Below are 54367 nucleotides of genomic sequence, written 5' to 3' on the forward strand. Positions count from 1 at the left end.
ACTCGGCTGGTTCGTCGAGGAGCCGACGCTCTCGAAGCCCGCGACCAAGGTGCTTCTGAACCTCGTGCTTGTCGCCGCCGACGCGCTCGTCCGCGGCGGAAGCCTGCATGTGGGTGCGGAGGAGAACGGGAACGGCGCGGAAATCGTCATCAAGCTCGAGGGCCAGCGCATAATCCTCGACCCCGCGCTGCGACGCATGCTCGTGGAGGGCGAAGGCGCGGGCGAGGACGGTGCCGTCACCGCCCGGTCAGCGCCGGCCTACGTCACGCACGAACTCGTCGCGCAGACCGGCGGTTCGATCCAGGTGTCCGAACCGGCCGAGGGCGTGATGATCTTCGGCGCGACGCTCCGGACCGGGTAAACCCGCATTTAACCTCGAGCGTCCATGGATCGTCCCCTGAAACGGGGATCGCATGGACGAGCTGCTGCAGGAATTCATCGCGGAAACGCGTGAGACGCTCGAGGCGCTCGCGGGCGAGGTCGTCGCGTGGGAGGCGAACCCGACCGACCGCGCCCGACTCGATGCGATCTTCCGCTTCGTCCACACGGTCAAGGGCAGCTGCGGGTTCCTGGACCTGCCGCGTCTGGCGCGCCTCAGCCACGCGGCGGAAGACGTGCTGGCCGACGTGCGCGACGGCAAGCGGCAACCGGATACCGCGCTGGTGAACGCCGTCCTCGCGATCGTCGATCGGATCGGCGAACTGGTCGAGGCCATCGACGCCGGTCATGCGCTGGACGACTCGGCGGAGGACCTGCTCGTCGCCGCGCTCGCCGAGGACGCGCGACCCGCCGCGCAGAACACCGCGCCGGCCGGGCTTCGTGCCCCGACCCGCAGCGTGCGCCTGAATGTCGATCTGCTCGATCGCATGATGAGCGGCATGTCCGACATGGTGCTCGCCCGCAACGAGCTCGCCCGGCGGATGCGCGACGGCGACGGCGATCCGCGCGCCGACGCCGCGCTGGAACGCCTGTCCGCGACCGTCGCCGAAATGCGCGATACGGTGACGCGCACTCGGATGCAGCGGATCGAGGCGCTGTTCTCCGCGCTCCCCCGCATGGTCCGCGACACCGCCGCGACGCTCGGCAAGGCGGTGACGCTCCATGTCGAGGGATCGGACGTCGAGCTGGACCGCGAAATGATCGAGATGATGCGCGATCCGCTCGTCCATATCATCAGGAACGCGGTCGATCACGGCATCGAGACGCCCGCCGCCCGGCGTGCGGCAGGCAAGCGCGAGACCGGCCGCCTGTCCGTCTCCGCGCGCCAGTCCGGCAACCGCATCATGATCGAGGTCGCGGACGACGGCGCGGGGATCGACGTGTCGCGCCTGGCCGCCAAGGCGGCCAAGGCCGGCCTTCACGACGCGTCCGCGCTCGCGGCGATGGACGACGCCGCCCGCCTCGATCTGATCTTCGCGCCGGGCCTGTCCAGCCGCGACACCGTGTCCGACATATCGGGCCGCGGCGTCGGCATGGACGTGGTGCGCGCCAACGTCGAACAGATCGGCGGCCGCGTCTCCCTAATCAACGCGCCGGGCGCGGGGCTGACGGTGACGATGGAGGTGCCGCTCACCCTATCGATCCTGTCGACAATCGTGGTCGGCGTCGCCGACCAGCGTTTCGCGCTGCCGCGCCAATCGGTCGAGGAGATCGTGACGCTGCGCGGCGACGCGGTGCGCGTCGACCTGCTCGGCGACTCGCCGATCGTCACGGTGCGCGGGACCAGGCTGCCACTCGTCGACCTTGCCGCGCTGCTGGACCTGCGCGCGAGCCTGTTTTTCGATCTCGAGACGATCGTGGTCGTGTCCACGCGCGACGGTTCGTTCGCGCTCGCGGTCGACACGGTGATCGACACCGAGGAGCTGGTGGTCAAGCCCGCCGCCCCGGCGATCATGGCGGCCGGGTTGTATGCCGGCCAGACGCTCCCGGACTCGGGCCTGCCGATGCTCCTTCTCGACGGCGCGGGAGTGGCCGCCGCCGCGGGGCTGCGCTTCGGGCTCGCCGATCCCGTCCAGGAGGAGGTCGCGGAAGACGATGCCGGCATGGACGCGCTGCTGTTCCGCGACCTGGACGGCCGCCGCCGCGCGATCGTGCTCGCCTGCGTCGACCGGGTGGAGACGGTGTCCGCCGACGCGATCCGCCTGACCGCCGGCCGGCTCAGGTTGGCGATCGACGGCCGCATCCTTTCGCTGCACGCTGTCGATGACGCGCCGGACGGCCCCACCGCGACCGTGCTCCGCCTGACCGACGGCGACATGCTGATCGGCTACCGCATCGCCGAGCCCATCGATATCGTCCGGCTGCCCGCCATCCTCGCGCCCGCCGCCGTCGGCCGCTATCTGGGCGTCGCCGTGCTGGACGGCGAACAGGTCGAGGTGGTCGACCCGCTTACGCTCTTCGCCGAGGCGGGAACGGTACCGTCGACCGGTCCGCTCTGCCTGCTCGACGCCGACAGGGGAGGGTGGATGGGCACTTTTCTCCGGCCCACGCTGGAGGCGGCCGGATATCGCTGCGTGACCCGGTTAGCCCCCGGCGAGCGCGCGGCCGTCGCGCTCGCCTTCGACGACGCCGATCATGGGGAAGGGCGGGGCGACACGCCCGTCGTCCGGCTCACCGCCGACCGCGCCGCCGCCGACGGCGCGCGTGCGGTCCACCGCTACGACCGCGACGGGCTGCTCTCGGTCATGGCCGCCCACGTCGCTCAGGACCGGGCCGCCGTCAGGAACGCGTCATGACCGAGCTATTCCTCATCGCCCACATCGCCGGGCGCGGCGTCGCCATCCCGGCCGCCCAGGTCGACTCGGTGGTCGACATCGACCGGATCGTCGCGGTGCCGCGCGCGGATGCGTGCATCAAGGGATTGGCCGCGCTCCGCAGCCGGGTGGTGACGGTCATCGACACCGGCCTGGCGCTTGGCCTGGCGCCGCTCGGCCGCACGTCGCGCGCGGTAATCACGCTCGTCGACGGACACCATTACGCGGTGCTCGTCGACACGCTGGAGGATGTCCGCTCCTTCGAGCGCCGTCCGCTATCGTTCGGTGTCGCACTCGGCTCCGGATGGCGGACCGCGGCGACCGGCTTGGTGGACCGCGACGGGGAGCCGCTTCTGATCATCGACCCGTCCGCGCTCATCCCCGCCGCGCTCGGGCAAGCGGCTTAACCCGCTCGTTACCTATCCCCGGCTAACTGACTGTCTGTACATCGGAAGGTTTCCAATGAAGACGTGCCTCGTCGTCGACGACTCCAAGGTGATCCGCAAGGTCGCGCGTCACATCCTCGAAACTCTCGACTTCACCGTATCGGAAGCCGCGGACGGCCGCGAGGCGCTGGACCGCTGCCTCGCCTCGCCGCCCGACGTGATCCTGCTCGATTGGAACATGCCGGTGATGAGCGGCATGGACTTCCTGCGCGCGCTGCGCACCTCGGACGTGCCGACCCGGCCGAAGGTGGTGTTCTGCACGACGGAGAACGGCATGGCCTACATCCGCGCCGCGATCGAGGCGGGGGCGGACGAGTACGTCATGAAGCCGTTCGATCGCGATACGCTCGAATCGAAGCTCCAGATCGTCGGCGTCGCCTGATCGTCCGAGGCTACATCCGGACCTCTCGATGCCTGTCGCCGCACCATTCACCGATCCCGCGCCCGGTCGCGTCCTGATCGTCGACGACTCGGCGGTCGCACGAGCGGTGTTGGCGCGCATCATCGACGGATCGGATCGGCTGCGCGTCGTCGGCTCGGTCCCGACGGCGACCGGGGCACTCGCGTTCCTGCGCGACGCCTGCGTCGATCTGATCGTGCTCGACATCCATATGCCGGGCATCGACGGTCTGACCGCCTTGCCCGATCTGCTCGCCGCCGGCCGCGGAGCCCGCGTGCTGATCGTCTCGTCGGTGGCCAGGGACGGCGCGGCCGGCACCGTGCGCGCGCTCGCGCTCGGCGCGGCGGACACGCTGGTCAAGCCCGCGCCCGGCCAGCGATTGCGCGGGTTCGAGGCCGGATTCATAGAAAAGCTCGAGCGCCTGCTCGCGCCGCGCGAGCGACCCGCGGCTGCCCCGGTATCGCCCCCGCCCGCCGCGCCCATCGCGTTCGCACCAGGTCCCGACGCCTTCGACGTGATCGCGATCGGCGCGTCGACCGGCGGCATCCACGCGCTCTCGCACCTGCTGCGCGCGTTGCCTGCTTCCATGGCCGTCCCGATCCTCGTGACCCAACATCTGCCACCCTCCTTCATGCCGTATTTCGCCGCGCAGCTCGCCATTCTCGCCGACCGCCCCTGCGATGTCGCCACCGACCGGATGCGACTGCGGCCCGGCCGCATCGTCGTCGCGGCCGGCGACGCGCACATGCGGTGCGTTTCGGTGGGCGACGGCATGGGCGCGATCCGCCTGACGACCGAAGCCGCGCCGTGCGGCTGCATGCCGTCGGTCGACCCCATGTTCGACTCGGTCGCCGAGACCTTCGGCGCGCGCGCGCTCGGCGTGGTGCTGAGCGGCATGGGCCGCGACGGCGTCGAGGGCGCGCGCCGGTTGACGGCGGCGGGCGGCTGTATCGTCGCGCAGGACGAGGCGAGCTCGGTCGTCTGGGGGATGCCGGGCGCGGTGACCGCCGCCGGGCTGACGACCGCGCTCCTGAATCCCCGCGCGATCGGCGAACTGATCGCCTCGCGCAGGCGCCCTTTGTGACGGCCCCGCACCGCCCGGACGCATCCGGCGTACTCGCCGCGCTGCTGGAGGCGCGTACCGGTCAGCGCCTGGCGAGCGACCGCTCCTGGCGCATCGACGTGACGCTCGGGCCACTCCTGCGCGAGCTCGCGGTCGGCACCCTCGACCAGCTCGTCCAGCGCCTGCTTGGCGGGGCCGACCCCTCGCTCGGCGACCGCATCGTCGACGCGCTGCTTAATCAGGAATCGTCCTTCTTCCGCGACACCTCCGTCTTCGATCTGATCGGCCAAGCGATCGCGGAGTTGCCCGCAGGCCGCCGTGCGCGCATCTGGAGCGCTGGCTGCGCCGCGGGGCAGGAACCGCTCTCGCTCGCGATGCTGCTGGCCGAGCAGGCGGGCGCTCCCGAATTCGAGATTCTGGCGACCGACGTGTCCGAAGGCGCGCTCGCCCGCGCGCGCGCCGGACGCTTCACCCAGTTCGAGATCCAGCGCGGACTGCCGATACGCCGCATGATGCGCTGGTTCGACGCGGCCGATCCCGATTGGGTCGCCCGCCCCGATCTGGTGCGTCGCCTGACCTTCCGCCGCGTCAACCTCGTCGCGGACGCCCCGCCGCCCGGGCGCTTCGACCTGGTGACTTGCCGCAACGTGCTCCTCTATCTCGCCCCGGCCGCGCGCGGGGCGGTGTTCGACCGGCTGGCCGCGGCGCTCCGGCCCGGCGGCCTGCTCGTGCTCGGCGCGGGCGAGACCGTGATCGGCCAGACCGACGCCTTCACGCCCAGCACGCGGTACCGCGGCCTGTACGAGGTGACGGAGCCGCAATCGCGCCGCGTGGCCGCCTGACGGTTTACAACCGCGCGGCCGCCCGCCAAGCTGTCGGCAGACATGACGTTCATCGACACGCCCTCGCCCAATCACGACGAGCGCCTCGCCCCGGTCACGATGATCGTGCTTCATTATACCGGCATGGTCGACGCGCAGGCCGCGATCGAACGGCTGCGCGATCCCGCCGCCAAGGTTTCCGCGCATTACCTCGTCGCGGAGGACGGCACCACGCTGCGCATGGTCGACGAAGGCCGCCGCGCCTGGCACGCGGGCGCATCCCACTGGCGCGAGGTGGACGACGTGAACTCGGCCAGCATCGGCATCGAGATCGTCAATCCGGGCCACGAATTCGGCTATCGCCCATTCCCGGGCGAGCAGATCGGGGCGGTGATCCGGCTCGTCGCCGCGATCAAGGACCGGTACGGGATCACGCGCGGCAACATCGTCGGCCATTCCGACATCGCTCCCGCCCGCAAGCGCGATCCCGGCGAGCTGTTCCCGTGGCACAGCCTTGCGCGACTCCGCTTGGCGTTGCCACGCCCGACCAAGAACCTGATGGACCCGAACTGGACCGAGGGCGGCTTCCTGCTCGCGCTGGAACGCTTCGGCTACGACGTGCGCGACCGGATGGCCGCGATCATGGCGTTCCAACGCCGCTTTCGCCCCGAACTCGTCGACGGCGAGATCGACGCGGAATGCCGCATGATCCTGCTCGCCCTTTTACTTCCCAAACCGCAGGGTGACGAGTGAGCCGCGGCGCGGCCTGACGCGCGTCGCGGCAGGACACGCGCAAGGCCGGCCGGCGGCGCTCGCGCCGTCCGACGACGCGGAATTTACTTCCGCGTAGGACCGCTCGGGGCTAGACCGCTATCCGTCAGAGGGTCGGGCGGCCGCGTCGCATCGCGAGATGCGTCGAGGAAAGTCCGGGCTCCGCGGAATAACGGTGCCGGGTAACGCCCGGCTGGCCAGAGAGCGATCTTCGGCCAAGGGAAAGTGCCACAGAAAGCAGATCGCCCACGGCTTCGGCCAGGTGAGATTGAAAGGGTGCGGTAAGAGCGCACCGCGTCTCCGGCAACGGCGACGGCACGGCAAACCCCACCGGGAGCAAGACCGAATAGGGACGGCGTGGAGCTCCGGCTCCGGGGCGTGTTCCCGCCCGCCGTCCGGGTTGGTCGCTGGAGGCGGCGCGCGAGCGCCGTCCGAGAGGAATGGTCGCCCAGTCCCTCACGGGATGGACAAAACCCGGCTTACAGACCCTCTGGCACTTTTCGCGACCTTCCGGCACAAGCGGGCCGACGAAGGAGCCTTGTCATGTTCCGTTTATCCGCCTTCCTGCTCGCGTCCGCCGCCGTGATCGCGCCCGCCGCCGCGGACGCGCAGCAGGCCTCGACGACGCAAGCCGACTTCGACGCGGCGACCGCGCTCGACGCCAAAAACGATTATGCGGGTGCGCTGGCGATTTGGGAGCGGCTGGATAAGAAGTCGGGCCTCACCAGACGCACCCGCGCGGTCGTGCGTGCCCGCCTGGGCCGGACATTGTTCGCGCTCGGCCGCACCGACGAGGCGATTGCCGCCGCCCGCGCGGGCCTAGCGGACCTGCCCACGACCGACCCGACGCTCGTGGAGGATCGCCACCAGACGCACCTCGCGCTCGGTCGCATGAGCGAGGCGGCGCTCGATTATGCCAGCGCCGCCGACGAGTACGCCAAGGCGGAGGCGTTGGCCGCGACTCCAATTGCCAAGCTGTCGGCGCTACACGGCCTCGCCGCGACGCAGACCTTCATCGACCCGGTGGCCGCCGGCCTTGCGCTCGACCGTGCCGATCGCCTCGTGGCCGGCCTGAAGGTCGACAATATCGTCGCCGCCAGCTTCGCGCGCCGGCGAGGTCTCGTCCTGCTGAACCAAGGCGACTTCGCCGGCGCGCGCACGCACAGCGCACGGGCGGTGAAGCTGCTCGGCGGCCTGACGCTCAAACTCGACAGCAACGACGTGTCAGCCCGCAGCGACGCGGCGATCGCCTATCTGCTTGGCGGTGATCCCGGCAAGGCGCGCGAGTACCTCGCCTACACGGGCGCGGGTCGCATGCCCAAGGGCAACTTCGATCCCGGCACCCAGATGACCGTCCCCGATTGCGGCGCGGAGGCCGGCCTGAAACCGGCCGACATGGCGGTGATCGAGTTCACCGTGGGCGACGACGGGCAGGTCGTGCTCGCCACCCCGATCTACGCGGCGGGCGGCCCGAAGGTCGCGCTCGAATTCGCGCGCGAGGCGCGGGGATGGTCCTGGTCGCCCGAGCAGGTCGCCGCCATGCCCAAATTCCTGCGATATCGTGCGCGCGTCGAGATGCGCTGCTCCACCGGGTTCGAGCGCCCCTCCGTCACGGCGCTGCTCACGGCCGATCTCGAAAGCTGGGCGGCCGCCAAGGGCATCGCCGTCGCATTGCCGGGCGGATCGGACGCCGCCCAGGTCGTCGGCCAGCGCGCCGCCGTCGCCGCCGTCGAACGGACCGGCGGCGCGGCGCTGCTGGTCGCGCTCACGCGGCTGTCCGCGAACGCCGCAGCGCCTCGCGAGGAGCGGCATGCGGCCGCCGCCCGTGCGCTCGCCCTGGCCGCTACGCTGGGCGCGCCGGCCGGCGGTCGCCTCGAGCTTCATCTCCGCGAGCGCGTCACTTCGGTCGCCGAGCCGTGGAGAAAGGGCGGCCACGGCGCGCTGTTCAGGCCGCTCCTGTCCGAACCCGCCTACGCCGCCGATCCGCGCGCGCGAGCCGCGCTTCGCCTGCTAATCGCCGACACCGAGAAGGACGACGTGGCCAGGGTGCTGCTTGCCCAGGTCCGCGATGACAAGGCATTGCCGGCGGCCGACCCGTTCCGGGTCGGCGCGCTCGTCCGCCTCGCCTCGATCGAACACGCCGCGGGCGATCCGCTCGCCGCCCGCTCCGCCTTCGAGAGCTCGGGTCTCGCCGCAAGCCAGTGCGCGATCGTCGACAAGGCTCCGAAGCTCGTTCGCGCGGGCGGCGTCTTCCCGACGGAGGCGATCAGTTGGGGTTTCGAGGGCTGGACGCAGACGCAGTTCGACATCACCGCCGACGGGCGAGTGCAGGGCGAGCGCGCGATCCTGTCCTACCCGCCCTTCGTGTTCTCGAAGGCGGGCGCTCAGACGATGGCGGGCGCGCGGTACGAGAAGTCGTTTCGGCCGGACGGCGGGCTCGGCTGCGGCGCGCAGACCGGCAGGGTCCGCTTCCGGCTGCCGGGCTGACGCGGATCAGCCTGCGGCCACTGCGGCCGTCGACGCCTCCAGCTCCGCCGTCGGCACCAGCACCCGGTCGGGCTTTCCGACTTCGCCCAGCGTCGTGCCGCGGTCGATCTCCATCAGCGGCTTCAACAGCCCGTCGCGGATGTCGTACACCCAGCCATACAGCGTCAGCGGCTGTTCGCGCGCGAACGCGTCCTGCACCGTCGCGGTGCGCGCCAGGGCGAGCAGCTGGTCGCGGACGTTGACCTCGACGAACCGGTTCACGCGCGCCTCCTCGTCCGGGAGGGCGTCGATCTCGTCGGCATGCGCGGCCCGTACCGCGCGGGCGTTGTCCAGCCAGCGGTCGACCGGCCCCGTCGTGCCGCCCGCCACCGCGGCCTTGATCCCGCCGCACCCGTGATGCCCGCACACGATGATGTTGGGCACCTTCAGCTCGTCGACCGCGAATTGGACCACCGACATCAGGTTCATGTCGCCCGGATCGACCAGGTTGGCGATGTTGCGGTGGATGAACATCCGCCCGGGCGACGTCTGCGTCATCTGTTCCGGCGAGACCCGGCTGTCGGAACAGCCGATCCACAGGAACTTGGGCTGCTGGCCTAGCGCCTGCTGCGTGAAGTAGTTCGGATCCTCGTCGAGGAGCTCCGCCGCCCATGCCTTGTTGGACAGCAGCAGCTGCTTGTTGTCCTTCATGCGAAGCTCGCTTCCGCCGGTGGCGCCTGGATCAGGGGAGCGGTCCGCTTACCGATGTCGCCGCGTACCTTGACCGCGATGTTCCGGTATTGCGCGCCCTTGATGAAGGCATTGATGATCTCGACGTTATCCAGATCGACGTAGTTGGTCGATGACAGATCGATCAGCAGGTCCGACCCGTCGGGCACGCGGCTCAACTCGCGCTGCAACTCGTATTTGTGGATGAAATACAGGCTCCGCCGCGCACGGATCAGGCAGTCGGTTCCGTCGCACGCATAAGTGATCGCGGTGCGGAAATTGCGCGCGATCACGAAGCCGAACCCGACGACCATGCCGATGCCGATGCCGATCAGCAGGTCGGTGAACAGGATCGCCAGGATGGTGGCGACGAACGGCACGAACTGCGTCCATCCCTGCTTGTACCGCGACAGGAACAGCGCGGGCTTGGTCAGCTTGTATCCCGTGGCGATCAGCACGGCGGCCAGCGCCGCCAGCGGGATCAGGTTCAGCAGGGCGGGGATCAGCGCGACGCTCAGCAGCAGCCACGCGCCATGCATCATTGTCGACAGCTTCGACTCCGCGCCCGAATCGACGTTGGCCGACGATCGCACGATCACCGACGTCAGCGGCAGCCCGCCGAGCAGCCCCGACACGATGTTGCCCGACCCTTGCGCGAACAGCTCGCGGTTCTTGTCGGTGGTGCGGCGCTTGGGGTCGAGCTCGTCGACCGCCTTGACGCTTAGGAGTGACTCCAGGCTGGCGACGATCGCCAGCGTCAGCGCCGTCGTCCACACCGCCATGTTGCCGATCTGCCCGAAATCGGGGAGCGAGAACAGCCCGACGAACTCGCTCAAGCTTCCCGCGACCGGCACCTCGACCAGGTGATCGCGGCCGAGCCGGCTGGCGGGCGCGAGCAGCCCGAGCAGCATGTTGCCGACCACGCCGATCACCACCACGACCAGCGGCCCCGGCAGGAACCGGAACGGACCATCCTTGGGCCGCGCCTTGTCCCACCAGAACAGGAACGCCAGGCTCACCCCCGCGATCAGCACCGCGCCCGTCGTCGTGCTCTCCCGCGCGGCGCGCCAGATGGAGGAGAAGGTGTTGTACCCGTCGGCTTGAAAGAACTCGAAATCGCCTCCGTAATCGCCGTCATACCCCAGCGCGTGGGGAATCTGCTTCAGGATCAGGATCAGGCCGATCGCCGCCAGCATGCCCGTAATGACCGAAGACGGCACGAACTCCGCCAGCACGCCCCCGCGCGTCAGCCCGAACGCGACCTGCATGATCCCGGCCAGCATCACCGCCAGCAGGAACGCCTCGAAGCTCGGCATCCGCTCGATCGCGGCGAACACGATCACCGTCAGCCCCGCCGCGGGGCCGCTGACCGACAACGGCGACTTGGACAGCGCGCCCACCACGATCCCGCCGACGATGCCCGCGATCAGGCCCGAAAACAGCGGCGCGCCCGACGCCAGCGCGACGCCCAGGCACAGCGGCAGCGCCACCAGCGCGACCACGATCGACGCGGGCAGGTCGGCCCGCAAGGTGCCGAACAGGCTTGGACGTGTTGGCATCGGAACTCCAGGATTCGGACCGGTCACGGAACGACGCTCCGGGCCATATCAGAGATGAACCTCCGGTGAAATCGCCCGACGCTCGATGCTAGGTTCGGTTGCGCCGCGCGCGCGGGGGCCTATGTCGATCCGATGGCGCGTACCTCCGGCAGATCGAGCGATTGGGGCTTTCCCCGCTGGCGGGGCTACGGCTCGGACCGCGGCGCGACGCAGGTCCGCATCTGCGATCGCCACGGCTGCACCGAACCCGGCGACCGCCCCGCGCCCAAATCGCCCAACAGCCCGGACCGCTGGATGTTTTGCGAGACGCACGCGGGCGAGTACAACCGCGGCTGGAACTATTTCGAGGGCCTCAGCGCCGAGGACGCAGCCGCGCGCGAGAAGCAGGAGACGGGCGAGGGAGAGGCCTACAAGCAGGCGGGTCATTACAGCTGGGCGGGCTCGGGCGACGGCAGCCGCTCGCGCGACGAGATGCGCGCGCTCGACGTGCTAGGCCTCGACCCCGACGCCGATTTCGATGCGGTGCGCGCCGCCTGGCGCCGCCACGCCAAGGCCAGCCACCCCGACGTCAAGCCCGGCGACGAGGCCGCTGCCACCCGCTTCCGCGCGGTCCAGGCCTCCTACGAGGTGCTCCGCGCCGCCGAGGACCGCCGCCAATGGAAGCCTACCGCTTGAGACCGATCGTCCGCGCCGAGTGGGAACGCGCGCTCCTCGTCTGCGTCAAATGCTCGAACAAGGTAGGCGGCGGCTTTGGTCCGAAGGGCAGCACCCCGCTCGCCAAAGCCCTTCGCAAACAGCTCGGCTTTGGCAAGAAGCGCAAAGCCCGCATCGGCGTGGCGGAGGTGAAGTGCCTTGGCATCTGCCCGAAGCGCGCCGTGGTGGCGATCGATACGGGTGCCACGCGCGTTTGGCATGTCATTCCGGCGGGTACCGATATCGCCGATGTCGCGCGCACCCTGCTCGGTGACGCGGCCGAGCCGGTAGAGCTCGCCGTCACGAAGCCGGCGATCCTCCCCGATCAGGCCGCCGCCGCGTAACGCTCCGCCGTCTCGCGGATCAGCGCGATCATGTTGGGCACGCCTTGCGTCCGGCTCGAGCTCAACTGCCGCTTCAGATCGAACGGCGCGAGCGTCTCCGCGATGTCGGTGGCGAGGATGTCCCCCGCCGCCCGGTCCTGCACCGCGAGCAGGATCAGCGCGATGATCCCCTTGGTGATCGACGCGTTAGAGTCCGCCAGGAAGTGCAGCCGGTCTCCTGCCCCCGACATCGGATAGACCCAAACCGAAGCCGAACACCCCCGCACCAGGGTCGCGTCCGTCTTGAGCGCGGCGGGCATGGGCTCCAGCTCGCGCCCGAGGTCGATCAGCAGGCGGTAACGGTCGTCGGGATCGAGGAACTCATATTCCTCGCGGACATCGGACAGTGTGGGCATGATCCGTAGGTGGGATCGGGGCAGGGAAGGGGCAACGCCCGCCACCAACCCTCTCCCGCTTTCGCGGGAGAGGGAAAGACGCGCGAAGCGCGGCGAGGGTGAGGGCCGGACCTCTCCGGGCGCGGCCGGTCCCTCACCCTGGCGCTCACGCGCCTGTCCCTCTCCCGCGAAAGCGGGAGAGGGCTCTTTCACAGCTCCACCCCCGCCGCGATCGCCTCCAGCTTCCTGATCCGCTCGCGCAAATCCGCGATCTCGATCCGGGCTCCTGCGCTCCGTCCCGGCTGCACCGCCGGCTCCGCCCGCGCCTCGATCTCACGCCGCTTCAGCGCCACCCAGTCGCGCCACCCCGCCAGCCCTGCCGCCACCACCATCGCCAACCCGGCGAGGCCCGACGCGGCGAGCGTCACATACAGGTTCACATCATCCATCGCCGCCTCCTCTTTAATTCAGCTCTCGCTTGATTGAGCAGTCGCCTAATTCAGCGGCCGATCGTCGCGCAGCCGCTCGATCTCACCCGCCAGGTCCGCGCCGCGGTCGGTGACGATCCGCTCCAGCACCCGCACCCGCTGCTCCAGCCGCTCGGTCTGCGCCGCATATTGCGCGGCCTTCTCGGCGGTCATCGTCACCTCCATCTCCATCCTGCGTTCGCGCAGGCGGATCATCGGCTTGACGACCACGTTGGCGATAATCGCGACGATCGGGATCAGCAGCGCGAAGATCGGTATTAGTAGCGGGCTCATGGGCTTGGTCCTTCCGTCGGCGTGGTCGCGTCCTAGCGCAGGCTGTCGATCTCGCTCGCCAGCTGCGTGTTGCGGCTGGTGTAGAAGGTCTCCATGTCCGCCAGCCGCCGGTCGATCTCGCGCAACTTGGACCGGACCTCGGTCGTCGACCGCGTCGGGTTGGTGCGCACCCCTTGCCAGAACTTGGCGTCGGCGGGGGTGTCGTACAGCCCGCTCGGCCGCTCGTTGGCCATCCAGGCGACCAAGAGATATGCGACCAGCGTCCAGGGAAAGCCCCCCGCCAGCGTCAGCAGGATCACGCCGATGCGGACCCACATGACCTCCAGCCCGGTATAGTCGGCCATCCCCGAACAGACGCCTTTCCATTTGCGGTTCTGCCGATCGAGGTAGAATTTGGTGCGGCTGCCGGACATTTCAGTTCCTCCGATCGACGGGGTGGGGCTGGGGAGAGGACAGGCTCGACTTCCACTCGGGCGCGGGCGCGCTCAGGCCGGGCCGGAAGTCGGGATTGTCGGCCGCGACGATCCGCTCGATCGTGTTGAGCCGGTCTTCCAGCCGACGGGCGAGGACATGCATCTCGTCGAGCAGCTTCTCGTCCTCGTTGGTGATGCGCGGCAGCTGCTTCCACTTGGTTATGTAGTGCATGATGATCCACGGCATGCCGATGAAGATGGCCGGGATGACGATGAGGGGAACCAGGATGTCGTCCATGCTCAACCCTCCCGGTTGCTGTTGGCGTTCAGGCGGCGCTTGAGCTCGGCAAGTTCCGCGTCGACCCGGTCGGACGCTCGCAGGTCGGATATCTCCTCCTCCAGCGTCTTCTGCACGCCCAGGCCCATCGCCTCCGCGCGGCCCTCGGCGTCGTCGACCCTGCGCTCCAGCACGTCGAAGCGGCTGAACGCGTCCTCCGTCTTCGCGCCGGCATACATCTCGCGCAGGCGCACCCGGTTGTTGGCACTCTCCAGCCGCGTCTGGACCGAACTCTGCTTTGTCCGGGCCTCGCGCAGCCGCGTCTGGAGCTTGGCGATATCCTCCTCCGACGCCCTGAGCGCGTCGTCGAGCACGCCGACCTCCGCCTTCAGCTGATCGGCCATGTCCGTCGCCTTCTGGCGCTCGACCAGCGCCGCCTTGGCCAGGTCCTCGCGGTCCTTGCTCAGCGCGAGCTCCGCCTTTTCGGTCCAGCTGGCCTGCAGCCCCTCGAGCTTGGCAATGTGCCGCCGCATCTCCTTCTGGTCGGCGATCGTCCGCGCGGCCGACGCGCGGACCTCGACCAGCGTCTCCTCCATTTCCAGGATGATCATGCGGATCATCTTGGCGGGGTCCTCGGCCTTCTCGACCAGGTCGGCGAAGTTAGCGGCGACGATGTCGCGGGTGCGGGAGAAAATACCCATGAAACTGTTACTCCGGTGGGGTGATCAGGCGATGAGAACGATCGGTGCTGGCGTACTCTGGGTGCCCGCCTGCGCGGGGCCGACCGCGCCGATGATGCAGGTCGCGCTCATCACCACGGTGCAGAGGATGGCGGCGAAGCGGCGGGCGAGGTCGGTGTTCAGCATGGTGTAGGCTCCCTTGATTGGCGTCGTATGCGCCGTTGTTCGCGGTACGCCGACAGCTTTGCACAGCCCGTGCCAATCCAATCCCAAACCGTCATCCCAGCGAAGGCTGGGATCTCAACGTAAGTATAAACAACACCTTAGAGCATACCCGGCCCAAGACCCCAGCCTTCGCTGGGGTGACGGACAGAAGAGAGACTTGCCAACCATTGGGATTTCGCGCCAAACAGCTGGCGTGGAACGCGCATCCCAGGTCATCGGCGAGTCCGGCGCCTTTCTCGACGTGCTCGAACGCGCCAGCCGCGCCGCCGCGCTCGACCGGCCGGTGCTCGTCATCGGCGAGCGCGGCACTGGCAAGGAGCTCGTCGCCGAACGCCTCCACCGCCTCAGCCCGCGCTGGGACGGCCCGCTCGTCATCATGAACTGCGCCGCGTTGCCCGAGACGCTGATCGAGGCGGAGCTGTTCGGGCACGAGGCGGGCTCCTTCACCGGCGCGACCAAGGCGAGGGCGGGGCGCTTCGAGGAGGCCGATGGCGGCACCTTGTTTCTCGACGAGCTCGGAACGTTGTCGATGGCCGCGCAGGACCGCCTGCTCCGCGCGGTCGAGTATGGCGAGATCAACCGCATCGGCTCGTCGCGCGCGATCCGCGTCGATGTCCGCATCGTCGCCGCCACCAACGAGCATCTCCCCGACAAGGTCGCCGCCCACGAGTTCCGCGCCGACCTGCTCGACCGCCTGTCGTTCGAGGTCGTCACGCTACCGCCGCTCCGGGCGCGCGCGGGCGACATCCTCGTCCTCGCCGATCATTTCGGCAGGCGGATGGCCGCCGAGCTCGGCTGGCGCACCTGGCCCGGCTTCGGCCCTGCCGCTGTCCGGATGCTGAGCGATCACGACTGGCCCGGCAACGTCCGCGAACTCCGCAACGTCGTCGAACGCGCCACCTACCGCTGGGACCGCGAGGAACCCGTCGACCGCATCGAGATCGACCCGTTCGACTCGCCCTACCGTCCCCGGACCAGGACCCGCGCCGCCGTCACGTCGGACATGGCCGAGCCCGCCGCCGCGCCAGCCGACGACGCGCCGATCGTTGCCTGCGAGACCGGCCCGTCCGACTTCAAGTCCCAGGTCGCCCGCTTCGAGTCCGACCTGCTCGCCCGCGCCATGGCCGAACACCGCTTCAACCAACGCGCCACTGCCGAGGCGCTCGGCCTGACCTACGACCAGCTCCGCCACGCGCTGCGCCGCCACGACCTGCTCGGGGCGGGATGAAGAACCGCCGGTGTTTCTCTTTCCGTTCGCCCTGAGCTTGTCGAAGGGTCGTTCTTCTTTGTACCGGGGTGGAGAACAAGGCTTCGACAAGCTCAGCCCGAACGGATGAGGACGACCGATCAATGAAACGTTGCGCTCTTATGTTCTCGACCGTCCTGCTCGCGGCCCCCGCGCTCGCCCAACAACCCGCCGAGACCAAGACCGAAACCAAACTCGAACGCACCGACCCCGCGATCCCACTGCCCGTAGTCTCCACCACCCGCCACTCAGGCAGCTTCGGCGGCCAGCGCCTCTCCTACCGCGCGGTCGCGGGCGAGACCTACCTCAAGGACAAGGACGGCAAGCCCCTCGCCGCGATCACCTCCTACAGCTATCTCAAAGAAGGCGCGGTCGCTCCCAAACGCCCCGTCACCTTCCTGTGGAACGGCGGCCCCGGCTCCGGCTCGCTCTGGCTTCATATGGGCGCGTTCGGCCCCAAGCGGGTCGTGATCCCCTCGGACGCCAAGGACGACGGCGGCCCGCCTTACCCCATCATCGACAATGCCGACTCGCTCCTCGATGTCACCGATCTCGTCTTCATCGACCCCGTCGGCACCGGCTTCAGCCGCGCGCTCGGCAAGACCGATCCCAAGGATTATTGGGGCGTGACCAAGGACGCCAAGTCGATGGCGCAGTTCATCCGCCAGTGGCTCGACGCCAACGGCCGCTGGAACGCGCCCAAATACATCGGCGGCGAGAGCTACGGCACCACCCGCGCCGCCGCGGTCGTCAACGAACTGGAGGGCAGCTACACCGACGTCGCGATCAACGGGATCATCCTGATCTCCGCCATACTCGATTTCAGCCAGGCCGCCGATGTCCCCGGCAACGAGCTAGGCTACGTCACCAACCTGCCCTCGATGGCCGCGACCGCCTGGTTCCACGACAAGGTCCAGAGCAAGCCCGCAACCGTCGAGGCTTTCGTCGCCGAGGCGCGCGCCTTCGCGATCGGCCCCTATGCGACCGCGCTGCTCAAGGGCAACGCGCTGACCCCGGCCGAGCGCTCGGCGATCCGCCCGCAGCTAGCCCGCTTCACCGGCGTCTCCGAACCGTTCCTCGACCGGGCCGACCTGCGCCTCTCGCCCAGCCGCTTCTACAAGGAGCTGCTCCGCGACCGTGGCCTGACGATCGGCCGCCTCGACACCCGCTATACCGGCCGCGATTACGACAGCGCCGGCGAGGAACCCGACAACGACCCCAGCTTCTACGCGATCGACGGGGCCTACACCGCCGCGATGAACGCCTATGCCCGCCAGACGCTGAAATACTCGCCGGACCTCGTCTATTCGTCGATCGGCGGGGTGAGCGACTGGGACTGGAAGATCGGCGGGGGCGCGCGCGGCGGCTCCGGCTACCTTAACGTCGCGCCCTATCTCGGCCGCGCCATGCGCGAAAACAGCTCGCTCCGGATCTTTGTCGGCCAAGGGTACTACGATTTCGCCACGCCCTTCTTCGGCGCGGAATATTCGCTGGGCCGCACTGGCATCCCGAACGACGGCCGCATCCAATGGCGCTATTACGACGCGGGCCACATGATGTATGTCCGCGACGACGACCTGCGCAAACTATCCGCCGACCTCCGCACCTTCATCCGCGCGCGCTGATCCGTTACGATTGCGAAACGAACCAAGCAGCCCCAGACACGTTGATCACGGCACCTTCGCCAACATCCGGGAGACGATCATGGCCTTCGACCTACCCCCGCTGCCCTACGATTACGACGCGCTCGAGCCCGTCATCGACGCCGAGACGATGCGCTTCCACCACGACAAGCACCACAAGGCCTACACCGACAAGCTCAATGAGGGCGTCGAAAAGGACGCTGCGCTCCAGGGCAAGTCGATCGAGGACATCCTCGGCATGATCTCCAGCCAGCCCCCGCTCGTCCGCAACAACGGCGGCGGCTACTGGAACCACGACTTCTTCTGGAAAAGCATGAAGAAGGGCGGCGGCCAGCCCACGGGCAAGCTCGCCGAGGCGATCGCCCGCGACCTGGGCGGCCTCGACCAGCTCAAGGAGCAGTTCAACGCCAAGGGCGTCGGCCAGTTCGGATCGGGCTGGGCGTGGCTGATCGCCGACGCGTCAGGCACGCTCAAGGTGACGAGCACCCCCAATCAGGATAATCCCCTGATGGACGCCGTCGCCGACCGCGGCACGCCCTTGCTCGGCAACGATGTCTGGGAGCACGCCTACTACCTGACCTACCGCAACGACCGCGCCGCCTACCTCAAGGCATGGTGGGACGTGGTAGATTGGGACATCGTCGGCCAGCGTTACGAGGCGGTAGCGGGATAAGGAATAAGCCCCTCCTCTTCAGAGGAGGGGTTTGGGGAGGAGAACGCCGCTTGAGAGGATAACGCGGCAGGGTGCCTCAACCGGCAACCAGCACTCCCACCCAAACCCCTCCCCTGAAGGAGAGGGGCTTAAACGCCGCCTCACCCCTCCGGCGGCTTCGCGACGACAGCCTCATCCGCAACCTGCAGCCCATGCCGCAGCAGCATCGGCACATTCGCCAGCGCGAACACCAACGTCAGCGGGATCGCGCCCCACAATTTGTACGAAACCCAGACATCCCAACCGAACGACCGCCAGACCAGCTCGTTCAGCACCGCCATCGCCACGAAAAACACCGCCCAATTCCGCGTCAGCTTGCGCCATCCCTCGGCCTGCAACCCCGGATAAGCCGTACCCAGCAGACCTTCGAGCAGCGGCCGTCCCGTCACCAGCCCGAACACCAGCACCGCCGCAAAGGCGAGATACACGGTCGTCGGCTTCATCTGGATGAACCGAGGATCGTGAAAATACACGGTCAACCCGCCGAACACGACCACCAGCCCGCCCGACAGCCATAGCATCGGCGAGACGCGCCCCAGCTTTACCTTGGACACGATCATCGCCACCACCGTTGCGATCACGAAACCGACCGTCGCTACGATCACCCGCGCGATGACCAGCGCGGACATTCGGTCCAGATCCGACAGGAACCCGCTCGTTGCCGCGACCAGCCGTATCGACACGGACGCGGGAACGAGGAAGTTGAGCGCGAAGAACACGATGAGCGGCGCATAATCGACAAACATGCGGACGCCCGGCGCGTCGCTCCCAACCTCGCGCGCGACCGCGTCGGCCCGGACGTCCGATCCGATAGTCACTTCCGCACGCCTTCCACACCCGCGATGATCCGGCTCACCTCGTTCGCGTCGAACGGCCGCAGGTCGCCGATCGTCTCGCCCACCCCGATCGCATGGATCGGCAGCCCGAACCGCTCGGCCGCAGCGACCAGCACGCCGCCGCGCGCCGTGCCATCGAGCTTGGTCATGACCAATCCCGTCACCCCCGCCACGTCGCGGAACACCTCGATCTGATTAAGCGCGTTCTGCCCCGTCGTGGCATCGAGCACCAGCACCACGTCATGCGGCGACGCCGGGTTGAGCCGCCCCAGCACACGTCGGATCTTCGACAGCTCGTCCATCAGCTCGCGCTTGTTCTGCAACCGCCCGGCCGTGTCGACGATCAGCACGTCGATCCCCGTCGCGGTCGCCTGCTTGACCGCCTCGTACACGATCCCCGCCGCGTCGCCGCCTTCCTTGCCCGACACGATCGGGACGCCGACCCGCTCGGCCCAGGTCGCCAGCTGCCCGATGGCGGCCGCGCGGAACGTGTCGCCCGCCGCCAGCATGACCCCGTAATCCTGCTCCATGAACAGGTGCGCCAGCTTGGCAATGGTTGTCGTCTTGCCCGATCCATTGACCCCGATCACCAGGATCACCTGCGGCCGGGGGAATGCGTCGATCTCCAGCGGCCGCGCGACTTTGGCCAGCGCGCGCTCCACCTCCTCCGCCACGACGAGCCGGATCCCAAGCTCCTCCATGTTTCGTTCAAATTGCCCCTCCGCCAGCCGCGCGCGGATGCGCATTGCGGTTTCCGGCCCCAGGTCCGACGCGATCAACGCCTCCTCGATCCCGTCCAGCGTATTCTCGTCCAGCCGAGCGCCGCCGAGGCCCGCCAGATTGCCGACCAGTCGATCGGACGTGCGCTTGAACCCGCCGAGAAGCTTGTCATGCCATGAAGGGGTGGTGCTCACGATCCGCTCGCGGCGATGTCGGGAAGGGGGATCCGCATGGCGCGCGACTTAGGGACGGCGTGCCTGCAAGTCCACGATCACGCCGCCGTACGCTCCCGGCCCGCTTGCGCTGCGCGGCGGCTTGATCTACCTAATGTCGCACGTTCCGTCCTCGGACGCACGCTGGCCGGCGAGGTTTCGTCCGCCGGCGCTTTTGCGTTTGGGGCGGGCGATCCGGAGTGACACCATGTTCGAGACCCTGAGCGATCGGTTGGGCGGCGTCTTCGACCGCCTGCGCGGCCGCGGCGCGCTGACGGAGGCCGATGTCCGCACCGCGATGCGCGAAGTCCGCGTGGCGTTGCTCGAAGCCGACGTCGCGCTTCCCGTCGCGCGCGATTTCGTCGACAAGGCCACGGAAAAGGCGATCGGGCAGAACGTACTACGTTCGGTCACGCCGGGCCAGCAGGTCGTCAAGATCGTCAATGACGCGCTCGTCGAGATACTGGGAGCCGACGAGTCTGCGCTCGCGTTGGACGTCTCGCCCCCGGCGGTCGTGATGATGGTCGGCCTCCAGGGTTCGGGCAAGACGACTACCACCGCCAAGATCGCCCGCCGTTTGAAGGGGCGCGAGGGCAAGAAGGTCCTGATGGCGTCCTTGGACGTCAATCGCCCCAACGCGCAGGAACAGCTGGCGACGCTGGGCATACAGACCGAGGTCGCTACGCTCCCGATCATCGCCGGCCAGCAGCCCGTCGATATCGCCAGGCGCGCGCTGCAAGCGGCCAAGCTCCAGGGCTTCGACGTGCTGATACTCGATACGGCCGGGCGCACCAGCATCGACCAGGCGTTGATGGACGAGATGCGCAACGTCGCCGATGTCGCAACCCCGCAGGAAATCCTGCTCGTCGTCGACGCCCTGACCGGCCAGGACGCGGTCAACGTCGCCACAAACTTCTCGGCGCATGTGCTGCTGACGGGCGTGGTGCTGACCCGCATGGACGGCGACGCACGCGGCGGCGCGGCCCTATCGATGCGCGCCGTCACTGGCAAGCCGATCAAGTTCGCGGGCACGGGCGAGAAGCTCGACGCCCTGGAGGCGTTCCACCCGGAGCGCGTCGCTGGCCGCATCCTGGGGATGGGCGACGTCGTCTCGCTGGTCGAGCGCGCGGCCGAGTCGATCCAGCAGGAAGACGCCGACCGCATGGCGGCCAAGCTGGCGAAGGGGCAGTTCGACATGAATGACCTGCGCGGTCAACTGGCCCAGATGCAGCGCATGGGCGGCCTCGGCGCGCTCGCGGGTATGATGCCCGGCATGAAGCAGGCGCAGGGCCAGCTGGCCCAGGCGGGCGGCGACAAGATGCTCGTCCATATGGACGCGATGATCGGGTCGATGACGCTTAAGGAGCGGACCAAGCCCGAGCAGATCAACGCCAAGCGCAAGATCCGTATTGCCAAGGGCTCTGGCACCACCGTTCAGTCGGTCAACAAGCTCCTGAAAATGCATCAGGAGATGTCGACCGCCATGAAGAAGATCCGCAAGATGGGCGGCATCAAGGGCATGATGTCCATGCTCGGCAAGGGCGGCCTGGGCGGCCTCGGCAACGCCATCGGCGGCCAGGGCCTGGGCGACATGATGGGCAAGATGGGCGGGCAGCAGGGTCCTCTGGCCGGGCTGCCCGGCGGCCCCGGCACTCCCCCGTCTCCCCCCGGCTTTCCCAAGTTCGGCAAGAAATAACCCGTAAACCTTGAACCAACGATCAGAAGGAAGATTACATCATGGCCATCAGCATTCGCCTGTCGCGCGGCGGTTCCAAGAAGCGTCCTTACTACCGTATCGTGGTCGCCGACGTGCGCAGCCCCCGCGACGGCAAGTATCTTGAGAAGATCGGCACCTACAACCCCCTCCTCGCCAAGGACTCGGACCAGCGCATCCAACTCGACGCCGACCGCGCGCGCCATTGGCTCTCCGTTGGCGCGCAGCCGACCGACCGTGTCGCTCGCTTCCTCGACCAGGCGGGCGTTCGCGAGCGCGAGGCCCGCAGCAACCCGACCAAGGGCAAGCCCGGCGAAAAGGCGACCGAGCGCGCCGAGGAGCGCGCCGCCAAGCAGCAGGCCGCCGACGAGGCCGCCGCCGTCCCGGCCGAGACGCCCAGCGAAGCGCCGGCCGAGCCCGAAGCCGCGACCGCCGAGTAAGGGCACCAGGTCGGCGTAGGCGCGTTATCCCTATTCATAGGAGTACCGAGCCGATGCCGACCGACCCCGATCATGAGCAGACCCCCGACCACGAAGCCGACAACCAGGGCGTCTCGGCCCCCGACCCCGCCGAAGGCGCGGACGAAGGCCCCACGCCCGGAAGCCCCGGCGGCTGACGAAGGCTCCCTCTCCCCCGCAGGGGAGAGGGCAGTGCAGGACACCCCCCGCCGGGTCGTCCTAGCCGCAATAGCCGGCGCGCATGGCATCACCGGGGAAGTCCGCCTCAAGCTCTACACCGACGACCTGGCCCCCTACACGCGGTTCAACGACGGTGCCCTCACGCTCAGGTCGCTCCGCGTCGCCCCCACCGGCGCGATCGCCCGCTTCGCCGAGATCCCCGACCGCACCGCCGCCGAGACGATGCGCGGAACGGAGCTCACGGTGTCACGTGAAGAACTGCCGCCGCTGAAGGAGGGCGAGTTTTACCATGCCGACCTGATCGGCTTGCCCTGCGATACGCAAGGGGCTGACTTCATCGGCCAAGTTGTCGCTGTCGAGAATTTCGGTGCGGGCGACATCTTGGAAATCGAAAAAGCCGACGGAACGCGCTTCATGGTGCCCGTCGTCGCTGCCGCCTTCGGCGATCGGGTAGTGATCGACCAGGCCTTCACCGGATAGATCGGCTCACGATCAACGCCGCGGTTCGATGATGGTGGCTTGGCGCGCGGTGAGGAGCCAGCGCCCGTTCGCGTTCCGCCACAAGTCTGTAAAACGTCGCCTGACCTGCTGCCCCGCGAGCGGATTGGGCGATTTGGGTACGACCAGTTCCTCGCCCATCAGCAGCACCATGTCGCCGCGTATTCCCGCATATTCGATGACGCGGTCGTATTTCGAATAGCTGATCCGACCGATCGAATTTAACCGTACGGTCGCGCCGTGATCCGAGATGACGTTGCCCGGATTGTTGACGACAAGCTCGTCCGCCATGAGCGACGAGAAGACGGCGCGATCGTCGGCGACGAGTGCGGCGTCGAGGCGATCGATGGTCGCCAGCACCGCAGCGACTTGCGGGTCCTTGCTGGCCTTACGGACTTCGGCCCCGGCGGGCTTCCACTCGGCCGATGTCGGCGTGGCGTACAAACCGGCCGCGACCAACCCACAGGCAATGCGCATGAGCATCGTGAGCCTCCGATCCGCGCGGTGCTGCCCCGCGCCGGCCTATACGATAACACAGGTCACGCCGGAATAAACTCAGTTCTCGCGCCTTTACCGCACCAGCGCCCTCTGCTCCGCCATGTCGTTGCGGATCGTCACCGCCGCGACGCCGCCTTCGCCCATCGCGTGGCTGATCTGGTCGAGCCCCTTCACCACGTCACCCGCCGCGTATAGTCCTGTCACGCTGGTTCGCTGATGGTCGTCCACCACTAGGCACCCGTCCACGGAGGCGTCCGCGCCCAGCGACACCGCCAGTTCCGACCGGATCACCGACCCCAGCGCCGGGTAAATGCTGTCGAAGCTCAGCTTCCCGTGCGGCGTCGGCACCGTGATCTTATCGCCGTCCAGCCTCAGCGCCGCGCATGGCCCGCCTAGCGCCTCGACACCCAACTCGGCCAGATTGGCGCGCTGCTCCTCCGACAGCTCCAAATCGGTGTCCGGGGCGATCAGTGTCACGTCGCGCGTGTACATACGCAGGAAAACCGCTTCCTTGAAGCCATGCGTGCGGTTGCCGATCACCCCCACGCGCTTGTCGGTGACCTCGTACCCGTCGCAGATCGGGCAGTAACGCAGCAACCCCCGGTCCATCGCAACCCGGTGCAACTCCGGCGCGATCGGCGGCGACTTGTTCACCACGCCCGTCGCCAGCAATACGGTGCGCGCACGAAGCGCTTCGCCGTCGACCGCCGTCGCCTCGAACCCGTCCTCGACCTTGGCCACCCGCTCGATCACCCGCTCTTCGACCGCGACCCCGAACTCGGCCGCCTGCTCGCGCATTTTCGTCAGCAGCTCGATTCCAGGTATGCCCCCCGGATAGCCCGCATGATTATGCGTTCGGGGTATCCAGGTCACCCGGCTTTCCCCGCCATCGACGACGCGCACCTTTAGGTGGAACCGAGCCAGATAAATTGCGGCGGTCATGCCGGCGGGACCCCCGCCGATTACGAGGCAATCTTCCATGGGCGATCCAATGGGCAGGGTGGGGGAGGGTTCGTTGCAGCTTTTACCAACCGAATATACGCAATTTATGTACGGAGACGATGATGGGCAATCAGTACAAAGCCAAGACGTTCAAGTCCGGTAATTCGGTCGCGCTGCGGTTGCCAGCGGCGTTGGGTGTCGAGCCGGGCCGTGAGATGCTGGTCGACGGGGACGCTGACGAGTTCGCGGTCAAGTGCGTAGCCGCACCGAAATGGAAGATCGATCTGACCGACGTCTGGGGTTCCGTGCCTGACTTCGGTTTACATCTGCCGACTCGCCGGGAGTTCGATGATTGGCCGAGCGCGCCGGAGGCGGACGATAAAAAGTAGTGAGTGCGACGTTGCACCTGCTCGACTCCAGCATTCTCGTCCACCTGCAAGAGGGCTGGCCGGCGGTCCTGCTTGAGCGGGTGCAGATGTCGGATGAAGGATTGCTCGTGGCGTCCACGATCGCTTATGCCGAGGTCATGCTGGGTGCGGTCCGGGTGCGGTCCGGGTGGACAGGGTCGAGCAGGCCGAGCGGCTGATCCGACGGTTCCCTCTGCTGCCCTTCGACGAAGCGGCGGCGGAGCAATATGCGTGGTTGGCTTTCAAGCGCGGCAGTTTCGATCGGCTGATAGCGGCGCACGGGCTCGCGTTGGGTCTGCCGGTCGTGACCGCCAACACACGCGATTTCCACAACATCCCCGGCCTGAAGATCGAGAACTGGACCAAGTGACTTTCGCCGCCACTGTCTTGACTCTCTACCCGGAGATGTTCCCCGGCCCGCTCGGAACCTCGCTCGCCGGCCGTGCGCTAGGCGAGGGTCGGTGGTCGCTGCACACCGTCAACATCCGTGACTTCGCGACCGACAAGCACCGTTCGGTCGACGACACGCCCGCGGGCGGCGGAGCGGGGATGGTGCTCCGCGCCGACGTGGTCGCCGCCGCGCTCGACAGCGTCGCCGACCACCGCCCGATACTGGCCATGACCCCGCGCGGCCGCCCGCTCACGCAAGAACGCGTCCGCGACCTTGCGTCCGGCTGCGGCGCGATCGTCCTGTGCGGCCGGTTCGAAGGCTTCGACGAACGGCTGTTCGACGCCCGCCCGGTCGAGGAGGTTTCTATCGGCGACTATGTCCTGTCGGGCGGCGAGATGGGCGCGCTGGTCCTGCTCGACGCTTGCGTCCGCCTGCTGCCCGGCGTAATGGGCGCGGCTTCAAGTGGGGTGGAGGAGAGCTTCGAAGGCGGCCTCCTTGAATATCCTCATTTTACCCGACCGCAGATGTGGGAAGGGCGCGCGATCCCCGAAGTGCTGCGATCGGGGGATCATGCGAAGGTCGCCGCCTGGCGTAAAGCGAAGGCGGAGGCCGATACACGGCTAAGGCGGCCGGACCTTTGGGAGCGCCATGCCGGCGCTCGGGTCGGGTCGCCCTCTGGCGCGCGGCATGACGAGGACGACCAGTGAACATCATCCAGCAACTCGAAGCCGAGCAGATCGCGAAGCTCACCGCTACCAAGACCCACCCCGAATTCCGACCGGGCGATACGCTTCGCGTCGGCGTCAAGGTCGTCGAGGGCGAACGCACTCGCGTCCAGAATTACGAGGGCGTCTGCATCGCCCGTTGCAATCGCGGCATGGGCTCGAGCTTCACCGTCCGCAAGATCAGCTTCGGCGAGGGCGTTGAGCGCGTGTTCCCGCTCTACTCGCCCAACGTGGACTCGATCGAGGTGGTCCGTAAGGGTGCTGTCCGTCGCGCCAAGCTCTATTACCTGCGTGGCCGCACCGGCAAGTCGGCCCGCATCGCCGAGCGCCGCGATTCCCGACCGGCCAAGGGCACCGTCGCCGCCGAGTAGGCCGGACCGGATCGAAAAGGAAAAGGCGCGGCGACCTCGGTCGCCGCGCCTTTTCCGGTTCAGGCAGGCTGGAACTCGCCTTGGTCGTCCATCACGTGCATGCGCGCTTCGCCGATCCCGAACCAGGCGCCGTGCAGCTTAAGCGTGCCCGCCTCGACCCGTTCTCGAATGAATGGAAAAGTCATTAGGTTGCCCAGCGACTCGCGCACGCCCTCGAGTTCCAGTTCGTGCGCGGCATCCGGCCCGTCGCCGAACTTGGCCACGACGCGCTCGCGCGCCGGATCGAGCGTCTTCACCCACTCGCCGACGAACCCGCCTTCGCCCGGTTTGGCGTTCGCGAAAGCCTGAGACAAACACGCGCCCACGCCGCCGCACGCCGCATGGCCCATGACGACGACCTCGGTTACGCCAAGCTTGGTTACCGCGAACTCGAGAGCGGAAGCCACGCTTCTGGACCCGTCGGCCTCCGAATAGCGCGGTACGATGTTTGCGACGTTCCGCACGACGAACAACTCGCCGGGATAAGTGTCCAGGAGCTGCTCGGGTGCTACGCGGCTGTCGACGCAGGATACGATCATCACCTTTGGTTCCTGCCCACCCGCCAGCTTGCTCCAGCGCGCGCGCTCTCCCTCGTGTTGGTGCTCGTGGAAGCGATGATGCCCCTCGATCATATCGGAAAACGCGGTCATGTTTCCTCCTGCATTGCTTGTCAGGGCCCCCTAGCGCCCCGCCCGCGAGTTGTGGAGTGGCCATGCCTTCGCTATCTCATGAGCCATGAACGATATGATCCCGCTCGCCCGCCCTCCGCGTGAGCGCAAGCCCGATTGGATCAGGGTCAAGGCCCCAACCAGCGTCGGTTTCGGCGAGACCAAGGCGCTGATGCGCCGCCTCGGCCTCGCCACCGTGTGCGAGGAGGCGGCCTGCCCCAATATCGGCGAATGCTGGACCAAGAAGCATGCCACCGTGATGATCCTGGGCGACACCTGCACCCGCGCTTGCGCCTTTTGCAACGTCAAGACGGGGATGCCGCGCGCGGTCGACCCGCTCGAGCCGATGCACACCGCCACCGCCGCCGCCGAGCTAGGGCTGGAGCACATCGTCGTCACCTCCGTCGACCGCGACGACCTCCCCGACGGCGGCGCGTCGCAGTTCGTGAAGGTCATCGAGGCGCTACGCCGCACCACGCCCTCGACCACGATCGAGATCCTGACTCCCGACTTCCGCAACAAGGCGCAGGCGGCGGTCGAATCGATCGTGGAGGCCGGCCCCGACGTCTACAATCACAATCTGGAGACCGTCCCGCGCCTTTATCCGACGATCCGTCCCGGCGCGCGCTACTATGCCTCGCTTCGCCTGTTGGAGAGCGTGAAGCGCCACGATCCGTCGATTTTCACCAAGTCGGGCGTCATGACCGGCCTTGGCGAGGAGCGGATGGAGGTTCATCAGGTGATGGACGACATGCGCTCCGCCGATATCGATTTTTTGACTATGGGCCAATATCTCCAGCCCACACCGCACCACGCCAAGGTCATGGAGTTCACCGCCCCCAAGGCGTTCGACGCCTACGCCGCGATCGCGCGCGCCAAGGGCTTTCTCCTCGTCGCCGCCTCGCCGCTTACTCGATCCAGCTATCATGCGGGCGCAGATTTCGCGAAGCTGAAGGCGGTGCGCGCAACTAAGCTGGGCGGGGTCATACGTACGGCTGTAACCTGATGCCCTCTCACCAAGAAACCCGCATCCTTTCATACACTACCGAACAGATGTTCGACCTCGTCGCGGACGTCCGCGACTACCCGAACTTTCTCCCCTGGGTGATCGCGCTCCGCGTTCGCCGGGACGACGCGGCCGAAACGCTCGCCGACATGATCGTCGGCTTCAAGGGCCTCCGCGAGACTTTCACCTCCCGCGTGAAAAAACACCGCCCCGACCACATCCACGTCGATTATGTTGACGGCCCGCTCCGGCACCTGCGCAACGAATGGTGCTTCCGCCCCGACCCTGCTGGCTGCGCGGTCGACTTCTCCGTCGATTTCGCTTTTAAAAACCGCATTTTCGAGCGGTTGGCGGGCACCGTTTTTGAAGGCGCGCTCCGACGCATGATTGGCGCGTTCGAGGCCCGCGCCGCCGAGCGTTATGGGACTTCGGAACCTACCGGCAACAGCAGCTCGAGCGCGCAGAGCGCCGCCTGAAGCCTGATCCCGCCGCGCCCCCGGTCACCGAAGTCACGGCGGATCGCATGCACGTCCGCCGGATCGCCGTCCTTCTCCGCGCGCGCGAATACGACCGTCCCGACCGGCTTCTTCGCCGATCCGCCGCCCGGCCCCGCGACCCCCGTCACAGCCACCGCCACATCCGCGCCGGTATGCTTGAGCGCGCCCTGCGCCATCGCCCAAGCGACTGCGATCGACACCGCGCCGAACGTTTCGATCAGATCGCTCCGGACCCCCAGCGTCGCCGTCTTCGCCTCGTTCGAATAGGTGACGTACCCCGCCTCGATCACGTCCGAACAGCCCGCGATCTCCGTCAACGCCGCCGCCACGAGCCCGCCGGTACAGCTTTCCGCCACCGCCACGCGCCGCCCGGCCGCGCGGTTCAGTTCGACCACGCGCCGCGCCGCCTCGACCAGTTCGGCGGGCAAGACCGTATCCGCGATCACCGCGCGGCCTCCGGGCATAGCGGCAGGTCGGGCACGTCCACCCGCTGTCCCTTGGCTCGCTGCGCCTTCAGATACGACAGCGACGTCACCACTAAGCTTGCGACGTTGCGCGGCGGCAACGGCTCCAGCTGCGTCACTAGCTGGTCGATTGTTCCACAATCCTCTGGCGCGATACGTCCGACGAGTTGGGGCACGATCAACGACACGATTACCGGCCGCGCGAAGTCCGATCCGAGCAGCATGTCCGCTATCCCGAGCGACAGCTTGCCCAATGCCGCCCGCGCCCCCGGCCATGCGCCGTCGGCGGCCGCGTCGTACTTGGCCAGGAACGGCCCGGCTTCGCGCCGCACCAAGCTCCCCGTTGGCAGTCGCCCCGCGCAGACCCGCCCCGTCTCGCGGATGATCTGCGGCATGGCGACGAGCGCGAACGCCTCCGCCTCCGCCTCCGTCACGCATGCCCGCTGCGCCCGAACAGGGGAGGTGAACATGGCCAAGGCCGCCAGCGCCGCCGTCGTCCTCACGCGGGCACCCGGACGGTCGCCACAGCCTGGGCCGCGATGCCCTCGCCGCGACCGGTAAAGCCTAGCCGCTCGGTCGTCGTCGCCTTTACGCTCACTTGGCCGGCGGGCAGCTCCAGCAGCTCGGCGATCCGCGCCGTCACCGCCGCGCGGTGCGGGCCGATCTTAGGCGCTTCGCAGATGATCGTCACGTCTACGAATTCGATCTCGCCGCCCCGCGCGCGGATCAACCCGGCCGCATGCCGCAGGAACTGACCGGACTCCGCACCTCGCCATTGTGGGTCGCTTGGCGGGAAATGCGTGCCGATGTCGCCCGCGGCGATCGTGCCCAGCAGCGCGTCCGTCAGCGCATGAAGCGCGACATCCGCGTCGCTATGCCCCGACAAGCCTCGGCTGTGCGGGATCAGCATGCCGCCCAGCCAGAGGTCCTCGCCATCCTCCAGCCGATGGACGTCGAACCCCGTCGCCGTCCGCGTCCGCCAAACCGGGCCCGCGCGCGCCTCCGCCAAGACGAGGTCGGCCGGGTAGGTCACCTTGTCGAGCACCGGATCACCCTGGACAAGCGTGACCGACCCGCCGACGTGCCGGACCATCTGCGCATCATCGGTCGCCTCCTCGTTCTCAGGCCATGCTGCATGCGCCGCGATGATCGCCTCCAGCTGGAATCCCTGCGGCGTCTGCACGCGCCACAGCCCCGTGCGCGGTACCACATCACCCAACAATCCGTCGCTCCGCGCCAGTGTGTCAACGACAGGCAGGGCGGGGATGGCGCCCTGATGTTTCCCGAGCGCCCCGGCTACCGCCGCGATCACGCCCGCCGGCACGAAGGGCCGCGCGGCGTCGTGGATCAGCACGCGCGTAGCACGCCGCGCAGTTGCCGCCGCCAACCCGTGCGCCACCGACTCGCGCCGGCTCGCGCCGCCCATGACGATGGCGACCTCCGCCCCGACCGCCTCGCGCGCCGCCGCCTCCATGCCCGGCGCGACCACAAGCACGACCTCGTCGATCATGGGATGATCCGCGAACGCCCGGTACGCATGCGCGACCAGCGCGAGCCCGCCCACGCGCTGGAACTGCTTGGGGGTATCCCCACCCGCGCGCGACCCCTCGCCCGCCGCTACGATGATCGCGATCGTCCGTTCCGCTTCGCTCATCCGCGCCGCCTAGCCGACCGCTGCCACGCTTGCCAGCATGGCGGGCCGCGAGTATCCGCTGGCCCCCAGGTAATCACGATGCGCACGCTCCAACCCATCCAGATCGGCCCCGTCCGGATCACGTCGCCGGTCATCCTCGCCCCGATGACCGGCGTGACCGACCGGCCGTTCCGCACGCTCGTCCGACGCTACGGCTCGGGGTTGAACGTCACTGAGATGATCGCCAGCCAGGCGATGATCCGCGAAACTCGCCAGTCGCTGCAGAAGGCGGCGTGGGATCCGGTGGAAGAGCCCGTATCGATGCAGCTCTCCGGCTGCAGCCCCCACGAGATGGCCGAGGCCGCCAAGCTCAACGCCGACCGCGGGGCTGCGATCATCGACATAAACATGGGCTGCCCGGTCAAGAAGATCGTCAACGGCGACGCGGGCAGCGCGCTGATGCGCGACCTGAAGCTCGCGGCCGCCATCGTCGACGCGACCGTCAAGGCCGTGGACGTGCCCGTCACGCTCAAAATGCGGATGGGCTGGTGCCACGACAGCCTGAACGCTCCCGAACTCGCCCGCATCGCCGAAGACCTCGGCGTGCGGATGATCACCGTCCACGGCCGCACCCGCAACCAAATGTACAAGGGATCGGCCGATTGGGCCTTCGTGCGCCGGGTCAAGGACGCGGTTACGCTGCCCGTCATTGTCAACGGCGATATCTGCACGGTCGAGGACGCGGAGGCCGCGCTCGACCGATCGGGCGCGGACGGCGTGATGATCGGCCGCGGCGCGTACGGCCGCCCGTGGCTGCTCGGGCAGGTGATGGCCTGGTTCGCCACCGCACGGCGCATTCCCGACCCGTCGCTGGACGAACAATACCATGCGATCGTCGGGCATTACGATGCGATGCTCGGCCATTACGGCATTGAGACCGGGGTCAATATGGCTCGCAAGCATATCGGTTGGTACACGCGCGGGATCACCGGCTCGGCCGAGTTCCGCAACCGCGTGAATCAGGAGTCGGACCCGATGAAAGTACGGCTGACGCTTGCTGAGTTCTATGCTCCGTATCGCCATCGCGTCGCGGCCTGAGCCGATCGACCAGAAGTGGTCCGACTGGCCCGAGCTGTCCGGTTCGCTGCCGGTCGCGATCTTGCTTCTCGATCCGGATGGCAGGGTTGCACGTGCGAACGCCCGCGCGGAACAATTGCTGAACCTGTCTGAGCGGGCGGCGGCCGGTCGACCGCTTGCCAATCTTCTGCGCTCTCCGCTGATTGAAGCCGTCGCGTGCGGCGACGATCTCGCGGTTTACGATGCCCAGGTCGCGACCGATGGCGGCGTGCTTCGTCTCGACATCGCCGTCGCGTTGGTCGCGGACCACTCCGACAGGCGCGTGGTTACACTCCACGCCGCGGAACCGCGCCATACGTCTGACCGCGGGGAAGCGGGACGGGTCGCCGTCGGCGCCGCTGCGATGCTTGCGCACGAAATCAAGAACCCGCTGTCGGGCATCCGCGGCGCGGCGCAGCTGCTCGGCCCGGGCGAGCTGTCCACGTTAATCGTGACGGAGGTTGATCGCATCGCCGCCCTCATCGACCGCATGCAGCTGTTCACCGACACACGCCCGCTGCCGCTGTCGGCGGGAAGCATCTACCCCGTCCTCACCCACGCGCGGCGCGTTGCCCTGGCCGGCTTCTCACGTGGTATCAACATCGACGAAAGCTACGATCCGTCACTGCCCGCCGCGCTCATCAACGACGATGCGCTCGTTCAAGTCCTATTGAATCTTTTAAAGAACGCGGTCGAAGCGTCTGGTGATAAGCGAGAACCCCGAGTCTCGATCACCACGGCCTACCGTCATGGGACAACCCGCCGCATAGATCAGGATCGTCAGCTTCCGCTGCTTCCCATCGAGGTCTGCGTGCGCGACGACGGGCCCGGTCCGCCGTCCGACATAGCTGATCAGCTGTTCGATCCCTTCGTCTCCGGCCACCCCGACGGAACCGGCCTTGGGCTTGCGTTGGTGGACAAGCTCGTTCGCGACATGGGTGGGCTCGTTCGCCACACCCGTGAAGGCAATGAGACGGTGTTCCGCGTCCTCCTAGCCCGCGCGCCCGCATGAGCCGGGTGCTCGTCGTGGACGACGACACCGCCATCCGCACCGTTGTGGCGCAGGCGCTTCGCCGCGCCGGTCACGACGTGATCCTGGCCGCATCGCTGACGGAGGGCGACGCCGCGCTAGCCCGGCGAATGCCCGACGTGCTCGTCACCGACGTGCGGCTGCCCGACGGCGACGGCCTTGATCATCTCCGCACGATAGCCGAGCGTCATCCCGCGCTGCCCGTCATTGTCCTCTCCGCTCAGAACACCCTGTCGACTGCGGTCCGCGCCGCCGAACACGGAGCATACGAATACCTTCCCAAACCGTTCGACCTGAACGCGCTTGCCGCTGCCGTCGATGGCGCGCTCGGCCGCACCAACTCCACCTCCGCCATAGAGGTAAGCGACGAGGGCGGCCTGCCGCTGCTCGGCCGCTCACCCGCGATGCAGGCCGTCTATCGCGTGATCGCCCGCGTCATTTCGAACGATCTCACCATCCTCATTTCTGGCGAGTCCGGCACCGGCAAGGAGCTTGTGGCGCGTGCGGTCCATGATCTCGGACCTCGTCGGGCTGCACCCTTCGTCGCGATCAACATGGCTGCCATCCCCCGCGACCTGATCGAGGCCGAGCTGTTCGGGCATGAACGCGGGGCGTTCACCGGTGCGACCTCGCGCGGCGTGGGCCGTTTCGAACAGGCGGCGGGCGGCACTCTCTTTCTGGACGAGATCGGCGACATGCCGGTCGATGCGCAGACCCGCCTTTTGCGCGTCTTGCAATCGGGCGAGTTCACGCCGGTAGGCGGTGTACGAACGATCCACGCGGACGTGCGCATCGTCGCCGCCAGCAACCGCGACCTGATCGCGAGGGTCGCCGGCGGCCTGTTCCGCGAGGACCTGTTTTACCGGCTCAACGTGGTGCCGATCGCGTTGCCGCCGCTTCGCGACCGCGGCGATGATATCGCGTTGCTCGCCCGCCATTTCCTGGACGGGGCTGCGGCACAAGGCCTGTCACGCCGGCGGCTGGGCGACGATGCGCTGGCGGTTCTTCGCGCACATAGCTGGCCCGGCAATGTCCGCGAGCTTGAGAATTTGACGCGGCGTCTCGCCGTACTGGCTCGCGACGAGGTGATCGACGCGGATGCCGTCCGGGCAATGCTTGGCGAGGCTCCGGCGATGGCGGAAGAGGATACGGGCATCGCCGTAGCCGTCCGTACGCTGATCGACCGTATCGGGGTCGAGCGCCCCGGCGCCTTTGATGACGGGACGCTCCACTCCCGGGTGATCGCCGAAGTCGAGCGGCCGCTGATCGAGGCGATGCTCGAGCGCCACGCTGGAAACCAGCTTCGCACCGCCCGAAGCCTTGGGATCAACCGTAACACGCTGCGCAAACGCCTCGACGCACTAAGGATCGACTTGCCCCGTGTGGGCGGGTTGGATGCTGATTAACCTGCGACCAAATCGTGGCTTGCGGGCAACACGGGACGGTTTAGGGCGGAGGTGATGAACGTTGCGACGCCGCACACCGAAGCGGACGAACCGCCCGGCCGACTGAGCATCACGCCGGCGGTCGAAGGTGCGGTGTTGGCGACCGCCGTTCTGGTCGCCGTTGCTAGCTACAAGATTATCTCCGCTGCCGCCGTACCGGGGCGGCTACTGACGCCGTTGCTGATCGCCGCGCTGCTCGTCGCCAATCTCGTCCCGGGCGTGTTGCTGATGATGCTGTTCGGGCGACGTGTCGCCCGCCGGCGCGCTGCAGCGTCGCCGGTGGGCGGCACCGGGCGCCTTCATGTGCGGCTCGTGGCCCTGTTCTCAACGATGGCGGCGGTGCCGATGCTCCTGGTCACGATCGTCGCTTCGCTGTTGTTCCAATATGGCGTGCAGTTCTGGTATTCGGACAAGGCGAGCGGGATGCTCGAGAACGCCACCGGTCTTGCGCGCACGTCGTATCTCCAGCAGCTCGAACGCTGGCGGGAAGCGACGCTGACCATGGCTGACGACATGAGCTATCAGCTTCGCCGAGAGCCGATCGACGATCCCGAATTTCCCACCTTTTTCGTCCAACAGGTGTTCTACCGAAGTTTGTCGGAGGCGGCGTTGTTCACCATATCCCCGCGCGGCGAGATACGAACGCTGGCGCTGGTTAATCCGTATGAAATTCAACTCGCTAAACGGCTGACGCCTCGCGCGGTCGCTCGGTTGCGCGCGGGGGAGCGCAGCGTCGTAGCGGTCACGGGCGATCGCATTCAGACGGTCACAACTGTACCCGGCGCGGTTGAGTTGCTCCTCTACACCGCGCGCGTCGGTGATACGAAGCTCATGCTCGAACAAAATGCGCGCGCCGAGGCGGTCACCGCGGACTACCGCGCTTTGCTGGCGCGCGCGCGCAGTCTGCAACTTCAGTTCAACGCCGCGCTTCTGATGATTTCTCTCCTGATCGTAGGCATTGCAGTGTGGATAGCGCTCAAAGTCGCGGATCGACTCGTCGCGCCGGTGGGCGAACTCGTCGGGGCGGCTAGGCGAGTGGCTGGCGGGGACCTGACCGCGCGCGTGTCCGATCCGCGTAGCCGTGACGAGGTCGGCACGCTCGCACGCGTTTTCAATCAAATGACCGGTCAGCTGGAGCAGCAGAATGGCGCACTCGTTTCCGCAAACGCGCAATTGGAGAATCGCCGCGCGTTGATAGAAGCGGTGATGGCCGGCGTGTCGGCCGGGGTGATCGCGACTGCGCCCGGCCGCACGATCCAGATCGCCAACCGGTCCGCCGGCGCGTTACTCGGCGCAAACGAGCTCGTAGGACGGGAGCTCGTCCAGGTTTCGCCCGAGCTCGACGCATTGCTGGACGGAACGCAGCGTGAGGGAGTGGTGCAGATTGGTCACGGCCTTGACGCCCGCACTCTCGCCGTCCGTATCGCCCACGCGCCGGCCGGGCCGATCCTGACTTTCGACGACATCACGCAGCAACTCTCCGATCAACGCCGCGCGGCTTGGTCCGACGTGGCGCGCCGGATCGCGCACGAGATCAAGAACCCATTGACCCCGATCCAGCTCGCCGCCGAGCGGCTCCAACGTCGGTACGGCAGCAAGGTCGAGGAAGGCGACGCGACCTTCGTCCGTTTGACGGAAACGATCATTCGGCAGGTAGGCGACCTTCGCCGCATGGTCGACGAGTTCTCGTCCTTCGCGCGCATGCCTAAACCCGCTTTCCATAACGAGGCGATCGTCAACGTGGCGCGTCAAACGCTGTTCCTGCATGAGGTCGCACATCCCGCAGTCCGCTTTCGACTGGACTATGACGAGCCCGAGCCGCTGCTCGTTTGTGATCGACGTCAGATTGGCCAAGCTTTGACGAACATCGTTAAGAACGGGGTGGAAGCGATTGAGGCAGCAGGGAAGAGCGGCGGCACGATCGGATTGTCCATTCGACGATCCGACGATAATGTGGTGATCATGATTGAGGACAGTGGTGTGGGCCTGCCCGTGGAGCGCGAGCGGATCGTCGAGCCATACATGACGACGCGAGCGCGGGGCACCGGCCTGGGACTGGCGATCGTGAAGAAGATCGTCGAGGAACATCACGGCGTCATCGCCTTTTCCGACCGAGATGGCGGCGGCACCATAGTGACGATGCGTTTCGACGCGGTCGCACTGTCCGCATTGAATGATGATCTCGCGCCTATCGTGCATGACCGGCTCACCCATCCCTCGACCGATCGGACCTGACCGCCATGGCGCTCGATATCCTCATCGTCGACGATGAATTGGACATTCGCGAACTGGTTGCCGGCGTGCTGGAGGATGAAGGCTACCATCCACGCGTCGCGGCCGAGAGCGACGCCGCACTGGAGGCCATCGCCACGCGCCGCCCATCGCTGGTGCTGCTTGATGTTTGGCTACGCGGGTCGAAGCTGGATGGGCTCGAGTTGCTCGACGAGATCAAACGCCGCGATCCTTCCATCCCCGTGCTGGTCATCTCTGGGCATGGCAGCTTGGACACGGCGGTCGCGGCGGTCCGCAAAGGTGCCGCCGACTTCATCGAGAAGCCGTTCGAGGCCGAGCGGCTTCTGCTCCTCGTCGCTCGCGCCACCGAGACGGAGAGCCTGCGCCGCGAGGTAGCGTCGTTACGCCTTTCGGCCGGTCGCGAGAGCGACCTGACGGGGAGCTCGGGCGCGATCAACGGCGTCCGCGCAACGCTGAAGCGCGTGGCCGGCACCGGCAGTCGCGTGCTTATCATGGGTCCGGCTGGCGTGGGTAAGGAAGTAGCCGCACGCCTTCTTCATGGCTGGAGTCAAAGGGCCGATGCGCCCTTCGTCATTGTCAGCGCGGCCCGCATGGCGCCCGAACGGGTCGAGGAGGAGCTGTTCGGCGTCGAGGAAGGAGGCGACCTCGTCCGACCAGGCCATCTCGAACAGGCGCATGGAGGCACCTTGTTCCTCGACGAGATCGCCGACATGCCGGTCGCGACGCAGGCCCGGATCCTGCGCGTCCTGACCGACCAGAGCTTCTCGCGCGTCGGCGGCACGCGCATCGTCAAAGTCGACGTGCGCGTCGTGTCCGCGACGTCGCGCGACCTGACGGTCGAGATTGCCGAAGGGCGGTTCCGCGAAGACCTGTATTATCGCCTAAACGTAGTGCCGGTGATGATCCCACCGTTGGCCGAGCGTCGCGAAGATATCCCGTCGCTAATACAACACTTCATCGCATACTATGCGAGCGAACGTCGAGTGCCAACGCCGGAGGTCGCCGCCGATGCGGTCGTCGCGCTGCAAAGCTACGGTTGGCCCGGCAACGTGCGCCAGCTACGCAACATCGTCGAGCGCACGTTCATCATGGCACCCGGGGACCGGATCGGTCGCATCGATCTTGATCTGCTGCCCGCCGAAATACTGGGCGATCAAAGCGAGGCGGCTGGCCGGGGGACGAGCGCGGTTATGGGCGCACCCTTGCGCGAAGCGCGTGAGACCTTCGAGCGCGAATACCTTCGCGTCCAGATTCGCCGCTTCTCCGGCAACATTTCGCGCACGGCGAGCTTCATAGGGATGGAGCGGTCAGCGCTTCACCGCAAGCTGAAGCTGCTCGGCATCACCGACTCGAAGGAAGACTGAATGCAGGTTTGTAGGACCTCTCGCCAGGCAATCCGTTTCATACCGCGCGGCGGAGGGAACGACTTGCCTCGCCGAGTACTTGTGTCGGGCAATCGCTGATAACATGATCGCTAAGCTGGGCTGCTTCCGGCCATCCGACGCCGGGAAACGGCGCACCGGCGAGGCGTCGACCTCGCGCTGAAAAGGGCAAAGATCATGGCCGACAAGCAGAGTTCGCTCCAAGACCTGTTCCTCAACGCGCTTCGTCGTTCCAAGACGCCGGTAACGATGTTCCTGGTCAAGGGTGTCAAGCTACAGGGCATTGTCACCTGGTTCGACAACTTCTCCGTCCTGCTCCGTCGAGATGGGCAATCGCAATTGATCTATAAGCATGCGATCTCGACCGTGATGCCGGCGGGACCGATGGACCTCGCCGCGCTAACGGACAGTGTGGCCGAGGCCGCGCGCAAGCAGCCTTCGCTTCAGGAAGTGTTCCTCTCCGCAGTACGTCGATCGGAGGATAACGTGACCATGTTCCTCGTCAATGGCGTGATGCTGCAGGGCCGAATCGCTGCATTCGACCTATTCTGTATGCTGCTTCAGCGCGAGGGTTTGATCCAGCTGGTTTATAAGCATGCTGTCTCTACCATTCAGCCGGCTAATCCACTCGATCTGCAGGGTCAGGCCGCCGACGGGCAGGACGAGGCCGCTTGAGCCAGGGGTTCGAGCGGGACCGGGACGATTTTGCTCGCGGTGCGCGAGCGATCGTCGTGTTGCCCGATCACGGCGGGTCGAAGCGCGATCCCGAGGCGCGATTGGCCGAAACTGCGGGTCTCGCCGCCGCGATCGGGGTGGTAGTCGCCGACCTCGTCCATATTCGCGTTCGCGCGCCCAAGCCGGCGACTCTGATCGGCTCCGGTCAAACGGAGGAGCTTGCCATTCGCGTCCGCATGGAGGACGCGCAGCTCGTCGTTTTCGACGCGGCGTTGACGCCGGTCCAGCAGCGCAATCTGGAGACTGCGCTGGACGCGAAAGTCATCGACCGTACCGGCTTAATTCTCGAGATTTTCGGCGAACGCGCGGCCACGGCCGAAGGTCGCCTGCAAGTCGAGCTGGCGCATCTCGACTACCAGGGCGGCCGTCTTGTGCGCAGCTGGACCCACCTCGAGCGTCAGCGCGGCGGCTTCGGCTTCCTCGGTGGCCCCGGCGAGACACAGATCGAGGCGGACCGGCGCTTAATCCGCGATCGGATGGCGCGCCTGCGCCGCGAGCTCGATCAGGTCACGCGCACTCGTGGGCTGCACCGCGAGCGGAGGCAGCGTGCGCCGTGGCCGGTGATTGCGCTAGTCGGCTACACCAACGCCGGCAAATCGACGCTGTTCAACCGCCTGACCGGCGCCGACGTCATGGCGGAGAACCTGCTGTTCGCGACACTCGATCCAACGTTGCGCCAGATCGGCCTGCCCGGGATCGAGAAGGCGATCCTGTCGGATACGGTCGGCTTCGTCTCCGACCTGCCGACTCAGCTCGTTGCCGCGTTCAAGGCGACGCTGGAAGAGGTGGTGTCGGCCGACCTTCTCATCCACGTCCGCGACATCGCCCATCCCGACAGCGAGGCGCAGCGCTTGGATGTCGAGGCGGTGCTGACCGAGCTGGGGGTAGGGGAGAGCACCCCGCGTTTCGAGGCGTGGAACAAGTTCGATCTGGTAGCCGCTCACGGCCGCGACGACCTGCTGGATCAGGCGGAACGCCGCGACGATGTGGTCGCGATTTCCGCGCTGCGCGGCGATGGGATCGATGGGTTGCTGGATAAGGTCGCGGTCAAGCTCACCGCCAGCCATCGCCGCTACAGCATCATGGTCGAGGATGCGGATGGGGCGGGGCCGGCCTGGCTTTACGCGCATGGCGAGGTGCTGGAGCAGCGGGTGGAGGAGGGGCGTACGACCTACGACGTCCGACTATCCCCGACGGATTACGAGCGGTTCAACCAGCGCTCGTTTTGACTTGCGACCAGAGTTCCTCCTTTTGCTCAAGGGAGAGAGAGGGGAACTCGGTGCCAGCAATTGCCTCCATGCCCGCGAACCGGCGTTCGAACTTGGCGTTCGCGCGTCGAAGCGCGGTTTCGGGGTCGACGCCGAGATGTCGCGCCCAGTTCACGACGGAGAATAACAGATCGCCGACCTCTTCCTCGATCTCACCAGAAGGTGCCGCTTCGATCTCGGCCAGCTCCTCGTCGATCTTGGCGCGCGGCCCGTTCGCGTCGGGCCAATCGAAACCGACACGCGCGGCCCGTCGCTGAAGCTTCTCGGCGCGGGATAGCGCCGGTAGCCCGATCGTCACGCCCGCGAGCGCGCCTGCGTGCGTGTCGATGCGTTCACCGGCCTTGATTGTTTCCCAACCGGGCGAGGACTGCGCGTCGTCGAAGATGTGGGGATGCCGGCGCTCCATCTTGTCGGAGATCGCGTCGATGACGTCGGATATCGCGAACAGGCCGGCTTCCTCGGCGATGCGGGAGTGGAACACGACCTGGAGCAAAAGGTCGCCGAGTTCGTCACGGATGTTGGCGAAGGTGCCGCGATCTATCGCGTCGGCGACCTCATAGGCTTCCTCGATCGTGTAGGGCGCGATCGTCGTGAAGGTCTGGGCGCGGTCCCATTCGCAGCCGTGATCGGGGTCGCGGAGGCGGGCCATGATGGCGGTCAGGCGTTCGAGCATCGGCATGATCCATCAAGTCGATAATTTATATTATGTAAAACTAAGATGTGCTTTTGGGCGTCAGGATGAGCGTGCTTCCCTCGACCCGCCATGAGGCCAGTCGCGACAGGAAGTTCATGCCGATCACGTCCACATCGCCGAACGCCGACGAGACGACGACGCGCAGCTTCTCCGTCCGTACCGATCCTACCTGCACTTGGTCCGCCGTGCCGCGCCGAGCCGCGACGGTGCCGTTCGCGGTCCGCAGCAGGATCGGAACGCCTCCCGTACCCGTCTCGATACCGGCCTCCCGAGCGGTCTCTTCGGAGATCGCAGTCAATGTGGCACCGCTGTCGACGAGCATGCGCCGGCCGACACCGTTGACCGTAACCTTCGCCCAGAAATGCCCGTCCGGGCTCATGCGGATACGCGTCTCTTGGCCGACCACGTCCTGATCGTCGATCAGCTGGCCAAAGTCGGGCAGACGGTCGCGGTATTGAACGGCGGCCAGCCCGATGCCGAAGATCGCGATCCAGGCGACTAGCGACCGCAGCGTTTGGCGAAGAGTGGATCGCCGCGCGAAAAGCGCCGACAAGGGCAGCAGCAGCAGCAGTCCGTAGATGACGATGTCGACCGTGCGATCGGTCATGCCGTGACCACCAGGCCGTCGTAACCGGGCTCGACGCCTCGTGGCAGCTCACCGACGAGCGTCGCGTAGTCCATGCTGTGATCCATATGGATCAAGATAGTGCGCTTGGGTCCCAATTCTTCCACCCAGCCCAATACCGTCGATAGATTGGCGTGGCTCGGGTGCGGCTGCTTGCGCAGCGCATCGACAATCCAGACGTCCAGGCCCGTATAAAGCGCGCGAAGATCGTCGGTCATGTCGCTGATGTCGGTAGCGTAGCCGATCGCGAGCCCGCTCGCTTCAAACCGCAACCCGGTCGACATCGCCCATCCATGCGGCTGGTCGGCGACCGTCACGCTCAGGCCGGCGACTGTGAGCCGGTCGGGCAGCACATCGACCTCCGCCGTCGCCGGATAGCCGGTCTTGCCGTCAAAAACATAGGCGAACCTCGCTCGCAGCGAGTCGAGCGTCGGCCGCCTGGCGTAGCAGGTCACGGGTCGCCCGAGCGCGTGATAGACTTGCCGCAGGTCGTCGATCCCATGGCAGTGGTCGGCATGGTCATGCGTCCAGATTACCGCATCGATGTGGGCGACCTCGGCCGCCAGAAGCTGCTCGCGCATGTCTGGGCTCGTATCGACGAGTAGGCGCACGCCCTCATGTTCGACGAGTAACGAAGCGCGTGTACGCCGGTTGCGCGGCTCGGCCGGGTCACATGCGCCCCAATCGTTGCCGATGCGCGGCACTCCCGACGAAGTGCCCGATCCCAGAACGCGCGCCCTCACCCGGCTGTCTTGGCAAATAGTCCGTGGAAGTTGGCGGCGGTTCGTTCGCGTAAGCCCTCTTCGTCCTCACCCCTGAGCTTGGCGAGGAACGCGGCCGTATCGGCGACGAACGCCGGCTCTCCCGTCTTTCCTCGGTGCGGCACAGGCGCGAGGAACGGCGCGTCGGTCTCGATCAACAAGCGGTCCGATGGGATGCGGGCGGCGACCTCCTGCAGATCGCGGGCATTCTTGAAGGTCACGATGCCGGAGATGGAGATGGACAGCCCGAGTTCCAGGGCGATGTCGGCGAAGGCACTTGTGCCGGTAAAGCAATGGATCACGCCGCCGAACCATCCCTTCCCCATCTCGTCCCGCAAGATCGCCGCCGTGTCGTCCTCGGCGTCACGCGTATGGACGACGATCGGCAGCCCGGTTTCGCGCGCGGCGGCGATGTGCGCGCGAAAGCTCGTGCGCTGCCGCCCCCGGTCGGAACGGTCGTAATGGAAGTCGAGCCCCGTCTCGCCCAGGCCGACGACGCGCGGATGACGCGCCCGGTCGATCAGTTTGGCGGCGTCGACGTCCGGATGCCGGTCCGCCTCGTGCGGATGAACGCCGACGGTGGCCCAGACGTCCGGCTCGCGCTCGGCGGTGGCGATCACCGCATCCCACTCGGACTCGCGGGTCGCGATGTTGAGCATCGCCGTCACGCCCCGCGCGCGGGCGCGGGCGAGGACCGCCGGCTGATCGTCGACCAGGCCCTCATAGTTCAGATGGCAATGGCTGTCGGCGAGCATCAGGCCGCCTCCGCCGGCAGCTCGAGCCGCGGAAAGACCGGCGACGGCGCGGTAATCCGGAAGCCACTTGCGGCATGGCGTTCGTACCAGCCGTCATCATCGACATCGGCGTGATTGCGATCGACGGCTCCGATCTGGTCCAGCACCCTCCCCGCCCCCTCCGGCACGACGGGCAAGATCGCGATCGCGAGCATGCGGATCGCGCGAACCAGCGTGCGCAGGACGGCGTGCATCCGGTCGGGATCGGTCTTGCGCAGCGCCCAGGGCGCCTGCGCGTCGATATAAGCGTTGCAGGCGAACACGCCGCGCATCCAGGTCTCGATCCCTTGGCTGAGCATGAGGTCGCCGAACGCGGCCTGGAGGCCGGCGCAGGCGACGACGACCTCCTCGATCAGCGCTCCATCAGCCGCGTCCGCCCTGCCGACCTGCGGAAGTTCACCGTCCAAGTTCTTAGCGATGAATGACAAAGTGCGCTGCGCCAAGTTGCCGAAGCTGTTCGCCAGCTCGGCGTTGACGCGCGCGACGATCGCCTCGGCGGAGTAGCTGCCGTCCTGGCCGAAGCTGACGTCGCGCAACAGAAAATAGCGGAGCGCATCGACGCCGAAAGCGCGCGTGAGGTCGCCGGGATCGACGACGTTGCCAACCGACTTCGACATCTTCTCCCCCCGGTGAAGCACGAAGCCGTGACCGAAGACCGTCCTGGGCAGCGGCAGGCCCGCCGACATGAGGAATGCGGGCCAATAGACGGCGTGGAACCGCACGATGTCCTTGCCGATCAGATGCAGGTCCGCGGGCCAGTAACGCCAATCGCCATCCCGTTCGGGATAGCCCAGGCCGGAGATGTAGTTGGTCAGCGCGTCGACCCACACATACATGACGTGATCGGGCGAGCCCGGCACCTTTACGCCCCAATCGAAGCTGGTGCGGGAGACGGACAGATCGGACAGGCCGCCCTCGACGAAGCGCGCCACCTCGTTGCGGCGCGTGTCCGGCCGAATGAAGTCCGGATTGGCCGCATACAGATCCAGCAACAGCTGCTGGTAGGCCGACAGGCGAAAGAACCAGCTCTCCTCGACCGTCCACTCGACCGGCGTGCCTTGGGGAGAAAGCTTGGTCCCCTCGCCACCCGCGACCAGCTCCTTTTCGTCGTAATAGGCCTCGTCGCGGACCGAGTACCAACCCTCGTACCGATCGAGATACAGGTCGCCCTTGGCCTCCATCGCTTCCCAGAGTGCCTGGCTCGCGGCGTGATGTGCTGGCTCCGTCGTGCGAATGAAGCGATCGTACGAGATGTTCAGGTCGTCGCACATAGCCCTGAATAAACCGGACATCTCGTCGGCCAGATCGACAACCTCCCGGTCGGCCGCGCGGGCGGCCTGCACCATCTTCAGGCCGTGCTCGTCGGTTCCCGTCTGGAAGCGTACGTCCCGGCCCGCCTGCCGCTGAAACCGCGCGACCGCGTCCGCGGCTATGGCCTCGTAGGCATGTCCGATATGCGGGCGGCCGTTCGGATAGCTGATCGCGGTGGTGATATAGAAGGGGTCGCCCATGGCGGCGTCCCTAGAGCATCGGGTCAGGCCCGTGAAGCCAACCGCGCCACGATGCCCGCCATCTCGAACACGGTCACCTGCGGATCAAGGGACAGCCCCGTCGCCGCCCCCGCCAAGTCGCGCGCGTCGCGATGTGCGTCGAGCGCGAGATTAAGGTCGGCCCCGGTCCGGCTCCGTGCCTCGGCGGCGATCGCGGCAGGCGCGCGTTCGAGGAAGGCTTCATAACGCGGCTGGGCCGCCTTGGCGGACAAGGACTGGGCCAGTTTGACGCGCTCGGCGTTGGCCGGGTCGCCCGACCGGATCAGACGCCCGATCGCCTCGTCGAGCGCCGCGATCTCGAGACCGGCAAATTGGAGCGCACGTCCCGGTGACCCCTCGCCCGCTTCGATCGCGCCGCGTAGATCGACTTCATCCGCTTCCGGCAACGTGACCGTAAGCACCTGCCGCATCTCCTCACGGCTCAGGTCGCCGAAGCACAGCTGCCGACAACGCGATCGGATGGTCGGCAGAAGGCGGCCCGGTGCATGGCTGACGAGCAGGAAGATCGTACCGGCGGGTGGCTCCTCCAAGTTCTTGAGCAACGCGTTGGCCCCGCCACGCTCGAGATCGTCGATAGCGTCGATGATCACCACGCGCCTGGGTCCGAGCGAAGGCGAGGTCGCGAACATGGGCTGGAGCGAGCGGACCTGGTCGATGGTGATCGACCGCGCGATCGTATCTTGGCCGGTGTCGGAGACCTTGGTCAGGCGGCTCAGTATGCGCAGATCGGGATGCGAGCCCGCCTCGATCAGGCGACGCGTGGGATGATCGTCGGGGGTGTCGAGACCGGCCGCGAGCGGCGGTTCCCCGCCCGCCTCGGCCAGCATGCGCGCTGCCGCCATCCGCGCGAAGCGGGCCTTACCGACGCCCTCCGGGCCGGCGAGCAGCCAGGCGTGATGAAGCGATCCGCTCCGCAGCGCGCCCAGGAACGCCGCCTGCGCCGCCGCGTGCCCCACGACCGCCGTCATGGCAGCAGATCGGCCAGTTCCGCCATGATGGCGGCCGCGACCCGTTCCGGCCCGTCGGTCGCGACGATGCGGCGGACCCTAGCGGGTTCGCGCGCGGCGAGGCGATCGAACGCGGTGACCACACGCTCGTGAAAAGAGACATCCCGACTCACGAAGCGATCGGCATCCGTCCCGTCCCGCTCGGTCGCGCGCCTCACCCCTTGCTCGGGCGGGAGCGCCAGAAGCAGCGTGCGGTCGGGAAGCAGGCCGTGCGAGCCGAAATCGTGGAGCGCGAGGATGTCGGCGTCGGCGATCCCGCTCGCGCCCTGATAAGCGCGGGTAGAATCCACGAAGCGGTCGCAGACCACCCACGCACCCGCCGCCAGCTCGGGTTCGATCACCTTTGCGACGTGATCGGCGCGGGCGGCGGCGAAGAGCAGCGTTTCGGCACGCGCGCTCCAGCGGTCCTGGTCGCCCTGCATGAGCAGAGTCCGCACCATTTCCGCGCCCTCACTGCCCCCGGGCTCGCGGGTCAGGACAACGCGCAGGCCCCTCGCCTCCAACGCAGCCGCGAGGAGGCGCGACTGTGTCGACTTACCAGCCCCTTCCCCGCCCTCGAGTGTGATGAAGCGGCCCCTCACCCGAGGAGGGAGGTCAGGCCCACCCAGGCGCGGCCGAAGAAACCGGCCTCACCCACGTCGTTCTCCGCCACGAGCGGCAGGCGCTGCGCAGGCATGTCGGGCGAGCTCACCAACAGGTCGGCAATGTGCTGTCCGGCCTTGATCGGCGCCTTGACCGGGCCGGCATAGACGACCTTGGCCGCGATTTCCGGCGCGGCTCCGGCGGGGAGCGTCACGGTCAGGTTGCGGGGCGCGACCAGGCCCACCTCGCTCGCATCGCCGAGTTGAACGTCGGCGGTCTGGACGCGGCGACCCTTGGCGACGACCGGCTTGGCCTGCCACGCCCGGTAGCCCCAATCCATGAAGCGGACCGACTCCTCCGCGCGCTGGCCCGAGCTGGTCAGCCCGGCCATCACCATCACCAACCGGCGACCGCTCTGGTCGGCCGAGCCGGTGAAGCCGTAGCCCGCCTCCTCGGTATGGCCGGTCTTGAGCCCGTCGGCGCCGGCGACGCGGCCGAGCAGCGGGTCGCGGTTGCCCTGCGTGATCGCGTTGCCGCCCATCGTCTGGCCCCAGGTGAAGTCGCGCCGGGAATAGAACTGTTTGTAGAGCTTGGGATGGTCGCGGATCGTGGCGTTCGCCAGCTTGGCCAGGTCGCGCGCGGTGACGTAGGTGACGCCATTGTCCGGCCAGCCGTTCGAGGTGCCGAAATTGCTGCCCGCGAGCCCGAGCTGTTTGGCGGCGCGGTTCATCCGCTCGGTGAAGGCCTGCTCGGAGCCGGAGATGCCCTCGGCCAGCACGACGCAGGCGTCGTTCCCCGACAGGACGACGATGCCGTATAGGAGGTTCGCGAGGCTGACGCTCTCGTTCGCGGACAGGAACATGGTGGAGCCGGCGGCGGGGCCGTGCCACCGACGCCAGGTTTCGGGCCGGACGGTGAAGCGCTGGTCGAGCTTCAGCTCCCCCTTCCTGATCAGGTCGAAGGCGACATAGACCGTCATCATCTTGGCCATCGAGGCGGGCGGCATGCGGCGATCCGCGTCGCGCTCGAACAGGACCGCGCCCGAGGACAGGTCCTCGAGATAGGCGACGGGCGCGGGCGTCTGGAACTGAGGAGCGGCCGCGGCGGTCGGGTAGGCGAGCGCGCCGAGGGTCACCGGAGCGATCAGGGGAGCAAGGGCGAGGATCTTCATGGGCGGCGGTCCGGGAACGAGGTGGATCGGGTCACTGGCGGCCGATCGCGTCGGCGAGCAACCCGACCGAGAGCGCGTAGTGATTGGAGCAGTTATAGTCGAGGATGACGCGGTAGTTGCCGGTCAGGAGGTAGGCGGTCCCGCCCTGCCCGTCCGGCTCGACGAGCGTGGCCTGGATGTCGTCCGCTGGCCAGGCCGCACCTTGCGTGGCCAATCCGAGGGCGCGCCACTCGGCGACCGAGCGCCAGCCGCTATGCCGCTCGAACACGCGGGGACAGCGCGGCGAGACGAGGCGGTTGCGGGTGCCCTCGCGGCTGAAGGTCGCGGGGACCGACACGGCGAGACCCCAGGGCTGGCCGGGACGCCAGCCGGCGTCGACGAAATAGTTGGCGATGGAGGCGAGCGTGTCGGCGGGGCTGGCCCAGATGTCGGCGCGGCCGTCGCCGTCGCCGTCCTTGGCCAGGCGGAGATAGACCGACGGCAGGAACTGGGGGTTGCCGGTGGCCCCCGCCCAGCTGCCGAGCAGCTGGTCGCGGCGGACCCCGCGATCGATCATCTTGAGCGCGGCGATCAGCTCGCCCTCGAACAGCGCGCGGCGGCGGCCTTCATAGCCCAGGCTGGCGAGGCTGCGGACGAGATCGAAATCGCCGGTGTAGCTGCCGTAGTTGGTCTCGTGACCCCAGATCGCCATCATGACGGGGCCGGGGACGCCGGTGTCGCGGGCGATGCGGTCGAGGCGTCCGCGCTGCGCGGCGTAGTTGGTGCGGCCGCGGCCGATGCGGGCGGCATCGACATGGGTGGCGCGGTAGGGGGCGAAGCGCGACGGCGGGCCGCCGGGGCTCGCGCCGGGCTGGGCGCGGTCGAGCTCGACGACGCGGGTGTTGAGCGTCAGGCCGGGGAGAGCGGACCGGACCGTCTCCGGACGGACGCCCTGCGCGACCGCACGCTCGCCGACCTGACGCAGATAGGTTTGGAAGCCGCCCTCGTCCTGCGCGCGGACCGGGCCCGCGCTCAAGGCGAGGGGAAGGCCGGCCCAGGCTAGGCGCCGCAATGATCTACGCACTTGGTCGGGTTCCCACATCGCGGACAGCATGGCATGGGCCGTCGGCCTCGTGAACCCGGCTTCGTCGCGGCGCTTGCACCCGCCGTCGCTCGCGCTAGGAGCGGGGCGGCTTCGGAGCGGTGGCCGAGTGGTCTATGGCAGCGGTCTTGAAAACCGCCGTGGGTTCACGCCCACCGTGGGTTCGAATCCCACCCGCTCCGCCGACCGCCCGACCTTATCGCTTGAGCGTGAGCCCGCCGAACCGCTTGTTGAAGCGGGCGACCTGGCCGCCGGCGTCGAGCATCGTGCCGCGGCCGCCGGTCCAGGCGGGGTGCGCGAGCGGGTCGATGTCGAGCGTCATCGTGTCGCCCTCCTTGCCCCAGGTGGAGCGGGTCTCGAACACGGTACCATCGGTCATCTGGACCTTGATGGTGTGGTAATCGGGGTGGGTATCTTTCTTCATGGTATTCGCTTTCCGTGAGGGCTGATCCGACCAGCCGCAAGAGCACGGGCCCTTATGGGAGGGGTGTCCCGAAGTCAAAACGGGAAAAGAAGGTAACGCCGGGTAACGCTCAGACCGTAGTCGGCGCGTCGGCGATCATGGCGGTAAATCCGGCTTCCGCAACGGTTTGGCCGTCGATCTTAGCGCGGCCGGCGAACTTACACACCTTGGCGCGTTTTTGGATGAATTTGGCTTCGAGATGCAGGAGGACGCCGGGCTCGACGGGCTTGCGGAACTTCGCGCCCTCGATCGCCATGAAATAGACGAGCTTGCCCGTGCCCGCGAGGCCGAGCGACTCCACCGCTAGGACGCCCGCGGCCTGGGCGAGCGCCTCGACGATGAGGACGCCGGGCATGATCGGGCGACCCGGGAAGTGACCCTGGAAGAACGGCTCGCTCATCGAGACCGCCTTGACCGCGACGATCGACCGGTCGGGGATGAGTTCCACGACGCGGTCGACCAGCAGCATGGGGTAGCGGTGCGGGATCGCCGCCATCACCCGCGCGATATCGAGCGGGTAGCCGGCGACCCCTGCGGTTTCGTCGCTCACCGGCCTTGAGGGCGGCGGGCCGGGGTCGTGGGAGCGGGTACGGCCGGACGAGCGCCGCCGGCGGCGGGTGCGGCGCCCTGCTGGCCGGGTTGCCAGCCCGGGGGCGGCGTGATGCCGACGGTGGGGACGAGCCGGTCGAGCTCGGTCGTGATCGCGGGCGTGATGTCGGCGGTCGGCTGCGAGAAGAGCGCGGCGGCGGGGCGGAGCAGCAGCGTGACGTTGCGAGCGCGCACAGCCGCTTGCACCGCGTCATTGAGACGACGTGAGATCTGTTCGAGGGCATAGGCCTGCGCGCGCTGGGCGGGTTCGGTCAGGCGACCGAGCTCCTGGTTGGCGGCGGCCTCGCGCGTCTGGAGCGCCTGGGCCTGGGGGCGCAGGCTCGCCTCGCTGGCGCCGGGCTGACGCGCGGCGGTCTGATAGGCGGTGACGAGCGGCTGGAGCTCGGCGGTGACGGCGCGGCGGCGTGCGTCGGCGGCGTCGAGCTGCGTCTTGTAGGTGGTCTGGATCTGGCCGCGCGCGGCGGTCCAGGCGCGCGAGGCGGCGACGGCTGCCTCCGGATCGGCGACGGCGATGCCGGACACCTGAGCTTGGGCCTGGGTCGTGGCGACGACGCCCGGGACCGCCAAGGCGACCGCGAGCAGAAGATGTTTGGTGCTGGTCATTAGAACTGAGTTCCTACGTTGAAGGTGATGAGTTTGTCGTCGTCGCCCTGCTGCTTGAGCAGCGCCCGCGCGATGTCGATGCGCAAGGGGCCGAACGGCGAGTTCCAATTAACGCCGAACCCGACAGAGAGGCGCGGCTTGGCGGAGTTGCCGAGGAAGCGTTCGATGAACGGGTTTTGCGAGTCGGTCGAACGCGTATTAGGTGTCGCTCCGATGCACGCTCCGGTCGCGTCGGGAATACCTGTCGCGCAGATCGTTTCGGCTTGCTGGGTGGACCCGGGGACCGTGTAGAGAAACAGCGGCTGCCCCGCCGCGTTGTTACGGTCGACGACAAGCGCACCGGTATAGCTTTGGCCGGTGGTAGGATCAATAATCGTCGGGAACACCGCCGTCGGCAACGGACGCGTCACCTTGAACAGGCTGCCCGCCTGGACATAAATCGACGGACGAAGGCCGAGTTCGCGCGCGCCCGAGCCGAGCGGAATCTCGAGTTCGGCGCGACCGAGATAATAGGCGCGGCCGCCGAGCGCGTCGTCGGTAATCTGGTCGCGGCTCTCCAACAGCACCTGGCCGGGTGAGGCGGTGTCGAAGAAGACGCGCTGGATGCGCGGGCCGACGCCGCGGATGTTGAAGCCGCGGAACTGCGGCTCGCCCAGATAGAAGCGGTCGACGATACGGACCTTGTCGATGCCGGGACCACGGCTGTCCTCGAGCGAATGGATATAGCCGCCCTCGCCGAGCAGCGAGAAGATGAAGCCGCTGCCGACATTGAAGTATTTGGAGCCACGCACCGTGCCGCGAAGATACTTCACGTCGCCGCCAAGGCCGGCAAAGTCGCCGCTGATCGTCAGATTCTGACCCGAAGTCGGACGCAGCCGGCTGTTGAGACTGTCATAGCTGAGCGAGAAGCCGACCGACGAGTTGAGACGGTTGCCGAGCTGATCGCACAGATAGCGGCCGACGCGGAAGGCGTCGCACGTGCCGTTGGTCAGGAGCGAGCTGTCGAGATCGACCTCTTCGTAAGACAGACCGTAGCGCGCGGAGAGCGACCAATATTCGGTGAGCGGCACGCCCGAACGGATCTGGAAGCCGGTCGATACCTGATCGTAGAGCGTCTGCCGTTCGTTGTTGACGAAGTTGAACGAATTGTAGTCGCGGCGGAACACGTCGACGCCCACCGCGATATTCTTGTCGAACAAATAGGGTTCGGTGAAGCCGAGCTCGACCGATCGCGAGTAGGTCGAGTAGTTGACGCCCGCACGCAGCTCCTGACCTTTGCCGCGAAAATTGCGCTGGGTGATGTTCGCCTGGACGATGAAGCGTTCAAGCGAGGAGAAACCCGCCGAAAGCTGAAGCTCGCCGGTCGACTTCTCCTCGACGGTGGTCTCCAGCACGACGCGGTCGGGGCTGGAGCCCGGCGTCTGCTTGATCTCCAGCTTGTCCTGAAAGTAGCCGAGCGAATTCAGGCGGTCCTGCGAACGTTTTACCTGGAAGCTGTTGAACGCGTCACCCTCGTTCAGCCGGATCTCGCGGCGGATGACCTTGTCCTGCGTTTGCGTATTGCCGTTGACCTCGATCCGCTCGACATAGGTACGCTGCGCCTGGGCGATGTTGAACGTCATCGTCATGGTCAGCGTTTCGCGGTCGCGCTGGAACTCCGGGTTCACCTCGGTAAAGGCATAACCGAACAGGCCGGCGGACTGGCTGAGCTGGTCGATCGAGTCCTCGACGAGCTTGGCGTTGTAGAAGTCGCCCTTCTTCATAGGTAGCGAGCGGGCCAGCGCCTCGTTGTTGAAGTCGCGGATGTCGCTGTCGACCGTGACGTCGCCGAACTTGTAGCGCGGCCCCTCCTCGACGACGTAGGTGATGATGAAGTCCTGCTTGTCGGGCGTCAGCTCGGCGACGGCGGACGTGACGCGGAAGTCGGCGTAGCCCTCGGACAGGTAGAATTGGCGCAGTTTCTGCTGGTCGTAGGCGAGGCGGTCCTGGTCGTAACTGGTGTTGGACGAGAAGAAGCGGAACAGGCGCGACTGCTTGGTCGCCATCTGGCCGCGCAGGTCGTCGTCGGAGAACTTCTCGTTGCCGATGACGTTGATCTGGCGGACCTTCGACTTCGGACCCTCCGCGACCTCGAACACGACGTCGACGCGGTTCTGGTCGAGCGCGACCATCTTGGGTTCGACGGTCGCGCCGAAGCGGCCCTGGCGGCGATACAGCTCGACGATGCGCGCGACATCGGCGCGGACGGCGGTGCGGGAGAAGACCTGGCGCGGCGCGAGCTTGATCTCCTTGGTGATCTTGTCGGATTTCAGGCGCTTGTTGCCTTCGACTATCACGCGGTTGATAATCGGGTTTTCGCGGACGCGGATGGTCAGGTCGCCGGTCTCGACGCCCGCGATCGTCACGTCGGCGAATAGGTCGGACTCGAGCAGGTCGCTGATCGCCTGGTCGACAGTCTCGTTGGTGTAGGGCTGGCCGGCGCGCAGTTTGGTGTAGGAAAGCGCGGTCTCGGGCTCGATGCGCTGCGATCCCTCGACGCGGAGCGTGCGGATAAGGCGCTGGCCGGTGGTGGAAGCCTGCGGCGTAGCGCCAGGCTGGGCCACGGGGGGCTGGGACACTGAGGGCGGCGGTGCGGCCGGACCCTGAGCGGCGGGTGCCGTCGCGGTCTGCGCGAATACAGGCGCGCCGGACAGGATGGTGCTCGCGAGAAGGATCGCGCCCGCGCGTTTACTTTTAGTACCGTTCAACGTCACTCACCCACCCCGACCACCTGCTTGTGGAACCCCCGTTCCGCGCCCTGCCCCACATTAGTTAACCGATCAACCGGCGTCAGCCGATCAGCCCGGCCAGGTTCCGCCATAAGCCGAACGCGCCCAGATCGTTGAACGTCACCAGCAGCATCAGCGCGAGCAGCGCCATGAGGCCGCCGCGGAACGCCCATTCCTGCACCCGTGGCTCGATCGGGCGGCGGCGAACTGCCTCGATCGCGTAGAAGAACAGGTGCCCCCCGTCGAGCATCGGAACTGGCAGAAGGTTGATGAACCCGAGATTGATGGAGACGAGCGCGAGGAGGAACACGAACGCGCCCACGCCCAGCGACATCTGCTCGCCCGAGACCTTGGCGATCTGGAGCGGGCCGCCAAGCTCGGCAACCGAACGGCGGCCGGTGATCACCTGGCCTAGCGTCTCCACCATCAGCGTAACGATGTCGCCGGTGCGGCGGACGGCGATAACGGGTGCTTTGAGGAGCGACACAGGCTCGATCACCGGCGCGGTGGCGCCGACGCCGAGGCGGCCGAAGCGGTATTCGTTGCCGAAGCGGTCGCGCTCGCGGCGGGAGCCGATCACCACGTCCGCCGATCGGGGTGCGCCGCTCCGGACATATTCGACGCGGACGCGCTCGCCCGCGCGGATCTTGACGATGCCAACCATATCCTCGAACGTGTCGACCTCGCGACCCGCGAGCCGGACGACGCGGTCGCCGGTGCGCAGGCCCGCGACGGCGGCCGCGCTGCCGGGCTCGACGATGCCGACCGCGGGCGGGGTGCGCGGGTCGCCATAGGCGAGCGCGAAGCCGCCCAGGATCAGGATGGCGACCAGGAAGTTGACCGCGGGGCCGGCGGCAACGACGATCGCGCGCTGCCAGACGGGCTTGGCCTGGAAGGTGCGGGCGCGCTGTTCGGCGGGGAGCGAAAGCCAGGCCGCGTCGGCCTGGCTGGCGGGGTTCATGTCGCCCGCGAACTTGACGTAACCGCCCAAGGGCAGCCAGCCGAATTTCCAGCGGGTGCCGCGCTTGTCGGTGAACCCGGCGACCTCGCGGCCGAAGCCGATCGCGAACGCCTCCGAGTGGATGCCGAACACGCGGCCGGCGAGATAATGGCCCATCTCGTGAACGAAGACGAGCGGGCCGATAACGAGCATGAAGGCCAGTATCGTCAGGAGGATGCCGGGAGTTTCGATCAAGCCGTCAGATCCTTGCACAACGCCGCCGCGATCGCCCTCGCCTCCCCGTCGACGGCGAGCACCGCTTCGAGGGTGGTCGGCGACGGCGGATCGTAGCGTTCAAGCGTGTCGGCTACGACCGCCGCGATTTCCAGGAACTGAACGCGTCGGTCAAGAAACGCGGCGACCGCTATCTCGTTGGCGGCGTTGAGGATCGCCGGACGCGCGCCGCCCGCGTCCAGGGCCTCGCGCGCCAGGCGGAGTGCGGGAAAACGGACGGGGTCGGGTGCTTCGAAGTCGAGGCGGCCGAGCTTGACGAAATCGAGCGGCTCCATGGGCGTGGGCATCCGGTCGGGCCAGGCCAGACAGTGCGCGATCGGCGTACGCATGTCGGAAGGCCCGAGCTGGGCGAGCATAGAGCCGTCGACGTAATCGACCATGCCGTGGACGATCGATTGCGGATGGACGACGATCTCGATCCGCTCGGGGGCGACCGGGAACAACCGGGCGGCCTCAATGAGTTCGAGGCCTTTGTTCATTATGGTTGCACTGTCGACCGAGATCTTCGCGCCCATCGCCCAGGTGGGATGCGCGACCGCCTGTTCGGGGGTGACGCGGGCC

Annotated in this window: 63 protein-coding genes, 1 tRNA gene and 1 other RNA gene (1 of these 65 cut by a window edge); 33 read left to right on the forward strand and 32 right to left on the reverse strand. The window is 67.4% G+C overall.

The window, feature by feature from the left end; translation table 11 throughout:
• From ACFE7F_RS05345 to ACFE7F_RS05385, 9 genes are all read left to right on the forward strand, one after another.
• Nucleotides 1-361 (forward strand): histidine phosphotransferase family protein (locus tag ACFE7F_RS05345; protein WP_375402812.1); only part of this gene is annotated, 361 nt, incomplete at its 5' end.
• Between the two features lie 52 nt (nucleotides 362-413).
• Nucleotides 414-2735, forward strand: coding sequence for a chemotaxis protein CheA (locus ACFE7F_RS05350; protein ID WP_375402813.1), 2322 nt, complete (start codon nucleotides 414-416; stop codon nucleotides 2733-2735).
• On the forward strand, nucleotides 2732-3160 hold the full coding sequence (locus ACFE7F_RS05355; protein WP_375402814.1) for a chemotaxis protein CheW: 429 nt from the start codon (nucleotides 2732-2734) through the stop codon (nucleotides 3158-3160). The genes ACFE7F_RS05350 and ACFE7F_RS05355 overlap by 4 nt, the downstream gene beginning before the upstream one ends.
• Before the next feature lie 55 nt (nucleotides 3161-3215).
• On the forward strand, nucleotides 3216-3581 hold the full coding sequence (locus ACFE7F_RS05360) for a response regulator (protein ID WP_375402815.1): 366 nt from the start codon (nucleotides 3216-3218) through the stop codon (nucleotides 3579-3581).
• Nucleotides 3582-3609: 28 nt separating this feature from the next.
• Nucleotides 3610-4683, forward strand: a complete 1074-nt coding sequence (gene cheB, locus ACFE7F_RS05365) for a chemotaxis-specific protein-glutamate methyltransferase CheB (protein ID WP_375402816.1) — start codon at nucleotides 3610-3612, stop codon at nucleotides 4681-4683.
• A complete protein-coding gene (locus ACFE7F_RS05370) occupies nucleotides 4680-5504 on the forward strand; it encodes a CheR family methyltransferase (protein ID WP_375402817.1) in 825 nt (274 codons plus the stop codon). Before cheB ends, ACFE7F_RS05370 begins: the two co-directional genes overlap by 4 nt.
• A 42-nt stretch (nucleotides 5505-5546) precedes the next feature.
• Nucleotides 5547-6236, forward strand: a complete 690-nt coding sequence (locus tag ACFE7F_RS05375; RefSeq protein WP_375402818.1) for an N-acetylmuramoyl-L-alanine amidase — start codon at nucleotides 5547-5549, stop codon at nucleotides 6234-6236.
• A 124-nt stretch (nucleotides 6237-6360) separates the two neighbouring features.
• An RNA gene (gene rnpB, locus ACFE7F_RS05380) (RNase P RNA component class A) lies at nucleotides 6361-6752 on the forward strand.
• Between the two features lie 45 nt (nucleotides 6753-6797).
• Nucleotides 6798-8741 carry a hypothetical protein gene (locus ACFE7F_RS05385; protein ID WP_375402819.1) on the forward strand — a complete coding sequence of 648 codons (1944 nt, stop codon included), beginning with the start codon at nucleotides 6798-6800 and terminating at the stop codon, nucleotides 8739-8741.
• A gap of 6 nt (nucleotides 8742-8747) precedes the next feature.
• On the opposite strand, the gene ACFE7F_RS05390 is transcribed toward ACFE7F_RS05385, so the two are convergent.
• Together ACFE7F_RS05390 and ACFE7F_RS05395 are read right to left on the reverse strand one after the other, a co-directional pair.
• The gene (locus tag ACFE7F_RS05390) at nucleotides 8748-9431 is read right to left on the reverse strand and encodes a carbonic anhydrase (protein ID WP_375402820.1); all 684 of its coding nucleotides are present in this window, start codon (nucleotides 9429-9431) and stop codon (nucleotides 8748-8750) included.
• The gene (locus tag ACFE7F_RS05395; RefSeq protein ID WP_375402821.1) at nucleotides 9428-11008 is read right to left on the reverse strand and encodes a SulP family inorganic anion transporter; all 1581 of its coding nucleotides are present in this window, start codon (nucleotides 11006-11008) and stop codon (nucleotides 9428-9430) included. The genes ACFE7F_RS05390 and ACFE7F_RS05395 overlap by 4 nt, the downstream gene beginning before the upstream one ends.
• Before the next feature lie 132 nt (nucleotides 11009-11140).
• Between ACFE7F_RS05395 and ACFE7F_RS05400 the strand changes: the two genes are divergently transcribed.
• Nucleotides 11141-11683 (forward strand): J domain-containing protein, encoded by a 543-nt coding sequence (locus tag ACFE7F_RS05400; RefSeq protein WP_375402822.1) that lies wholly within the window; start codon nucleotides 11141-11143, stop codon nucleotides 11681-11683.
• A complete protein-coding gene (locus ACFE7F_RS05405; protein WP_375402823.1) occupies nucleotides 11665-12045 on the forward strand; it encodes a hypothetical protein in 381 nt (126 codons plus the stop codon). Before ACFE7F_RS05400 ends, ACFE7F_RS05405 begins: the two co-directional genes overlap by 19 nt.
• Here ACFE7F_RS05405 and ACFE7F_RS05410 read toward each other — a convergent pair.
• The 7 genes from ACFE7F_RS05410 to ACFE7F_RS05440 form a co-directional block, all read right to left on the reverse strand.
• Nucleotides 12027-12440: a SufE family protein gene (locus ACFE7F_RS05410; RefSeq protein ID WP_375402824.1), complete on the reverse strand. Its 414-nt coding sequence runs from the start codon at nucleotides 12438-12440 to the stop codon at nucleotides 12027-12029. The genes ACFE7F_RS05405 and ACFE7F_RS05410 overlap by 19 nt on opposite strands.
• 188 nt (nucleotides 12441-12628) lie before the next feature.
• Nucleotides 12629-12868: a hypothetical protein gene (locus ACFE7F_RS05415; protein WP_375402825.1), complete on the reverse strand. Its 240-nt coding sequence runs from the start codon at nucleotides 12866-12868 to the stop codon at nucleotides 12629-12631.
• Between the two features lie 45 nt (nucleotides 12869-12913).
• Nucleotides 12914-13180 (reverse strand): hypothetical protein, encoded by a 267-nt coding sequence (locus ACFE7F_RS05420; protein WP_375402826.1) that lies wholly within the window; start codon nucleotides 13178-13180, stop codon nucleotides 12914-12916.
• 32 nt (nucleotides 13181-13212) lie between these two features.
• Entirely contained in the window at nucleotides 13213-13593 is a 381-nt protein-coding gene (gene pspC, locus ACFE7F_RS05425) for an envelope stress response membrane protein PspC (RefSeq protein ID WP_375402827.1), read from the reverse strand.
• 1 nt (nucleotide 13594) lies between these two features.
• On the reverse strand, nucleotides 13595-13891 hold the full coding sequence (pspB, locus tag ACFE7F_RS05430; protein WP_375402828.1) for an envelope stress response membrane protein PspB: 297 nt from the start codon (nucleotides 13889-13891) through the stop codon (nucleotides 13595-13597).
• Between the two features lie 2 nt (nucleotides 13892-13893).
• Nucleotides 13894-14571: a phage shock protein PspA gene (gene pspA / locus ACFE7F_RS05435; RefSeq protein WP_375402829.1), complete on the reverse strand. Its 678-nt coding sequence runs from the start codon at nucleotides 14569-14571 to the stop codon at nucleotides 13894-13896.
• 24 nt (nucleotides 14572-14595) lie between these two features.
• The gene (locus ACFE7F_RS05440) at nucleotides 14596-14736 is read right to left on the reverse strand and encodes a hypothetical protein (RefSeq protein WP_375402830.1); all 141 of its coding nucleotides are present in this window, start codon (nucleotides 14734-14736) and stop codon (nucleotides 14596-14598) included.
• A gap of 232 nt (nucleotides 14737-14968) precedes the next feature.
• Between ACFE7F_RS05440 and pspF the strand changes: the two genes are divergently transcribed.
• The 3 genes from pspF (at nucleotide 14969) to ACFE7F_RS05455 (ending at nucleotide 18337) form a co-directional block, all read left to right on the forward strand.
• Nucleotides 14969-16003 carry a phage shock protein operon transcriptional activator gene (gene pspF, locus ACFE7F_RS05445; protein WP_375402831.1) on the forward strand — a complete coding sequence of 345 codons (1035 nt, stop codon included), beginning with the start codon at nucleotides 14969-14971 and terminating at the stop codon, nucleotides 16001-16003.
• A gap of 140 nt (nucleotides 16004-16143) precedes the next feature.
• Nucleotides 16144-17646 (forward strand): S10 family peptidase, encoded by a 1503-nt coding sequence (locus ACFE7F_RS05450; protein ID WP_375402832.1) that lies wholly within the window; start codon nucleotides 16144-16146, stop codon nucleotides 17644-17646.
• 79 nt (nucleotides 17647-17725) lie between these two features.
• Nucleotides 17726-18337: a superoxide dismutase gene (locus tag ACFE7F_RS05455; RefSeq protein WP_375402833.1), complete on the forward strand. Its 612-nt coding sequence runs from the start codon at nucleotides 17726-17728 to the stop codon at nucleotides 18335-18337.
• Nucleotides 18338-18477: 140 nt separating this feature from the next.
• On the opposite strand, the gene ACFE7F_RS05460 is transcribed toward ACFE7F_RS05455, so the two are convergent.
• Together ACFE7F_RS05460 and ftsY are read right to left on the reverse strand one after the other, a co-directional pair.
• Nucleotides 18478-19122: an inner membrane-spanning protein YciB gene (locus ACFE7F_RS05460; protein ID WP_375402887.1), complete on the reverse strand. Its 645-nt coding sequence runs from the start codon at nucleotides 19120-19122 to the stop codon at nucleotides 18478-18480.
• A 68-nt stretch (nucleotides 19123-19190) separates the two neighbouring features.
• Nucleotides 19191-20126, reverse strand: coding sequence for a signal recognition particle-docking protein FtsY (gene ftsY / locus ACFE7F_RS05465; RefSeq protein ID WP_375402834.1), 936 nt, complete (start codon nucleotides 20124-20126; stop codon nucleotides 19191-19193).
• 226 nt (nucleotides 20127-20352) lie between these two features.
• On the opposite strand from ftsY, the gene ffh reads away from it, so the two are divergent.
• From ffh to rimM, 4 genes are read left to right on the forward strand one after another with little or no spacing between them, the layout of a single operon-like run.
• Nucleotides 20353-21840 carry a signal recognition particle protein gene (gene ffh / locus ACFE7F_RS05470; RefSeq protein WP_375402835.1) on the forward strand — a complete coding sequence of 496 codons (1488 nt, stop codon included), beginning with the start codon at nucleotides 20353-20355 and terminating at the stop codon, nucleotides 21838-21840.
• 41 nt (nucleotides 21841-21881) lie between these two features.
• The gene (rpsP, locus tag ACFE7F_RS05475; protein WP_375402836.1) at nucleotides 21882-22298 is read left to right on the forward strand and encodes a 30S ribosomal protein S16; all 417 of its coding nucleotides are present in this window, start codon (nucleotides 21882-21884) and stop codon (nucleotides 22296-22298) included.
• 53 nt (nucleotides 22299-22351) lie between these two features.
• Entirely contained in the window at nucleotides 22352-22474 is a 123-nt protein-coding gene (locus ACFE7F_RS05480) for a hypothetical protein (protein ID WP_375402837.1), read from the forward strand.
• A gap of 34 nt (nucleotides 22475-22508) precedes the next feature.
• Nucleotides 22509-22976, forward strand: a complete 468-nt coding sequence (rimM, locus tag ACFE7F_RS05485) for a ribosome maturation factor RimM (RefSeq protein ID WP_375402838.1) — start codon at nucleotides 22509-22511, stop codon at nucleotides 22974-22976.
• Between the two features lie 12 nt (nucleotides 22977-22988).
• On the opposite strand, the gene ACFE7F_RS05490 is transcribed toward rimM, so the two are convergent.
• Both ACFE7F_RS05490 and ACFE7F_RS05495 read right to left on the reverse strand, forming a co-directional pair.
• Nucleotides 22989-23477 (reverse strand): nuclear transport factor 2 family protein, encoded by a 489-nt coding sequence (locus tag ACFE7F_RS05490; RefSeq protein WP_375402839.1) that lies wholly within the window; start codon nucleotides 23475-23477, stop codon nucleotides 22989-22991.
• 87 nt (nucleotides 23478-23564) lie between these two features.
• A complete protein-coding gene (locus ACFE7F_RS05495) occupies nucleotides 23565-24473 on the reverse strand; it encodes an NAD(P)/FAD-dependent oxidoreductase (RefSeq protein ID WP_375402840.1) in 909 nt (302 codons plus the stop codon).
• Nucleotides 24474-24556: 83 nt separating this feature from the next.
• On the opposite strand from ACFE7F_RS05495, the gene ACFE7F_RS05500 reads away from it, so the two are divergent.
• The 5 genes from ACFE7F_RS05500 to rplS are packed head-to-tail and all read left to right on the forward strand — an operon-like array spanning nucleotide 24557 to nucleotide 26328.
• Nucleotides 24557-24823 carry an AbrB/MazE/SpoVT family DNA-binding domain-containing protein gene (locus tag ACFE7F_RS05500; RefSeq protein WP_375402841.1) on the forward strand — a complete coding sequence of 89 codons (267 nt, stop codon included), beginning with the start codon at nucleotides 24557-24559 and terminating at the stop codon, nucleotides 24821-24823.
• A complete protein-coding gene (locus ACFE7F_RS05505) occupies nucleotides 24823-25020 on the forward strand; it encodes a hypothetical protein (RefSeq protein WP_375402842.1) in 198 nt (65 codons plus the stop codon). Before ACFE7F_RS05500 ends, ACFE7F_RS05505 begins: the two co-directional genes overlap by 1 nt.
• Nucleotides 24990-25211: a PIN domain-containing protein gene (locus tag ACFE7F_RS05510; RefSeq protein ID WP_375402843.1), complete on the forward strand. Its 222-nt coding sequence runs from the start codon at nucleotides 24990-24992 to the stop codon at nucleotides 25209-25211. Before ACFE7F_RS05505 ends, ACFE7F_RS05510 begins: the two co-directional genes overlap by 31 nt.
• Entirely contained in the window at nucleotides 25208-25939 is a 732-nt protein-coding gene (gene trmD, locus ACFE7F_RS05515) for a tRNA (guanosine(37)-N1)-methyltransferase TrmD (RefSeq protein WP_375402844.1), read from the forward strand. Before ACFE7F_RS05510 ends, trmD begins: the two co-directional genes overlap by 4 nt.
• Nucleotides 25936-26328, forward strand: a complete 393-nt coding sequence (gene rplS / locus ACFE7F_RS05520) for a 50S ribosomal protein L19 (RefSeq protein ID WP_375402845.1) — start codon at nucleotides 25936-25938, stop codon at nucleotides 26326-26328. The genes trmD and rplS overlap by 4 nt, the downstream gene beginning before the upstream one ends.
• A gap of 59 nt (nucleotides 26329-26387) precedes the next feature.
• Here the strand turns inward: rplS and ACFE7F_RS05525 are convergent, their stop codons facing one another.
• Complete coding sequence (locus ACFE7F_RS05525; protein ID WP_375402846.1) at nucleotides 26388-27017, reverse strand: carbonic anhydrase; 630 nt, start codon at nucleotides 27015-27017, stop codon at nucleotides 26388-26390.
• Nucleotides 27018-27102: 85 nt separating this feature from the next.
• On the opposite strand from ACFE7F_RS05525, the gene lipA reads away from it, so the two are divergent.
• Together lipA and ACFE7F_RS05535 are read left to right on the forward strand one after the other, a co-directional pair.
• Complete coding sequence (lipA, locus tag ACFE7F_RS05530; RefSeq protein ID WP_375402847.1) at nucleotides 27103-28041, forward strand: lipoyl synthase; 939 nt, start codon at nucleotides 27103-27105, stop codon at nucleotides 28039-28041.
• Nucleotides 28041-28517, forward strand: coding sequence for a type II toxin-antitoxin system RatA family toxin (locus ACFE7F_RS05535; protein WP_375402848.1), 477 nt, complete (start codon nucleotides 28041-28043; stop codon nucleotides 28515-28517). The genes lipA and ACFE7F_RS05535 overlap by 1 nt, the downstream gene beginning before the upstream one ends.
• Here the strand turns inward: ACFE7F_RS05535 and ACFE7F_RS05540 are convergent.
• The 3 genes from ACFE7F_RS05540 to ACFE7F_RS05550 are packed head-to-tail and all read right to left on the reverse strand — an operon-like array spanning nucleotide 28460 to nucleotide 30656.
• A complete protein-coding gene (locus ACFE7F_RS05540; RefSeq protein WP_375402888.1) occupies nucleotides 28460-28981 on the reverse strand; it encodes a CinA family protein in 522 nt (173 codons plus the stop codon). The genes ACFE7F_RS05535 and ACFE7F_RS05540 overlap by 58 nt on opposite strands.
• Nucleotides 28981-29505, reverse strand: coding sequence for a hypothetical protein (locus ACFE7F_RS05545; protein WP_375402849.1), 525 nt, complete (start codon nucleotides 29503-29505; stop codon nucleotides 28981-28983). The genes ACFE7F_RS05540 and ACFE7F_RS05545 overlap by 1 nt, the downstream gene beginning before the upstream one ends.
• The gene (locus tag ACFE7F_RS05550; protein ID WP_375402850.1) at nucleotides 29502-30656 is read right to left on the reverse strand and encodes a bifunctional 2-C-methyl-D-erythritol 4-phosphate cytidylyltransferase/2-C-methyl-D-erythritol 2,4-cyclodiphosphate synthase; all 1155 of its coding nucleotides are present in this window, start codon (nucleotides 30654-30656) and stop codon (nucleotides 29502-29504) included. Before ACFE7F_RS05550 ends, ACFE7F_RS05545 begins: the two co-directional genes overlap by 4 nt.
• Before the next feature lie 78 nt (nucleotides 30657-30734).
• Between ACFE7F_RS05550 and dusB the strand changes: the two genes are divergently transcribed.
• The 7 genes from dusB to hflX all read left to right on the forward strand — a co-directional run bounded on the left by dusB (nucleotide 30735) and on the right by hflX (nucleotide 39825).
• Nucleotides 30735-31733 (forward strand): tRNA dihydrouridine synthase DusB, encoded by a 999-nt coding sequence (dusB, locus tag ACFE7F_RS05555; protein WP_375402851.1) that lies wholly within the window; start codon nucleotides 30735-30737, stop codon nucleotides 31731-31733.
• The gene (locus tag ACFE7F_RS05560; protein ID WP_375402852.1) at nucleotides 31702-32763 is read left to right on the forward strand and encodes a nitrogen regulation protein NR(II); all 1062 of its coding nucleotides are present in this window, start codon (nucleotides 31702-31704) and stop codon (nucleotides 32761-32763) included. The genes dusB and ACFE7F_RS05560 overlap by 32 nt, the downstream gene beginning before the upstream one ends.
• Nucleotides 32760-34187: a nitrogen regulation protein NR(I) gene (gene ntrC, locus ACFE7F_RS05565; protein ID WP_375402853.1), complete on the forward strand. Its 1428-nt coding sequence runs from the start codon at nucleotides 32760-32762 to the stop codon at nucleotides 34185-34187. The genes ACFE7F_RS05560 and ntrC overlap by 4 nt, the downstream gene beginning before the upstream one ends.
• Nucleotides 34188-34241: 54 nt before the next feature.
• Entirely contained in the window at nucleotides 34242-36461 is a 2220-nt protein-coding gene (locus tag ACFE7F_RS05570) for an ATP-binding protein (RefSeq protein WP_375402854.1), read from the forward strand.
• Between the two features lie 5 nt (nucleotides 36462-36466).
• The gene (locus ACFE7F_RS05575) at nucleotides 36467-37843 is read left to right on the forward strand and encodes a sigma-54-dependent transcriptional regulator (RefSeq protein ID WP_375402855.1); all 1377 of its coding nucleotides are present in this window, start codon (nucleotides 36467-36469) and stop codon (nucleotides 37841-37843) included.
• A 195-nt stretch (nucleotides 37844-38038) separates the two neighbouring features.
• Nucleotides 38039-38536 (forward strand): RNA chaperone Hfq, encoded by a 498-nt coding sequence (gene hfq / locus ACFE7F_RS05580; RefSeq protein ID WP_375402856.1) that lies wholly within the window; start codon nucleotides 38039-38041, stop codon nucleotides 38534-38536.
• Nucleotides 38533-39825 (forward strand): GTPase HflX, encoded by a 1293-nt coding sequence (gene hflX / locus ACFE7F_RS05585; RefSeq protein WP_375402857.1) that lies wholly within the window; start codon nucleotides 38533-38535, stop codon nucleotides 39823-39825. Before hfq ends, hflX begins: the two co-directional genes overlap by 4 nt.
• Here the strand turns inward: hflX and mazG are convergent.
• The 9 genes from mazG to ACFE7F_RS05630 are packed head-to-tail and all read right to left on the reverse strand — an operon-like array spanning nucleotide 39806 to nucleotide 48129.
• Nucleotides 39806-40537, reverse strand: a complete 732-nt coding sequence (gene mazG / locus ACFE7F_RS05590) for a nucleoside triphosphate pyrophosphohydrolase (protein WP_375402889.1) — start codon at nucleotides 40535-40537, stop codon at nucleotides 39806-39808. The two genes, hflX and mazG, sit on opposite strands and share 20 nt — an antisense overlap.
• 40 nt (nucleotides 40538-40577) lie before the next feature.
• Nucleotides 40578-41165, reverse strand: a complete 588-nt coding sequence (locus ACFE7F_RS05595) for a TIGR02281 family clan AA aspartic protease (RefSeq protein WP_375402858.1) — start codon at nucleotides 41163-41165, stop codon at nucleotides 40578-40580.
• Complete coding sequence (locus tag ACFE7F_RS05600; protein ID WP_375402859.1) at nucleotides 41162-41926, reverse strand: MBL fold metallo-hydrolase; 765 nt, start codon at nucleotides 41924-41926, stop codon at nucleotides 41162-41164. The genes ACFE7F_RS05595 and ACFE7F_RS05600 overlap by 4 nt, the downstream gene beginning before the upstream one ends.
• Nucleotides 41923-42699: a TatD family hydrolase gene (locus ACFE7F_RS05605; protein WP_375402860.1), complete on the reverse strand. Its 777-nt coding sequence runs from the start codon at nucleotides 42697-42699 to the stop codon at nucleotides 41923-41925. The genes ACFE7F_RS05600 and ACFE7F_RS05605 overlap by 4 nt, the downstream gene beginning before the upstream one ends.
• Entirely contained in the window at nucleotides 42699-44249 is a 1551-nt protein-coding gene (metG, locus tag ACFE7F_RS05610; protein WP_375402861.1) for a methionine--tRNA ligase, read from the reverse strand. The genes ACFE7F_RS05605 and metG overlap by 1 nt, the downstream gene beginning before the upstream one ends.
• Nucleotides 44250-44272: 23 nt before the next feature.
• Nucleotides 44273-45256, reverse strand: a complete 984-nt coding sequence (locus ACFE7F_RS05615; protein WP_375402862.1) for an AAA family ATPase — start codon at nucleotides 45254-45256, stop codon at nucleotides 44273-44275.
• Complete coding sequence (gene tmk, locus ACFE7F_RS05620) at nucleotides 45253-45876, reverse strand: dTMP kinase (RefSeq protein WP_375402863.1); 624 nt, start codon at nucleotides 45874-45876, stop codon at nucleotides 45253-45255. Before tmk ends, ACFE7F_RS05615 begins: the two co-directional genes overlap by 4 nt.
• A complete protein-coding gene (locus ACFE7F_RS05625; protein ID WP_375402864.1) occupies nucleotides 45873-47048 on the reverse strand; it encodes a D-alanyl-D-alanine carboxypeptidase family protein in 1176 nt (391 codons plus the stop codon). Before ACFE7F_RS05625 ends, tmk begins: the two co-directional genes overlap by 4 nt.
• Before the next feature lie 31 nt (nucleotides 47049-47079).
• Nucleotides 47080-48129: a lytic transglycosylase domain-containing protein gene (locus ACFE7F_RS05630; RefSeq protein WP_375402865.1), complete on the reverse strand. Its 1050-nt coding sequence runs from the start codon at nucleotides 48127-48129 to the stop codon at nucleotides 47080-47082.
• A 95-nt stretch (nucleotides 48130-48224) separates the two neighbouring features.
• On the opposite strand from ACFE7F_RS05630, the gene ACFE7F_RS05635 reads away from it, so the two are divergent.
• Nucleotides 48225-48311 (forward strand) — tRNA-Ser (locus tag ACFE7F_RS05635).
• Between the two features lie 14 nt (nucleotides 48312-48325).
• On the opposite strand, the gene rpmE is transcribed toward ACFE7F_RS05635, so the two are convergent.
• The 6 genes from rpmE to dxr form a co-directional block, all read right to left on the reverse strand.
• Entirely contained in the window at nucleotides 48326-48553 is a 228-nt protein-coding gene (gene rpmE / locus ACFE7F_RS05640) for a 50S ribosomal protein L31 (protein ID WP_375402866.1), read from the reverse strand.
• 109 nt (nucleotides 48554-48662) lie between these two features.
• Nucleotides 48663-49142, reverse strand: coding sequence for a 3-hydroxyacyl-ACP dehydratase FabZ (gene fabZ, locus ACFE7F_RS05645; RefSeq protein WP_375402867.1), 480 nt, complete (start codon nucleotides 49140-49142; stop codon nucleotides 48663-48665).
• Nucleotides 49139-49804, reverse strand: coding sequence for an OmpH family outer membrane protein (locus tag ACFE7F_RS05650; RefSeq protein ID WP_375402868.1), 666 nt, complete (start codon nucleotides 49802-49804; stop codon nucleotides 49139-49141). The genes fabZ and ACFE7F_RS05650 overlap by 4 nt, the downstream gene beginning before the upstream one ends.
• Nucleotides 49804-52551, reverse strand: a complete 2748-nt coding sequence (bamA, locus tag ACFE7F_RS05655) for an outer membrane protein assembly factor BamA (RefSeq protein ID WP_375402869.1) — start codon at nucleotides 52549-52551, stop codon at nucleotides 49804-49806. Before bamA ends, ACFE7F_RS05650 begins: the two co-directional genes overlap by 1 nt.
• Nucleotides 52552-52633: 82 nt before the next feature.
• Nucleotides 52634-53767 carry an RIP metalloprotease RseP gene (gene rseP, locus ACFE7F_RS05660; RefSeq protein WP_375402870.1) on the reverse strand — a complete coding sequence of 378 codons (1134 nt, stop codon included), beginning with the start codon at nucleotides 53765-53767 and terminating at the stop codon, nucleotides 52634-52636.
• Nucleotides 53764-54367 carry the 3' portion of a 1-deoxy-D-xylulose-5-phosphate reductoisomerase gene (gene dxr / locus ACFE7F_RS05665; protein WP_375402871.1) on the reverse strand. It continues 554 nt past the right edge of the window, so 604 of the gene's 1158 nt are visible here — the last part of the coding sequence; its start codon lies off the right edge, out of view; it ends in the stop codon at nucleotides 53764-53766. The genes rseP and dxr overlap by 4 nt, the downstream gene beginning before the upstream one ends.

This window comes from uncultured Sphingomonas sp., assembly GCF_964235535.1.
GTDB lineage: Bacteria > Pseudomonadota > Alphaproteobacteria > Sphingomonadales > Sphingomonadaceae > Sphingomonas.

Bases quoted from the DNA above. Each gene is read 5' to 3' on its own strand.
- rpmE (WP_375402866.1), bottom strand. From the start codon at position 48,553: ATGAAGAAAGATACCCACCCCGATTACCACACCATCAAGGTCCAGATG.
- pspC (WP_375402827.1), bottom strand. From the start codon at position 13,593: ATGTCCGGCAGCCGCACCAAATTCTACCTCGATCGGCAGAACCGCAAA.
- dusB (WP_375402851.1), top strand. From the start codon at position 30,735: ATGCGCACGCTCCAACCCATCCAGATCGGCCCCGTCCGGATCACGTCG.
- ACFE7F_RS05405 (WP_375402823.1), top strand. From the start codon at position 11,665: ATGGAAGCCTACCGCTTGAGACCGATCGTCCGCGCCGAGTGGGAACGC.
- metG (WP_375402861.1), bottom strand. From the start codon at position 44,249: ATGGGCGACCCCTTCTATATCACCACCGCGATCAGCTATCCGAACGGC.
- ACFE7F_RS05455 (WP_375402833.1), top strand. From the start codon at position 17,726: ATGGCCTTCGACCTACCCCCGCTGCCCTACGATTACGACGCGCTCGAG.
- ACFE7F_RS05625 (WP_375402864.1), bottom strand. From the start codon at position 47,048: ATGAAGATCCTCGCCCTTGCTCCCCTGATCGCTCCGGTGACCCTCGGC.
- ACFE7F_RS05395 (WP_375402821.1), bottom strand. From the start codon at position 11,008: ATGCCAACACGTCCAAGCCTGTTCGGCACCTTGCGGGCCGACCTGCCC.
- lipA (WP_375402847.1), top strand. From the start codon at position 27,103: ATGAACGATATGATCCCGCTCGCCCGCCCTCCGCGTGAGCGCAAGCCC.
- ACFE7F_RS05360 (WP_375402815.1), top strand. From the start codon at position 3,216: ATGAAGACGTGCCTCGTCGTCGACGACTCCAAGGTGATCCGCAAGGTC.
- ACFE7F_RS05535 (WP_375402848.1), top strand. From the start codon at position 28,041: ATGCCCTCTCACCAAGAAACCCGCATCCTTTCATACACTACCGAACAG.
- ACFE7F_RS05570 (WP_375402854.1), top strand. From the start codon at position 34,242: ATGAACGTTGCGACGCCGCACACCGAAGCGGACGAACCGCCCGGCCGA.
- mazG (WP_375402889.1), bottom strand. From the start codon at position 40,537: ATGCTCGAACGCCTGACCGCCATCATGGCCCGCCTCCGCGACCCCGAT.
- pspA (WP_375402829.1), bottom strand. From the start codon at position 14,571: ATGGGTATTTTCTCCCGCACCCGCGACATCGTCGCCGCTAACTTCGCC.
- ACFE7F_RS05355 (WP_375402814.1), top strand. From the start codon at position 2,732: ATGACCGAGCTATTCCTCATCGCCCACATCGCCGGGCGCGGCGTCGCC.
- ACFE7F_RS05400 (WP_375402822.1), top strand. From the start codon at position 11,141: ATGGCGCGTACCTCCGGCAGATCGAGCGATTGGGGCTTTCCCCGCTGG.
- ACFE7F_RS05390 (WP_375402820.1), bottom strand. From the start codon at position 9,431: ATGAAGGACAACAAGCAGCTGCTGCTGTCCAACAAGGCATGGGCGGCG.
- ACFE7F_RS05605 (WP_375402860.1), bottom strand. From the start codon at position 42,699: ATGCTCGCCGACAGCCATTGCCATCTGAACTATGAGGGCCTGGTCGAC.
- ACFE7F_RS05495 (WP_375402840.1), bottom strand. From the start codon at position 24,473: ATGGAAGATTGCCTCGTAATCGGCGGGGGTCCCGCCGGCATGACCGCC.
- ACFE7F_RS05480 (WP_375402837.1), top strand. From the start codon at position 22,352: ATGCCGACCGACCCCGATCATGAGCAGACCCCCGACCACGAAGCCGAC.
- hfq (WP_375402856.1), top strand. From the start codon at position 38,039: ATGGCCGACAAGCAGAGTTCGCTCCAAGACCTGTTCCTCAACGCGCTT.
- ACFE7F_RS05560 (WP_375402852.1), top strand. From the start codon at position 31,702: ATGCTCCGTATCGCCATCGCGTCGCGGCCTGAGCCGATCGACCAGAAG.
- ACFE7F_RS05550 (WP_375402850.1), bottom strand. From the start codon at position 30,656: ATGAGCGAAGCGGAACGGACGATCGCGATCATCGTAGCGGCGGGCGAG.
- ACFE7F_RS05375 (WP_375402818.1), top strand. From the start codon at position 5,547: ATGACGTTCATCGACACGCCCTCGCCCAATCACGACGAGCGCCTCGCC.
- ACFE7F_RS05500 (WP_375402841.1), top strand. From the start codon at position 24,557: ATGGGCAATCAGTACAAAGCCAAGACGTTCAAGTCCGGTAATTCGGTC.
- cheB (WP_375402816.1), top strand. From the start codon at position 3,610: ATGCCTGTCGCCGCACCATTCACCGATCCCGCGCCCGGTCGCGTCCTG.
- ACFE7F_RS05450 (WP_375402832.1), top strand. From the start codon at position 16,144: ATGTTCTCGACCGTCCTGCTCGCGGCCCCCGCGCTCGCCCAACAACCC.
- ACFE7F_RS05420 (WP_375402826.1), bottom strand. From the start codon at position 13,180: ATGAGCCCGCTACTAATACCGATCTTCGCGCTGCTGATCCCGATCGTC.
- ACFE7F_RS05525 (WP_375402846.1), bottom strand. From the start codon at position 27,017: ATGACCGCGTTTTCCGATATGATCGAGGGGCATCATCGCTTCCACGAG.
- ACFE7F_RS05575 (WP_375402855.1), top strand. From the start codon at position 36,467: ATGGCGCTCGATATCCTCATCGTCGACGATGAATTGGACATTCGCGAA.
- ACFE7F_RS05385 (WP_375402819.1), top strand. From the start codon at position 6,798: ATGTTCCGTTTATCCGCCTTCCTGCTCGCGTCCGCCGCCGTGATCGCG.
- ntrC (WP_375402853.1), top strand. From the start codon at position 32,760: ATGAGCCGGGTGCTCGTCGTGGACGACGACACCGCCATCCGCACCGTT.
- ACFE7F_RS05415 (WP_375402825.1), bottom strand. From the start codon at position 12,868: ATGGATGATGTGAACCTGTATGTGACGCTCGCCGCGTCGGGCCTCGCC.
- ACFE7F_RS05650 (WP_375402868.1), bottom strand. From the start codon at position 49,804: ATGACCAGCACCAAACATCTTCTGCTCGCGGTCGCCTTGGCGGTCCCG.
- rpsP (WP_375402836.1), top strand. From the start codon at position 21,882: ATGGCCATCAGCATTCGCCTGTCGCGCGGCGGTTCCAAGAAGCGTCCT.
- ACFE7F_RS05350 (WP_375402813.1), top strand. From the start codon at position 414: ATGGACGAGCTGCTGCAGGAATTCATCGCGGAAACGCGTGAGACGCTC.
- ACFE7F_RS05615 (WP_375402862.1), bottom strand. From the start codon at position 45,256: ATGACGGCGGTCGTGGGGCACGCGGCGGCGCAGGCGGCGTTCCTGGGC.
- ACFE7F_RS05440 (WP_375402830.1), bottom strand. From the start codon at position 14,736: ATGCTGAACACCGACCTCGCCCGCCGCTTCGCCGCCATCCTCTGCACC.
- ffh (WP_375402835.1), top strand. From the start codon at position 20,353: ATGTTCGAGACCCTGAGCGATCGGTTGGGCGGCGTCTTCGACCGCCTG.
- ACFE7F_RS05460 (WP_375402887.1), bottom strand. From the start codon at position 19,122: ATGTTTGTCGATTATGCGCCGCTCATCGTGTTCTTCGCGCTCAACTTC.
- ACFE7F_RS05490 (WP_375402839.1), bottom strand. From the start codon at position 23,477: ATGCTCATGCGCATTGCCTGTGGGTTGGTCGCGGCCGGTTTGTACGCC.
- ACFE7F_RS05410 (WP_375402824.1), bottom strand. From the start codon at position 12,440: ATGCCCACACTGTCCGATGTCCGCGAGGAATATGAGTTCCTCGATCCC.
- pspB (WP_375402828.1), bottom strand. From the start codon at position 13,891: ATGGACGACATCCTGGTTCCCCTCATCGTCATCCCGGCCATCTTCATC.
- ACFE7F_RS05595 (WP_375402858.1), bottom strand. From the start codon at position 41,165: ATGACCGATCGCACGGTCGACATCGTCATCTACGGACTGCTGCTGCTG.
- ACFE7F_RS05630 (WP_375402865.1), bottom strand. From the start codon at position 48,129: ATGTGGGAACCCGACCAAGTGCGTAGATCATTGCGGCGCCTAGCCTGG.